This window comes from Finegoldia sp. BIOML-A4 (assembly GCF_009679635.1).
Lineage (GTDB): Bacteria > Bacillota > Clostridia > Tissierellales > Peptoniphilaceae > Finegoldia > Finegoldia magna.
Genome location: NZ_WKZC01000007.1, coordinates 1 through 57,671, shown reverse-complemented (window position 1 = coordinate 57,671; position 57,671 = coordinate 1). Strand labels below are relative to the sequence as shown.

The 57,671-nt window shown below is 33.3% G+C and carries 57 protein-coding genes, 5 pseudogenes and 1 riboswitch (1 of these 63 running past the window's edge); of the genes and pseudogenes, 49 read left to right on the top strand and 13 right to left on the bottom strand.

Going from position 1 to position 57,671, the window contains the following annotated elements:
• The 7 genes from malQ to pepD all read left to right on the top strand — a co-directional run.
• Positions 1 to 1,396: the 3' portion of a 4-alpha-glucanotransferase gene (gene malQ / locus GKG01_RS06650; protein ID WP_154271886.1), read on the top strand. 68 nt of this gene lie to the left of the window's left edge; 1,396 of the gene's 1,464 nt are visible here — the last part of the coding sequence; the start codon falls outside the window, past its left edge; the stop codon is at positions 1,394 to 1,396.
• Positions 1,397 to 1,455: 59 nt separating this feature from the next.
• Entirely contained in the window at positions 1,456 to 2,259 is an 804-nt protein-coding gene (gene thiD / locus GKG01_RS06645; protein ID WP_154271885.1) for a bifunctional hydroxymethylpyrimidine kinase/phosphomethylpyrimidine kinase, read from the top strand.
• Positions 2,252 to 2,890: a thiamine phosphate synthase gene (thiE, locus tag GKG01_RS06640; RefSeq protein ID WP_154271884.1), complete on the top strand. Its 639-nt coding sequence runs from the start codon at positions 2,252 to 2,254 to the stop codon at positions 2,888 to 2,890. Before thiD ends, thiE begins: the two co-directional genes overlap by 8 nt.
• A gap of 670 nt (positions 2,891 to 3,560) precedes the next feature.
• Entirely contained in the window at positions 3,561 to 4,061 is a 501-nt protein-coding gene (locus GKG01_RS06635; RefSeq protein WP_154271883.1) for a DNA-deoxyinosine glycosylase, read from the top strand.
• Between the two features lie 96 nt (positions 4,062 to 4,157).
• Positions 4,158 to 5,411 (top strand): L-serine ammonia-lyase, iron-sulfur-dependent, subunit alpha, encoded by a 1,254-nt coding sequence (locus tag GKG01_RS06630; RefSeq protein WP_154271882.1) that lies wholly within the window; start codon positions 4,158 to 4,160, stop codon positions 5,409 to 5,411.
• A gap of 229 nt (positions 5,412 to 5,640) precedes the next feature.
• A complete protein-coding gene (locus GKG01_RS06625) occupies positions 5,641 to 6,852 on the top strand; it encodes a DUF819 family protein (RefSeq protein ID WP_094208027.1) in 1,212 nt (403 codons plus the stop codon).
• Between the two features lie 82 nt (positions 6,853 to 6,934).
• Complete coding sequence (gene pepD / locus GKG01_RS06620; protein ID WP_154271881.1) at positions 6,935 to 8,350, top strand: beta-Ala-His dipeptidase; 1,416 nt, start codon at positions 6,935 to 6,937, stop codon at positions 8,348 to 8,350.
• Between the two features lie 133 nt (positions 8,351 to 8,483).
• Here the strand turns inward: pepD and GKG01_RS06615 are convergent, their stop codons facing one another.
• The 6 genes and pseudogenes from GKG01_RS06615 to GKG01_RS06595 all read right to left on the bottom strand — a co-directional run bounded on the left by GKG01_RS06615 (position 8,484) and on the right by GKG01_RS06595 (position 11,491).
• On the bottom strand, positions 8,484 to 8,783 hold the full coding sequence (locus GKG01_RS06615) for a DUF5960 family protein (RefSeq protein WP_154271880.1): 300 nt from the start codon (positions 8,781 to 8,783) through the stop codon (positions 8,484 to 8,486).
• Positions 8,784 to 8,785: 2 nt separating this feature from the next.
• On the bottom strand, positions 8,786 to 9,121 hold the full coding sequence (locus GKG01_RS06610; RefSeq protein WP_154271879.1) for a hypothetical protein: 336 nt from the start codon (positions 9,119 to 9,121) through the stop codon (positions 8,786 to 8,788).
• Entirely contained in the window at positions 9,111 to 9,947 is an 837-nt protein-coding gene (locus GKG01_RS09280; RefSeq protein WP_347233095.1) for a hypothetical protein, read from the bottom strand. The genes GKG01_RS06610 and GKG01_RS09280 overlap by 11 nt, the downstream gene beginning before the upstream one ends.
• Positions 9,921 to 10,403: pseudogene (locus GKG01_RS09275) on the bottom strand (DNA polymerase); the annotation flags it as partial. The pseudogene GKG01_RS09275 and the gene GKG01_RS09280, both read right to left, overlap by 27 nt.
• Positions 10,404 to 10,539: 136 nt before the next feature.
• Entirely contained in the window at positions 10,540 to 11,082 is a 543-nt protein-coding gene (locus GKG01_RS06600; protein ID WP_154271877.1) for an ImmA/IrrE family metallo-endopeptidase, read from the bottom strand.
• A gap of 4 nt (positions 11,083 to 11,086) precedes the next feature.
• Positions 11,087 to 11,491 (bottom strand): helix-turn-helix transcriptional regulator, encoded by a 405-nt coding sequence (locus GKG01_RS06595; RefSeq protein WP_002834946.1) that lies wholly within the window; start codon positions 11,489 to 11,491, stop codon positions 11,087 to 11,089.
• Positions 11,492 to 11,671: 180 nt separating this feature from the next.
• On the opposite strand from GKG01_RS06595, the gene GKG01_RS09270 reads away from it, so the two are divergent.
• The 10 genes from GKG01_RS09270 to GKG01_RS06550 all read left to right on the top strand — a co-directional run bounded on the left by GKG01_RS09270 (position 11,672) and on the right by GKG01_RS06550 (position 19,906).
• Complete coding sequence (locus GKG01_RS09270) at positions 11,672 to 11,797, top strand: LDCC motif putative metal-binding protein (protein ID WP_256369393.1); 126 nt, start codon at positions 11,672 to 11,674, stop codon at positions 11,795 to 11,797.
• A 361-nt stretch (positions 11,798 to 12,158) separates the two neighbouring features.
• Entirely contained in the window at positions 12,159 to 12,830 is a 672-nt protein-coding gene (locus GKG01_RS06590) for a ZinT/AdcA family metal-binding protein (RefSeq protein WP_154271876.1), read from the top strand.
• Positions 12,831 to 12,898: 68 nt separating this feature from the next.
• The gene (locus GKG01_RS06585) at positions 12,899 to 14,215 is read left to right on the top strand and encodes a zinc ABC transporter substrate-binding protein (protein WP_154271875.1); all 1,317 of its coding nucleotides are present in this window, start codon (positions 12,899 to 12,901) and stop codon (positions 14,213 to 14,215) included.
• Entirely contained in the window at positions 14,216 to 14,887 is a 672-nt protein-coding gene (locus GKG01_RS06580; RefSeq protein WP_154271874.1) for an ATP-binding cassette domain-containing protein, read from the top strand. It abuts the gene before it with no gap.
• Positions 14,881 to 15,720 (top strand): metal ABC transporter permease, encoded by an 840-nt coding sequence (locus GKG01_RS06575; protein ID WP_094206741.1) that lies wholly within the window; start codon positions 14,881 to 14,883, stop codon positions 15,718 to 15,720. Before GKG01_RS06580 ends, GKG01_RS06575 begins: the two co-directional genes overlap by 7 nt.
• A gap of 30 nt (positions 15,721 to 15,750) precedes the next feature.
• Positions 15,751 to 15,960: an AbrB/MazE/SpoVT family DNA-binding domain-containing protein gene (locus tag GKG01_RS06570; RefSeq protein ID WP_002834937.1), complete on the top strand. Its 210-nt coding sequence runs from the start codon at positions 15,751 to 15,753 to the stop codon at positions 15,958 to 15,960.
• A 123-nt stretch (positions 15,961 to 16,083) separates the two neighbouring features.
• Complete coding sequence (locus GKG01_RS06565; RefSeq protein WP_154271873.1) at positions 16,084 to 17,550, top strand: C69 family dipeptidase; 1,467 nt, start codon at positions 16,084 to 16,086, stop codon at positions 17,548 to 17,550.
• Between the two features lie 76 nt (positions 17,551 to 17,626).
• On the top strand, positions 17,627 to 18,088 hold the full coding sequence (locus tag GKG01_RS06560; protein ID WP_154271872.1) for an ASCH domain-containing protein: 462 nt from the start codon (positions 17,627 to 17,629) through the stop codon (positions 18,086 to 18,088).
• A gap of 234 nt (positions 18,089 to 18,322) precedes the next feature.
• Positions 18,323 to 19,168 (top strand): KilA-N domain-containing protein, encoded by an 846-nt coding sequence (locus GKG01_RS06555; RefSeq protein ID WP_154271870.1) that lies wholly within the window; start codon positions 18,323 to 18,325, stop codon positions 19,166 to 19,168.
• A gap of 90 nt (positions 19,169 to 19,258) precedes the next feature.
• Positions 19,259 to 19,906: an SIMPL domain-containing protein gene (locus GKG01_RS06550; RefSeq protein ID WP_154271869.1), complete on the top strand. Its 648-nt coding sequence runs from the start codon at positions 19,259 to 19,261 to the stop codon at positions 19,904 to 19,906.
• Between the two features lie 40 nt (positions 19,907 to 19,946).
• On the opposite strand, the gene GKG01_RS06545 is transcribed toward GKG01_RS06550, so the two are convergent.
• Complete coding sequence (locus tag GKG01_RS06545; protein ID WP_154271868.1) at positions 19,947 to 21,308, bottom strand: YjiH family protein; 1,362 nt, start codon at positions 21,306 to 21,308, stop codon at positions 19,947 to 19,949.
• A 338-nt stretch (positions 21,309 to 21,646) separates the two neighbouring features.
• Positions 21,647 to 22,903 (bottom strand): hypothetical protein, encoded by a 1,257-nt coding sequence (locus GKG01_RS06540; RefSeq protein ID WP_154271867.1) that lies wholly within the window; start codon positions 22,901 to 22,903, stop codon positions 21,647 to 21,649.
• 134 nt (positions 22,904 to 23,037) lie between these two features.
• Here GKG01_RS06540 and GKG01_RS06535 point away from each other — a divergent pair, with 134 nt between their 5' ends.
• From GKG01_RS06535 to GKG01_RS06495, 9 genes are all read left to right on the top strand, one after another.
• Positions 23,038 to 23,799, top strand: coding sequence for an AIM24 family protein (locus GKG01_RS06535; RefSeq protein ID WP_154271866.1), 762 nt, complete (start codon positions 23,038 to 23,040; stop codon positions 23,797 to 23,799).
• A gap of 366 nt (positions 23,800 to 24,165) precedes the next feature.
• The gene (locus GKG01_RS06530) at positions 24,166 to 24,447 is read left to right on the top strand and encodes a hypothetical protein (protein ID WP_094204204.1); all 282 of its coding nucleotides are present in this window, start codon (positions 24,166 to 24,168) and stop codon (positions 24,445 to 24,447) included.
• 15 nt (positions 24,448 to 24,462) lie between these two features.
• Positions 24,463 to 25,638, top strand: coding sequence for a hypothetical protein (locus GKG01_RS06525; protein WP_094209941.1), 1,176 nt, complete (start codon positions 24,463 to 24,465; stop codon positions 25,636 to 25,638).
• 87 nt (positions 25,639 to 25,725) lie between these two features.
• On the top strand, positions 25,726 to 26,673 hold the full coding sequence (moaA, locus tag GKG01_RS06520) for a GTP 3',8-cyclase MoaA (RefSeq protein ID WP_154271864.1): 948 nt from the start codon (positions 25,726 to 25,728) through the stop codon (positions 26,671 to 26,673).
• Position 26,674: 1 nt separating this feature from the next.
• Positions 26,675 to 27,589 carry a cyclic pyranopterin monophosphate synthase MoaC/MOSC-domain-containing protein gene (locus GKG01_RS06515; RefSeq protein ID WP_172975104.1) on the top strand — a complete coding sequence of 305 codons (915 nt, stop codon included), beginning with the start codon at positions 26,675 to 26,677 and terminating at the stop codon, positions 27,587 to 27,589.
• 19 nt (positions 27,590 to 27,608) lie between these two features.
• A riboswitch (TPP riboswitch) is annotated at positions 27,609 to 27,703 on the top strand.
• 65 nt (positions 27,704 to 27,768) lie between these two features.
• A complete protein-coding gene (thiC, locus tag GKG01_RS06510) occupies positions 27,769 to 29,070 on the top strand; it encodes a phosphomethylpyrimidine synthase ThiC (protein WP_154271863.1) in 1,302 nt (433 codons plus the stop codon).
• 156 nt (positions 29,071 to 29,226) lie between these two features.
• Complete coding sequence (locus tag GKG01_RS06505) at positions 29,227 to 29,703, top strand: winged helix DNA-binding protein (RefSeq protein WP_154271862.1); 477 nt, start codon at positions 29,227 to 29,229, stop codon at positions 29,701 to 29,703.
• Complete coding sequence (locus GKG01_RS06500) at positions 29,678 to 31,438, top strand: ABC transporter ATP-binding protein (protein ID WP_154271861.1); 1,761 nt, start codon at positions 29,678 to 29,680, stop codon at positions 31,436 to 31,438. The genes GKG01_RS06505 and GKG01_RS06500 overlap by 26 nt, the downstream gene beginning before the upstream one ends.
• Positions 31,431 to 33,227 (top strand): ABC transporter ATP-binding protein, encoded by a 1,797-nt coding sequence (locus GKG01_RS06495; RefSeq protein ID WP_154271860.1) that lies wholly within the window; start codon positions 31,431 to 31,433, stop codon positions 33,225 to 33,227. The genes GKG01_RS06500 and GKG01_RS06495 overlap by 8 nt, the downstream gene beginning before the upstream one ends.
• Positions 33,228 to 33,274: 47 nt before the next feature.
• Here the strand turns inward: GKG01_RS06495 and GKG01_RS06490 are convergent, their stop codons facing one another.
• Positions 33,275 to 34,132, bottom strand: coding sequence for a DUF6544 family protein (locus GKG01_RS06490; RefSeq protein ID WP_094206755.1), 858 nt, complete (start codon positions 34,130 to 34,132; stop codon positions 33,275 to 33,277).
• On the bottom strand, positions 34,116 to 34,577 hold the full coding sequence (locus tag GKG01_RS06485; protein ID WP_154271858.1) for a MarR family transcriptional regulator: 462 nt from the start codon (positions 34,575 to 34,577) through the stop codon (positions 34,116 to 34,118). Before GKG01_RS06485 ends, GKG01_RS06490 begins: the two co-directional genes overlap by 17 nt.
• A 181-nt stretch (positions 34,578 to 34,758) precedes the next feature.
• On the opposite strand from GKG01_RS06485, the gene rlmD reads away from it, so the two are divergent.
• The 7 genes and pseudogenes from rlmD to GKG01_RS06435 all read left to right on the top strand — a co-directional run bounded on the left by rlmD (position 34,759) and on the right by GKG01_RS06435 (position 42,245).
• Positions 34,759 to 36,249 carry a 23S rRNA (uracil(1939)-C(5))-methyltransferase RlmD gene (rlmD, locus tag GKG01_RS06480; RefSeq protein WP_154271857.1) on the top strand — a complete coding sequence of 497 codons (1,491 nt, stop codon included), beginning with the start codon at positions 34,759 to 34,761 and terminating at the stop codon, positions 36,247 to 36,249.
• A 372-nt stretch (positions 36,250 to 36,621) separates the two neighbouring features.
• Positions 36,622 to 37,556, top strand: a pseudogene (locus tag GKG01_RS09170) (IS3 family transposase); the annotation flags it as partial.
• A 398-nt stretch (positions 37,557 to 37,954) separates the two neighbouring features.
• Positions 37,955 to 38,434 carry a Csac_0668 family 2Fe-2S cluster-binding (seleno)protein gene (locus GKG01_RS06460; RefSeq protein ID WP_110058726.1) on the top strand — a complete coding sequence of 160 codons (480 nt, stop codon included), beginning with the start codon at positions 37,955 to 37,957 and terminating at the stop codon, positions 38,432 to 38,434.
• 587 nt (positions 38,435 to 39,021) lie between these two features.
• Positions 39,022 to 39,753 (top strand): 23S rRNA (adenine(2058)-N(6))-methyltransferase Erm(A), encoded by a 732-nt coding sequence (erm(A), locus tag GKG01_RS06450; RefSeq protein WP_000810833.1) that lies wholly within the window; start codon positions 39,022 to 39,024, stop codon positions 39,751 to 39,753.
• A gap of 424 nt (positions 39,754 to 40,177) precedes the next feature.
• Entirely contained in the window at positions 40,178 to 40,867 is a 690-nt protein-coding gene (locus GKG01_RS06445) for a hypothetical protein (protein ID WP_154271897.1), read from the top strand.
• A 15-nt stretch (positions 40,868 to 40,882) separates the two neighbouring features.
• On the top strand, positions 40,883 to 41,266 hold the full coding sequence (locus GKG01_RS06440; RefSeq protein WP_001027813.1) for a hypothetical protein: 384 nt from the start codon (positions 40,883 to 40,885) through the stop codon (positions 41,264 to 41,266).
• Positions 41,267 to 41,915: 649 nt separating this feature from the next.
• Positions 41,916 to 42,245: a hypothetical protein gene (locus tag GKG01_RS06435; protein WP_000359188.1), complete on the top strand. Its 330-nt coding sequence runs from the start codon at positions 41,916 to 41,918 to the stop codon at positions 42,243 to 42,245.
• 73 nt (positions 42,246 to 42,318) lie between these two features.
• Here the strand turns inward: GKG01_RS06435 and GKG01_RS09165 are convergent.
• Both GKG01_RS09165 and GKG01_RS06430 read right to left on the bottom strand, forming a co-directional pair.
• Positions 42,319 to 42,636 (bottom strand): annotated as a pseudogene (locus GKG01_RS09165) (hypothetical protein); the annotation flags it as partial.
• 81 nt (positions 42,637 to 42,717) lie between these two features.
• Positions 42,718 to 43,698: a site-specific integrase gene (locus tag GKG01_RS06430; protein WP_000009490.1), complete on the bottom strand. Its 981-nt coding sequence runs from the start codon at positions 43,696 to 43,698 to the stop codon at positions 42,718 to 42,720.
• Between the two features lie 595 nt (positions 43,699 to 44,293).
• Between GKG01_RS06430 and GKG01_RS06425 the strand changes: the two genes are divergently transcribed.
• Both GKG01_RS06425 and GKG01_RS06420 read left to right on the top strand, forming a co-directional pair.
• Positions 44,294 to 45,448, top strand: a complete 1,155-nt coding sequence (locus GKG01_RS06425) for a hypothetical protein (RefSeq protein ID WP_000687657.1) — start codon at positions 44,294 to 44,296, stop codon at positions 45,446 to 45,448.
• Between the two features lie 222 nt (positions 45,449 to 45,670).
• Positions 45,671 to 46,027: a hypothetical protein gene (locus GKG01_RS06420; RefSeq protein WP_000599722.1), complete on the top strand. Its 357-nt coding sequence runs from the start codon at positions 45,671 to 45,673 to the stop codon at positions 46,025 to 46,027.
• A gap of 68 nt (positions 46,028 to 46,095) precedes the next feature.
• Here GKG01_RS06420 and GKG01_RS06415 read toward each other — a convergent pair whose 3' ends face one another.
• Complete coding sequence (locus GKG01_RS06415; protein ID WP_000711069.1) at positions 46,096 to 46,692, bottom strand: hypothetical protein; 597 nt, start codon at positions 46,690 to 46,692, stop codon at positions 46,096 to 46,098.
• Between the two features lie 140 nt (positions 46,693 to 46,832).
• Here GKG01_RS06415 and GKG01_RS06410 point away from each other — a divergent pair, with 140 nt between their 5' ends.
• From GKG01_RS06410 to GKG01_RS06355, 14 genes and pseudogenes are all read left to right on the top strand, one after another.
• Positions 46,833 to 47,006: a hypothetical protein gene (locus GKG01_RS06410; protein WP_000282420.1), complete on the top strand. Its 174-nt coding sequence runs from the start codon at positions 46,833 to 46,835 to the stop codon at positions 47,004 to 47,006.
• Positions 47,007 to 47,093: 87 nt separating this feature from the next.
• Entirely contained in the window at positions 47,094 to 48,767 is a 1,674-nt protein-coding gene (locus GKG01_RS06405; RefSeq protein WP_154271853.1) for a recombinase family protein, read from the top strand.
• 235 nt (positions 48,768 to 49,002) lie between these two features.
• The gene (locus GKG01_RS09265; protein WP_256369392.1) at positions 49,003 to 49,227 is read left to right on the top strand and encodes a recombinase family protein; all 225 of its coding nucleotides are present in this window, start codon (positions 49,003 to 49,005) and stop codon (positions 49,225 to 49,227) included.
• A gap of 2 nt (positions 49,228 to 49,229) precedes the next feature.
• On the top strand, positions 49,230 to 49,364 hold the full coding sequence (locus tag GKG01_RS09260) for a recombinase family protein (RefSeq protein WP_256369391.1): 135 nt from the start codon (positions 49,230 to 49,232) through the stop codon (positions 49,362 to 49,364).
• Between the two features lie 51 nt (positions 49,365 to 49,415).
• Positions 49,416 to 49,946 (top strand): recombinase family protein, encoded by a 531-nt coding sequence (locus GKG01_RS09155; RefSeq protein ID WP_241684755.1) that lies wholly within the window; start codon positions 49,416 to 49,418, stop codon positions 49,944 to 49,946.
• Entirely contained in the window at positions 49,864 to 50,607 is a 744-nt protein-coding gene (locus tag GKG01_RS06395) for an ADP-ribosyltransferase (protein ID WP_154271852.1), read from the top strand. The genes GKG01_RS09155 and GKG01_RS06395 overlap by 83 nt, the downstream gene beginning before the upstream one ends.
• Before the next feature lie 145 nt (positions 50,608 to 50,752).
• A pseudogene (locus tag GKG01_RS06390) lies at positions 50,753 to 51,256 on the top strand (terminase TerL endonuclease subunit); the annotation flags it as partial.
• A gap of 48 nt (positions 51,257 to 51,304) precedes the next feature.
• Positions 51,305 to 51,924 (top strand): annotated as a pseudogene (locus tag GKG01_RS06385) (HEAT repeat domain-containing protein).
• Positions 51,925 to 52,005: 81 nt separating this feature from the next.
• Positions 52,006 to 53,253, top strand: a complete 1,248-nt coding sequence (locus GKG01_RS06380; RefSeq protein ID WP_102164320.1) for a phage portal protein — start codon at positions 52,006 to 52,008, stop codon at positions 53,251 to 53,253.
• On the top strand, positions 53,240 to 53,926 hold the full coding sequence (locus tag GKG01_RS06375) for a head maturation protease, ClpP-related (RefSeq protein WP_154271850.1): 687 nt from the start codon (positions 53,240 to 53,242) through the stop codon (positions 53,924 to 53,926). Before GKG01_RS06380 ends, GKG01_RS06375 begins: the two co-directional genes overlap by 14 nt.
• 4 nt (positions 53,927 to 53,930) lie before the next feature.
• Positions 53,931 to 54,227, top strand: a complete 297-nt coding sequence (locus tag GKG01_RS06370) for a hypothetical protein (RefSeq protein WP_102164322.1) — start codon at positions 53,931 to 53,933, stop codon at positions 54,225 to 54,227.
• A 79-nt stretch (positions 54,228 to 54,306) separates the two neighbouring features.
• Complete coding sequence (locus GKG01_RS06365; protein WP_102164323.1) at positions 54,307 to 55,461, top strand: ATP-binding protein; 1,155 nt, start codon at positions 54,307 to 54,309, stop codon at positions 55,459 to 55,461.
• Positions 55,462 to 55,604: 143 nt separating this feature from the next.
• Positions 55,605 to 56,633 (top strand): S66 peptidase family protein, encoded by a 1,029-nt coding sequence (locus GKG01_RS06360; RefSeq protein WP_154271849.1) that lies wholly within the window; start codon positions 55,605 to 55,607, stop codon positions 56,631 to 56,633.
• A 352-nt stretch (positions 56,634 to 56,985) separates the two neighbouring features.
• A complete protein-coding gene (locus GKG01_RS06355; RefSeq protein ID WP_154271848.1) occupies positions 56,986 to 57,414 on the top strand; it encodes a hypothetical protein in 429 nt (142 codons plus the stop codon).
• The last annotated feature ends 257 nt before the right edge of the window (positions 57,415 to 57,671 follow it).

Below are 57,671 nucleotides of genomic sequence, written 5' to 3'. Positions count from 1 at the left end.
AAGTTTTGGTGAGAGTGCGTATGAGTTTGTTAGGTTTTTGAAGAAATCGAAGCAGACTTATTGGCAAATATTGCCGCTTGTTCCGATAAGTTCTGATGGCAACAGTCCGTATTTGTCGCCGTCAACTTTTGCTGGAAACTACATGTACATCGACATCGACAAGTTGATTGAGGATGGTTTGCTGACGGAAAGAGATGTTCGTGGCTACAAATTCGAAGATGATTTTGTGGATTACGATTATGTGGCAAAATCAAAGGATGAGATTTTACGAAAAGCTTTTGAGAACAACAAGGTTTTGAAGATAATCGACACGGAAAATTTTAGTGAGCGTGAACTTGTTCGTGGATTTTGTTTGTTTCAGGCTTTGAAAAAGCATTTTAATGGCAAATCTTGGTTGGAATTTCCAGATAATATAAAATACCGCAAGAAAGAGAGTGTCGATTATTACGAGAAATTGTTAAAAGATGAGATTGAATACAATGTGTTCGTACAATGTTTGTTTTACAAGCAGTATTTCGAATTGAAAGATTACGCGAATGATTTGGGGATAAAAATATTTGGAGATTTGCCGATTTATGTATCGAAGGAAAGCAGCGATATGTGGGAAAATCCCGATATGTTTGTGGTGAACGAGGATTTGTCACCGAAATTAGTTGCAGGTGTTCCTCCGGACAGGTTTTCTGAAACTGGGCAATATTGGGGAAATCCCGTGTATGATTGGGATTATTGTGAGAAAACTGGATTTGATTGGTGGTTGAAAAGGTTGAAGCATAATTTGAAAATGTACGATGTGCTTCGTCTGGATCATTTTAGAGGATTTGAAGCTTTTTGGGCGATTGATGCATCGGAAAATACTGCTGAAAACGGACACTGGATTAAGGCAAAGGGCGAGGAGTTTTTCGAGATTTTGAAAAAAGAAAACTTGATTGACAGGATTGTTGCCGAGGATTTGGGTTTGATTACTGATGATGTTATCAATCTGCGCGATAGATTTTCCTTCAAGGGTATGAAGGTGATGCAATTTGCGTTTGATTTGAATGAGGAGTCGGATTATTTGCCGCACAATGTGGGCGAAACCACAGTGTATTACACTGGAACTCACGACAATCAAACGTTGAGAGGATTTGTAAATAGCAGAAGTTCTGATGAGCTTGAATACATTAAAAATTATGTGAATTCAGATGATGTACAAGAGGCTTTGATAAAAGTTGCTTATATGACGAGAGCCGATTTGTGTATGTGTCAGATGCAGGATTTCTTGGATTTGGATGATGATTACAGGACGAATACGCCAAACACGTTGGGTAATTGGACGTGGAGAATGAAAAAAGATTGGCTTACGGATGAGTTTGAATTTAAAATTTCTTCGATTGTGAAACTCTACAACAGGGACTAGTTGAAGTAAAATGATTATAGGTATATAATTTAATTTGCAGCAAATTATTAGGAGGAGTTATGAAGAAAGTTCTTACGATTGCAGGTTCTGATTGTTCAGGCGGAGCGGGAATTCAAGCGGATATCAAGACTATGTCGGCACACGGGGTGTATGCGATGAGCGTTATTGTTTCGGTGGTCGCAGAGAATACTTTTGAGGTGGTGTCGATTGAGGATTTACCCGATGAGATTATAAAGGATCAGATTGATTGTATTTATAATGATATGGGAACTGACGCTGTGAAGATCGGAATGTTATCGAACAAGAGGATTATGAGTTGTGTTAGGGACAAATTATTGGAATACAAACCGGAAAATGTGGTGTTGGATCCTGTGATGTATGCGAAGCACGGCGCTTGTTTGATGCAAGAAGATGCGATTGATTTGTTGATTGAGGATTTGATTCCTTTGTGCACTTGTATAACTCCGAACATTCCAGAGGCAGAGAGAATTAGTGGAATGAAGATCGACGGCGTGGACGATATGAAAAAAGCAGCTGTGAGTATTCACGATATGGGAGCGAAATACGTTCTTGTGAAGGGCGGTCATCATGTGGGAGATGCGATTGATATTTTGTATGATGGAGAGAATTACCACGAATTTGTGACTGAAAAGATTGACACGAAGAACACTCATGGGACTGGCTGTACGCTTTCAAGTGCTATAGCTAGTAATTTGGCGCTTGGAAAATCGATAGATGACGCTGTGAAATTCAGTAAGGATTACATTACTAATGCTATTAAGCACGATTTGCATATTGGCAAGGGAAATGGGCCGACAAATCATTTCTACAAATTTTTTGAAGGAGAGTTGGAAAATGAATAAGGAATTTAACTTAGGGTTGAACTTGGTCACGAATAAACAAACTCTCAAGGGAAGGGATTTATCAGAGACTATTGAGATTGCGCTGAAAAATGGTGCAGATTCTGTGAGACTTAGAGAAAAAAACATGGATACGAGAAGCATTATGCGCGAGGCTTTTAGGATAAAAGAGATTACTCAAAGCATGGGCAAACTTTTGATTGTGAATGACAGGGTTGATATTGCTAAGGCGTGCGATGTCGACGGGGTGCATTTGGGACAAAAGGATATGCCGATTAAGTATGCTAGGGAGATTCTTGGTGACAATAAGATTATTGGGATTAGTTGTCACACGTTGGAACAAGCGTTGGAGGCACAAGAGGCTGGCGCTGATTACATTGGTGTGGGGGCGATTTTTCCGACGTTCACTGGAGATGATTTCGTGAGAGTTACAATCGACACGTTAAATGAGATTTCTGAGAATATTCACATTCCAATCACTGCGATTGGTGGCATTAACAAGAACAATATTAGGATGATTTTCGACTGTAATGTAGATTCTGTGTCATTGACATCGGCGGTTTTTTCGACGGGAGATGTCGCAGCATCAACACAAGAGTTGAAACAAAAATTTGATATGATTTTGAGTAGATAACGAGGGGTGCGAGGGCACCTCTTTTTTAATGCGATGAAATGAGGAATAGTTTCATAGCAAGAGAATTGCTGACGGTAGTTTCAGAACAAGGAAAAGTAGAAAACCAGTTTACACGAATATCTAGACTACGCAAATTTGTGATTTCTAAATCTCAAAATCCTAAAATTTGAAGCACGCTTCGCTTACGCGGTCAAATTTTAGACAGATTTTTTCGATTTGAAATCAGCTAAATTTTCTCCGTATGATATTCTTAGTAAAACTGGTAATCTACTTTTGTTTCAATGCACAAAAAAATATTTCACTGAAAAGAATAATCGCAGGACGTATACATATGACAGGAACAGGGAAACAAGAAAAGTCGTAGCACATTCGTCTGGCTTACAAAAATTGGAAAATTCTAATCTCAAAATCCTAAAATTTGAAGCACGCTTCGCTTACGCGGTCAAATTTTGGACGGATTTTTTCGATTGAATTTTGCACAATTTTTTCCAGATGACTCATTTAGCTACGATCTTTTTTGTTTGTTTCGATGCAGCCTTATCAAATATAATAATCTATTTTATTTCACAATAATAAAAATCAACAAAAGAAAAAACTTCGCTTAACACCAACGGGGGACGAAGGCGCCGTTGTGTCGTTATGATATAATCTAGGTTGATAGGGGGATTTTATGAAGGGAAATTATGAGACGATTGTTCATCCGTTGTCTCCTCTTTACGATGAGGATTCGAAGATTTTGATTTTGGGTTCTTTTCCGTCGGTGAAGACTAGGGAGTGCGGGTTTTTCTATGGGCATCCACAAAACAGGTTTTGGAAGTTGATGGAGAGGCTTTTCGATGTGGATTTGGATGTGAGTATTGAGGATAGGAAGAGGTTTTTGTTGGAACACAATATTGCGGTGTACGATTCGATTTATCAGTGCGATATTATTGGTTCATCAGATTCTAGTATCAAAAATGTGGTGCCTTCTAATTTGAAGGGGATTATTGATTGTGCAAATATTAATCATGTTTTTTGCAACGGGGCTGCTTCTTTTAAGTGTTTTGAGAGATATCACGCTAAGAATTTGGGCGTGGAGGCTACGAAGCTTCCTTCGACATCACCTGCAAATGCAAGGTTTAGGTTGGATGATTTGGAAAAAGAGTGGAAGGTTATTTTGGAGTATTTGTAGGAGTTTGAAATCATTTACAATAATGTATTTCTGGTGTTATAATGGTTAATGTATGGAAGAAATTGTTATAAAATTATTTTTTATTGAGGAGTACAAATGAAGAATTACACTGAATTATTAAAATCTGAATTAATTATGGCGTTGGGATGTACTGAACCGATTTCTATTGCGTTGGCAGCGGCTAAGGCTAGGGAAGTTTTGGGGGTTATTCCATGTAAGATAGAGGTTATGTGTTCAGGAAACATCATCAAAAATGTTAAGGGCGTTACTGTTCCAAACACTAATGGTATGAAGGGCGTGGAAGCTGCGACTGCTATTGGAACTGTTGCGGGAGATTCTTGTCTTGGACTTGAGGTTTTGTCAAAGGTTACAGAAGATGATATTAAGGCTGCGAAAGATTTGATGGCAAAGGACATCATCACTGTTAGCTTAAAAGAAGGCGTGGAAAACTTAGACATAGAAATCGTAGCAGAGGACGACAATGGAAATACTGTGGATGTTGAGATCAAAAACAAACACACAAATATAGTGAAGGTTACTAAAAACGACGAAGTAATACATATTGATAATTGCTACACTCACACACCAGAATACGAAAATTACGACGAACTTTCTGTGAAGGATATTTTTGAATACGCAAACAATGTGGACTTGGATGAGGTTAAGGATTTGTTGGAAAAACAAATTACTTTGAATTCTGATATTTCCGATGAAGGTTTGACTGGAAAATGGGGAGTTGCAATGGGCAAGATTTTGATGGATGAAGATGATTCTATCAGAACGAAAGCTAAGGCAAGAGCTGCAGCTGGGTCAGATGCGCGTATGAGTGGATGTTCTCTTCCAGTTGTGATTAACGCAGGAAGTGGAAACCAAGGTATAACTTGCACGATGCCTTTGGTTGTGTTTGCGAATGAAAAAAATTACGACAGGGAAACTTTGTACCGTGGGCTTTTGGTTACAAACTTGACTGCACTTCACATCAAGAGATTTATCGGTAGACTTTCAGCGTTTTGCGGGGTTACTTCTGCGGGAGTTGCTGCTGGGGCTGGAATTTGCTACATGGAAACTAAGGATTTGGATTTGATTGAAAAAACAATCGGCAATGCTTTGATGATTGCATCAGGTATGATTTGTGACGGTGCGAAGGCATCTTGTGCTGCAAAAATCGCCACAGCTGTCGATGCGGGAATTTCTGGATATTATTTGGCTAAAAATAATAGAAATTTCGAAGCCGGAGATGGTTTGTTAAAAGATGATATCGAAGAAACTATCAGAAGCATCGGTTATGTTGCCAAGGAAGGCATGAAGGAAACGGATATTATTGTGCTTAACACGATGATTCAAAAATAGATTTGAGGGCATTAGTTAATCTAATGCCTTTTTTATTTGTGTAAACAAAAACATTTTCACATTTAACGCAAATATGATTTGAATTTAACGGAAAATTATCGTAAAGATGTGGATTTAAAAGCAAGTAAATTGCTTGTGATTTCAATGATAAACTCTAAGAAAACACTTGCATAATTTATTTATTAGTATTATAATTTAATTAAATAAAATATTTTGAAGGAGGATTCTTATGGGATCATTTATTAGTGCCGAAAGTACTTGGATACTTTGGGCTGTGTTGGCATCATGTGCTGCTCTTGCAATATATTTGGAACAAAAATATACATGGGCAAGTAAGGTTACAGGATGTATTTTGGCTTTGACTTTTACTTTAATTTTGTCAAACCTTAAAATTATTCCAACAGAAGCACCTGTTTACGATGCTGTGTGGGGTTATGTAGTTCCTTTGGCTGTACCAATGTTGTTATTCAACGCTGATATCAAAAAAATTGGTAGAGATTCAGGAAGAGTTTTAATTATTTACTTATTAAGTGGTATTGGAACAATTTTGGGTGGATTTGTCGCATACTTTGCTTTGAAGAATGCAATTCCTGCTTTGAACGATATCGTTCCAATGTTTGTGGGTACTTATACTGGTGGTTCAGTAAACTTCGTTGCAATGAGTCAACAATACAAGGTTCCTGGAGCAACTGTATCAGCTGCATTAGTTGCAGATAACTTACTTATGGCTTTATATTTCTTCACATTGATGGCTCTTCCAACGATGGCTGTTATCAAAAAACATTACAAGATGCCTCTTGTTAACGCATTGGAAGAACAATCAGAATCTGATAAGGAAGCTAACAAAACTATGGCTGCAAAATATTGGGGAGCAAAAGAAATCTCTCTTAAAGACATTGCTTTCACAGTTGCATTATCATTTGTTATCGTAGCCATTTCTGACAAATTAGCTACTGTATTTGGAGATTTGTTCAAAGGCGAAGGCGCTGTAAGTGCAATTTTGGGTGGATTATTGGGAAATAAATATTTGTTAATGACTACATTTACTATGATAATTGCATCAGTATTCCCTAAACAAATTTCATCAATCAGAGGCAGCCAAGAAATTGGTACTTTCTTGATTTATTTGTTCTTCGCAGTTATCGGAGCTCCAGCATCAATAGGACTAATTTTGAGAGAATCTCCATTGTTATTAGTATTCGCATTAATCGTTGTACTAATCAACTTAATAGTTTCATTGATATTTGGAAAACTTTTCAAATTCAACATCGAAGAAATCATTATCGCATCAAATGCGAATGTCGGTGGACCAACTACTGCAGCAGCAATGGCTGTATCAAAAGGTTGGACAGAACTTATCGTTCCAGCACTTCTGGTAGGTACGTTAGGTTATGTAATTGGTAACTACTACGGTATTCTTTCGGGAATATTGTTACATTAATTTAGAAATTTGAACACATTCTTTGGGTTAATCTCAAAGAATGTGTTTGTTTGAACAGTAATTTGAACAAAAAGGAGAAAATATGTTAGAAAATTTAAAACCGGAAAGAGTGTTTCATTATTTTGAAGAATTGACTAAAATTCCTAGAGAATCTGGAAATGAACAAGCAGTGAGTGATTTCTTGTACAAGACTGGAAAAGATTTGGGACTTGAAACTATTCAAGACGAAAGCAACAACATTATTATCAGAAAACCAGCTCATCCTGATTATGTGGATCATCCTTCAGTTGTAATTCAAGGGCACATGGATATGGTTGCAGAAAAAGCTGATGGAGTTGAACACGACTTTTTGACAGATCCTATTCCACTAGTTGTTGACGGTGATTGGGTTAAAACAGAAGGCACTACTTTGGGTGCAGATGATGGTATTGCAAGTGCAATTGGTCTTGCAATTATGGAAGACAAGGACGCTAAGCATCCAGCGCTTGAATTATTGGTTACTACTAATGAAGAAACTACAATGGTTGGTGCAAGAGCTTTGAAGAGGGAAAACATCAAAGGTAGAAAACTTTTGAATATTGACGCCGAAGTTGAAGGGATTTTGTTGTCTGGTTGTTCAGGCGGACACAATATAATTGGTACGAAAAAGCTAAATTACGTAGACAATAAAATGAAAAACACATTCGTGATGAACATCAACAACATGCTTGGTGGTCACTCAGGAATGGAAATTCACCAACAAAGAGGTAACTCCATCAAGTTTGCACGTGAAGCTTTGAAATTAATCGAAGAAAAATCTCCTGTAGCACTTGTTAGCATAGAAGGTGGAACAAAACACAACGCTATTCCAAGAGATGCGAAGGTTGTGTTCAGCTCTAACGAAGATGATTACAATATTGATTTTTCTGATTTGATTGCAAAATATCCATTGGATAAGGATATGAGAGTTAAAATCGAAAAATGCGATCACGCTGAAAAAGTTTTGGATGAAAATGACAAGGACGATATCTTATCTTTCATAGAAGATGTTCCTCACGGAGTGTACAGCATGATGAAGGAATACCCAGATATCGTTGAATGCTCCAACAACTTGGCGATATTTGAAATCAAAGATGATGTGTTGAAAGTAACCATTTCTCTTAGAAGTTCAAACCCAGAAACTTTTGATGCACACACTGAGGATGTGTCAAAAGTTTACGAAAAATATGGATTTGAAGTTAAGAAGGAAGATTATTACAAACCATGGGCATTTGCAAAAGAGTCTGATTTGAGAAACTTGGCGCTTGAAACATACAAAGATTTGTTTGGAAAAGAAATGAAGGTTGAAGTTGTTCACGCAGCATTGGAACCAGCAGTATTCATAGATACTTTCCCAGACATGGAAATGATATCCATCGGACCTACTATGAAAGACGTTCACAGTCCTAAGGAAAGACTTTCAATTGAATCTACACAAAGAACTTACGAATTTGTGAAATCACTTCTAGAAAGACTTTAGTTTTTGACAATAAATTTCAGTAATAGTCTGCACTAAAAAACCCTTATGTACGAAAAATATTCGTTCATGAGGGTTTTTGCGTTTGAAATTACAAAGCAAAACCGCAACTTTACAACACAAGTAAATAAAATTTCTACAAATCTTTAAGTTCCGATTGCGTTTTGTGACCGACATATTGAAAAAGGATTATGGATTTGTTTTCTTTTACGAAACTTTTCCTGAAGATAAAATAATGGTCGCGATTATCTTTGCAGTTTTTCGCATTTATCCTAAAATAATCACTTTTTGTAGTGACCATGTGTTCCAAAATGTCGTCTGTAAGAAAAGTAAGAGGCACGTTGATGTTTGCGTATTTGTAAAAGTCCTTCTCAAAAGCTATGAAATTGTCCGAAAAATAATCGAATTGAAATGTGTTTTTGTGTAATGTATTCATAACTACTCCATCAAATTAATGTTCAAAATCTCGCTGAATTTTATCTCTATCATTTGATTGTCGCATTCAAAATATATCTTGTCTTCGAAAAAATCGTAGATTGTACCGACGTATGATTTGTTGTTGTGGATAAATATTTCGACTGTGAAATCATTCAGAAAAGCTTGGCTTATCAGTAAAAGCAAACTACTCGCACTCAACGATTGAACGCTTATATTTTCAGTCATCGAATGTAGTGCTGTCGTGTGTTCTGACAGGAAAAATCCCATCCATTTCGCCATTTTTCTGTCGCAATATTCCCTGGCAGATTTGTAGGGAAGATAATTTCTAATAATCATAAGTACCGTCCATTCCGCCGCAGTGGCCGCCGATTAGTTTGCTTCGTTCGATTACACGCGATCCTTCCATGAGAGATGTCGCTTTTTGAATGGAAGTGAATCCGTATTTGTCTCTGATTTCATCGATTGCAGATTCCAAATTCTTCTGTTTTTCTATTTTCTCAATGTCTTCGAAAAGTGAAAATGATATGCACGCTTCATCCACCAAATTTTCGTAGCTAACACCAAGTCTTCTCACAGATCCTCCCTGATATTTTTGATGGAACAAAGCCATGACATGTTCTGTGAGTTCTGCTGTTGATTGGGAAGGGGAGATGGTTTTTTGTGCGTGGATGGATTTTTTGTTTTCCTTGTAGGAATATCCAACATAAATCGACACCACAGTCGCTTTCTTTCTGATTCGTCGAATTCTTATAGCAACTTGTTCTGCGATTTCTTTGAGAACTATTTCGATTTCACTTTTCTTGTAGTAATCTTTGGGAAGAACTTGTGAATTGCCCAGTCCCTTGGATTTTCCTTTGTAAGGTTGTGTGACTTTGGATTCGTCTACGCCGTTCGCGTGAAACCACAACTGCACGCCCATAATTCCGAATTCTCGTTTCAAAATATCTGGATTGGAATTTGCGAGATCTCTCACCGAAAAAATACACAATTTATTCAGCCTTCTTTTCGTTCTTTCACCGATTCCCCAAAAATCTGTCAAATCAGGAATACTCCACACTTTTTGTTCTACATCTTCGTAAGACCAATTTGCCCTCATATTCACAGTTTTCTTCGCTTCGTTGTCCAGCGCAAGTTTTGCCAACAGAGGATTGGAATTACTCATTCCAACTGTAGAGTACAAACCGGTTTTGTTTTTGATTTCATTTTGAATCCTAGAAGATATCAAATCCAACTTGTCCTTGCGAGATATTGTTTTATCGGGGATAAAATAGTTCAAACTAGTTGTCAAATCGATAAATCCCTCGTCGATAGAGTAGGGAAGAATCTCGTCTTTCGCTGCGTAATTCATGAAAATTTTCTGGATTTTCAAATTCTCCTCAATGTACAATGCCATTCGAGGAGGGACGATGATGGTGTTTTTCGCCCACGTTTCGATGTAATTTACATATGAATCGGTGATAGGTAAATTCTGTCTGAGAGCTGATTGGAAGTTAAACTTCCTATCGCAGACGTGAAAAGGCAAATCAAAAGCCCTACCGACATTCTTCTTTCCAAAAACTTTCTTGAAAGTTGGAGAGCTTGCAAGAATTAGCCCACTTGCATTGTCGGAATTACTCATGACGCAAAGAGAAGTTGTCAAGGGATTCAGATTTCTCTTGACGCATTCAACGCTTGCATAAAAACTTTTGATATCCACAAAAGCGATATCAGATTTTGGCTCCAAAGAGTAATCTATAAGTCCCATAACAACCTCCTTACTCGTCATCCAACGGACTATAATCTTCCAAAAACGTAGATTTTGGGTTTTCAATATAGAAAATATCTGCAGGAAACTTGTTCAGCTTCACCATTTCAGATATTTTCAAATTCAACAAATTAATATCCACACCTAACTTGTACGCCATAGTCTTGTCGTCAGTGTACTCGCGCATCGTTTTGATCAAATCCTCATCAGAAATCAAAAGATGCGCCGCGAAAATATTCGCTTCGTTTTCAAAAACATCGGTAGGATTGAACACCTTGTTCTCGTGAAAAGCGTGACCATCAATGCAGTATTTCCTGTGGAGTTGGTCATGGCCAATCTCGTGAGCTAGTACGATTTTTTTCAAACTTCCGATGTTGTTCGCAATCAAAATAACCCTATTTCTAAGAATTACTTGATACACTCCCAAAAGTTTGGACGGACTATCGATATAATGAAGCTTAATTCCCAACAAATCCAAAAGCTCATCGGGATTTCTGGTGTGGTATTTTTCAACCAAACTATTTACCTTATCATATATCCATCTATTGTACATAAGACTACCTTTTATTCTTGTTTTTTCCGTATTTTTTATTCTCTAATTTGGCTTCGTAATACGCCTCAGCAATCGCATTGAAAAGTTTGTCCTTGTCTTCTTCAGGAAGAGAACCTCCAGCGAAAAGTCCCGACAAATTATCCACCAAATTCTCCGCATCTTTTTTACCAGAATATCCGAATTTTTTAGCAGAATCCAGCACGAAATTATCTTCCACAGTCAACAAAAAATTGATGTCAACATTGAAAAACTCGGCAATTTTTTTGTACATATCTTGCGTGCGTGGACGAGTGCCTTTAGTTTCGTAGTTACTTATAGTCTTCAAAGTAACACCAAGCTTGTCCGCAAGTTCTGTCTGAGTAAGACCCCTGTCTTCTCTAAGTTGTTTTAATTTAGCACCAAAGCTCATTGATTTCCTCCATAAATGAAATTAGAAGTTCAAATTCAAAACATATGAACTGTAACTACTAATATTATAATTTAAACTTCTAATCACGTCAAATTTTTTTGGAATTTGAAAATGAAACTCAATAGGTGTATAATATAAATGTAAACAAGTTGACATTGAAACTAAAAAGGTAGTGATTAAATGAAAATTTTTAGTAAAATAAAAAGAAATTTTGAAGAATTTTTAAAAAAATTGGGCAACGAAAACAAAAATACTTTCGGTGAAGAAAGATTAGACTGTTGCACAATGAATAAACAAGATAAATAGAACATCACAAATCGGATTTGATTATTCAAGTCCGATTTTTTGATTGAAAAAATCTAAATACAAATGATAATCATTATTGACAGAATAAAAAAATAATGTTATTATTTATTTGGATAAAGTTAGTAGGATGATTTTTACAATTGATTTTGCAGATTAGACGTAATTTGCAACTAAATAAGTTTTTAATTCTCAAATAAACTTATTACATATTTAAAATTGAATAGGGAAGATAGAATAGAAAACCAAATTTTATTGTAGTAAGTTAATTAGTTAATAAAATTAGAATGCATTCGAATTTGTTTTGAGAGATTAATAACTATTTGTATTTTCGTACTAACAAATATAAATAAGGAGTATTGATATGAATAAATTAAAATTGATGGCTATAGTTGGAGTGATGTCAGCGGCGTTATTGCTGAATGGTTGTGGAGCACAAAAAGATGCACCGAAAGAAAACACAAAACAAGCTGAGCAAAAACAAGAAGATAAAAAAGAAGACAGCAAGGCTACTGAAAAAACTGAGGACAAAAAGGAAGAAGTAAGCTTGTCTGATTGGGACGGAGAATGGAACAACATGGGAAGCTATTTGGAAAAACCAGAAGTTCAAGGTGCTTACAAAACTTTAGCAAAAAAAGAAAATATTGATGAGAAAAAAGCAAAAGCAGATTATCTTGAAAAAAGAAAATGTGAATTCAATGGATTGAAAATCGACGGAAACAAGATTACATTCACAAGTAAAATCCCTTCAGAAAATGGAGATAAAATAGCTGAAACTGAGTACAAATTTGTGGAAAAAAAGGCTGTAAAACATGGATCACACATGCTAGAATGGGATGTTTTTGAAGCTGTGGATTCTAATGCAAAATATAAAGTTTTGTTGATGATGCCAATTCACGGCGAAGAAGAGTTGACACATTTCCACATGAGATATGGTAATGACAAGGAAGAATTATTTGCAAAGGAAGGCTGGTTCCCAACTTTCGTAAAACCAAACACAACTGATAAACAAATTATCGGAGAAATCGAAGAATAAGGTTGGAATATGAAATTGACAAAGGGCAGGGACGACCTGTCCTTTGATTTTTGAAAAGGAGAATTTAGATGAAAAAGAGATTTTTGAGTTTTCTATTAGCCTTGTGCATGGTTTTGTTTGCGGGATGTTCCAATCACACGAAAAAATCTTCGGGAAAACCTGTTATCTACACATCGTTTTTTCCTGTGCATGATTTGGTGAAGATGATTGCAGGAGATACTGTTGAGGTGAGAACTTTTATGCCTGTGGATAAGGAGCCTCATTTGTGGGAGCCGTCTGCTAAAGATATGAAAAAACTTGCCGATGCAGATTTGCTGGTTGTAAATGGTGCGAATATGGAACATTGGGTAGACAAGGTGCACGAGAATTTGCCTAATTTGGATATTTTGAAGTTGTCGGATTCTGTAGAGCTAATCACGTATAAAGGAGCTGCTGCAAGGGGCGATTTTCAATATATGGCACAATTGGACTTAACAAAGGGAAAAAGAAAAATAGATTTTGGGCATACTCATGAAGATATTATGAGAGTTGCGTTCCTCAAATACAATGGAGAAGACAAAAAAGAATTGGTGAAAAAAGCTAAGGAAATTATGAATCAAAAAGGTGAGATTGTTCACCAAAAAAACACTTTCGATGTTGAAGAAGGAAAAGTATATGGCCTTGAAATGGGTCATGAATCTGGAGAGATATTTTACAATATAAAAGATGATGGTAAGTGGATTTTCGTATCGGACAGAATAAGTGAAGATTTGCTACCGTATTATTTACAAGATACTAACGGTAAATTGCTTCAAGATGAGGGCAAATTAAAGCCTGTAATGGAAGGTTCTTCGTCAGGATTTGACAAGATAACTTACGATCCACATTCATGGTTATCTGTCGTAAATGCAAAGAAATATTTGAATAGTATCCAAGACAAATTGATACAAAAATACCCAGATAACGAGAGAATTTATCGAAAAAATAAATTGAAATACGTTGATAAATTGACAGACATTGACGCAGAATACAAAGAAAAATTTAGTAAATTAGACAACAAAAGCTTTTTGGTAACACATTACGCTTATGCATATATAGCGAGGGATTTTGGGCTTACTCAGTATCCATTAGAAGGTCTTACTAGCATGGAAAGTCCAAGTCTTAAAACAATAAAAAAAGCCGTGGATTTTGCGAAAACAAAAAATATTACTACGGTATTTTATGAATATGGAAAACCTCCTAAAGAAGCGAAGACTTTATCGGAAGAATTGGGAGGAGATATAAAGCCTTTGGCTTCGATGGAATTTATAACAAAAGAGCAACAGGACAATAATCAAGGATATATCGAATTAATTGAGATGAATTTGAAAAACTTATACGAATCTATGAAAAAGGCAGGTGTATAAATGAATGCAGTAACTATTAAAAACTTAAACTTTGGTTATAATGAAGATTTGGTGCTTAAAGATTTGAATTTGAAGATAAATCAAGGAGAAATGGCTTTAATCTTGGGAGGAAATGGAAGTGGTAAATCAACTTTATTGAAATTAATGCTAGGAGAGTTAAAAGCTGATGACGGAGAAATCAAAGTTTTAGATAAAAATATTAAAGATTACAAGAGCTATCGAGATATAGGATATGTTCCTCAAATAAATATTGTAAACAAAATAGCGTTTCCGATTACTTGTTTGGAGCTTGTAACGTTAAATTTGTATGAAGATTTTGGGCTAATTAAAGTCGCACGCAAAAAGCATTACGATAAAGCTAGGAAAATTATGGAAGAAATGGGTATGAAAGAATATATTAATCGTCCTGTAAATGAATTGTCGGGAGGACTTCAACAAAGAGCTATGATTTGCAGGGCGATGATTAACGAGCCGAAACTTTTGATACTCGATGAGCCGACTGCAGGTGTTGACAAAGAAAACAAAGAGAAATTTATAAAAACAATTGCTAAACTCAACAAAGATTACAACATAACTGTAATAATGGTAACTCACGAAATAAAAGAAATAGAAGCTTTGGATATTGAAAGAACACAATACGAAATGATTGAAGGGAGGCTTGTAAAATGCTAGAATTTGCGTTTATGAGAAAAGCATTGGTAGCAGGATTGATGCTTTCGATAATGATTCCGATGATTGGAATAATAATGGTCAATCGTAAAACATCTATGATAGGAGATGCGCTTTCTCATACTGCTCTTAGTGGAGTTGGGCTTGGACTTATTTTAGGATTCGACCCATTAGTAGGCTCTGCAATAGTTTGTGTTGTAGCAGCATTTTTAATAGAATTAATCAGAAAAAAATTTCCGCAATACGGAGATATGGCAACTGCTGTCATAATGAGTACGGGACTTGGAATTGCAGCGATATTATCTGATTTTGCTCCTGGAGGAAACTCATTTGAATCGTATCTTTTCGGAAGCATTTCTTCTGTAACAAACAGAGATGTGATAAATATTTCTGTGATTTTTATATTAATTTTAGTGGTGTCTATATCGCAATATTCCGGACTATTGGCTATTTCTATCGACAAAAACATCGCTCGTCTTGCTGGGGTGAAAGTAAATCGAATTAATGCAATATTTACTTTTTTATCAGCGATTACTATAGCTCTTGCAGTCAAAATCGTTGGAGCGTTGATGGTGACATCTTTGATTGTACTTCCCGTAGCCACAGCACTCATAATTGCAAAAAGCTACAAGAAAACATACATCATAACGATAATACTCGGTATTTTGTATATGATGTTGGGAATAGTTCAATCTTATCAATTTGATATTAAACCAGGTGGAGCAATCGTAGTAAATGCAGTTATAGGAATGATAGTTTTCGTAGCATATTCAAAAATTAAACAACCAAATAGGAAAAACTTTTCAAATTCAAGAAATAATGCTAAAATAAAGTAAACACAACATTACAGAAGAAGGCAGGATAATATGAATTTCGAAGTAGAAAAAGGAAACAAAATTACAATACCAGATATATTAATGAGAAAATACGACCTAAGAGTTGGAGATATATTTGAGTGTGAACTTGAAAACGACAGGATAATATTGATTCCTAAGAAAAATCACGATGCAAACTATGTCGAAAAATTAAAGGGATTGACTGATGATACAATCGATGCATTAAACGAAGAGGAATAAAATCAAAAGGACTATCAAAAAAACGATAGTCTTTTTTCTTTTTTCTGTGTAAAAAATATAAAAAAGGGGTATAATGATATTGGATATTAAAAAAGAATATCACATTTAAGGAGGTATGTAATTATGGCATGTACTACATTATTAGTAGGTAAAGAAGCGAGCTTTGACGGCTCCACAATTATTTCAAGAAGTGAAGATTCTCCTTCTGGAATTTTTACAGCTAAGAGATTTATAGTTGTAAAACCAGAAGATCAACCAAGAAAATACGAATCAGTTTTATCAGGATGCAAGGTGGATTTACCTGATAATCCTATGAGATACACAGCACTTCCAAACTCTGACACATTTGAAGGAGATTGGGCGGCATCAGGCGTTAACGAAAAAAATATTTCAATGAGCGCTACTGAAACGATCACTACTAATCCAAGAGTTCAAGGAGCAGATCCTTTGATTCAATCTCCAACAAAAGATGAAAAATTCGGTGGACTTGGAGAAGAAGATTTCGTAACTCTTGTTCTTCCTTACATCAACTCTGCAAGAGAAGGCGTTGAAAGATTAGGAAAATTATTAGAAGAACACGGAACTTATGAATCAAACGGAATTGCATTCCAAGATGTTGACGAAATTTGGTGGTTGGAAACAATCGGTGGACATCACTGGATGGCAAGAAGAGTTCCTGATGATGCATACGTTGTAATGCCAAACCAATTGGGAATTGATTATTTTGATTTCGATGATGCTTACGGCGAACAAAAAGAATTCATGTGTTCAAAAGATTTGAAAGAATGGTCCGAAAAACATCACCTATTCTTAGATCAAGAAGATTATGTAAATCCAAGATTAGCATACGGATCTCATGATCATTCAGATCACACATACAACACACCAAGAGCATGGATTATGCTTAGATATTTCAATCCAAACACATTGATTTGGGATGGAGTTGACGCTGATTTTACACCAGAATCTGATGATTTGCCATGGGCAATGGTACCAGAAAGAAAAATCACAGTTGAAGATATGAAGACAATATTGTCCAGCCACTACGAAGGAACACCTTACGATTGCTACGCAAAACACGGAGATCCAAACTACCGTGGAATGTATCGTCCATTGGGAATTAGCCGTGACAATGTAACTCATTTTACACAAATAAGACCTTACGCGCCAGAAGAAATCAGAGCAATTCAATGGTTATCATTCGGTAGCAACGCATTCAACGCAGCCGTTGCATTCTACGCAAACGTAGAAACAACACCAAGCTATGTAGGTGATCAAGTAGTAAAGGCAACATCAGAAAACTTCTACTGGGCTAACAGAATCATAGCTGCACTTTGCGATGCACACTTCAACAAAACAGCAATCTTTATCGAAAGATATCAAGGAGCAGTTCAATCCAAATCCAACGAAATCATCAACAAATACGACGAAGAATTTGCTAAAAACTCAGGTAATGTTCATGAGTTACTTGAAAAAGCAAACCAAGAAATGGCAGATTTCTTGAAAGAAAAAACAGACAAATTACTTCACGACGTTTTATTCACAGCAAGCTGCGAAATGAAAAACGGATTCGCAAGAAGTGACAACTAATATTTAACGATAAATCGGGTTTGAACAATCAAATCCGATTTTTCTACATAAGAAAATTTAAGAAGAGGAAACATAAATGAAAGCACTAAGTATACAACCATTTTACGCAACCATGATTGCTTTGGGATACAAATGGATTGAACTTCGCAGTTGGAAAACAGATTATCGTGGATGGATATTGATTTGCGCATCTAATGCCAGAAACAAATTCGAAAGAACATCGCTCATGAATGGACACGCAATCGCAATTGCAGAATTGTCCGACATTCGCAAATACAACGACGAAACTGACAGAGCAGATGCATTCTTAGATGATGATGAAACATTCGAAGGATATTCGTGGATATTCAACCGCGTAATCCCAATCGTTCCATTTTCAGTAAAAGGCAAGCTACATCTGTTCGAAGTGGATCGTGAACTAGATGACCTCGAAGCAATCGACATAGATTACGACACAAAACAATACGATGTTGATGTCGCAACGTGGTGGAAAGAAAATGGATTCATAGAAAACTTGGATATATTTGGAGAAGAATAATTTATTTTTCAAAAATTTTAAAATCAGAGCGAAAGAAATCAAACTTTCGCTCTATTTTTTGTACAGAGAAACAGCTACAATACTGAATTTACCAACTCATTTTGGTATAATAATAGGTAAGAATGATTAATAAACAAGAATGAAAATATAGCAGGTAATCACATGGATAACATAACAGGAGCTAACCTTGGATTTGAAATTGTAAAGAGTTCACCAACATAAGGAGGGAGTAAATTGCCGAAAATCAAGAAAAATCAAATTTCTGCTAAGGGATTTTCAATTCAAGTATATACTGAAGATTTTAAAAATGATTATATAAGCTTAACGGATATAGCAAGATATAAAAACACAGATGATCCAAGATTTGTTATTCAAAATTGGATGAGAAATAGAAACACCCTTGAATTTATAGGATTATGGGAAGTTTTGAATAATCCAAATTTTAACCGTGTGCAATTCGACACGTTTAGAAATGAAGCAGGCCTAAATAGATTCACAATGACCCCAGGAAAATGGATAGAATCTACAGATGCCATAGGTATAGTTTCAAAAGCGGGCCGATATGGAGGAACTTATGCTCATTACGATATAGCAATGGAATTTGCGTCTTGGCTTTCTCCAGAGTTTAAGCTTTATATTATTCAAGACTATAAAAGATTGAAGGAAGATGAAAATTCAAAGCTATCATTAACTTGGAATCTTCATAGAGAAATTTCCAAGATTAATTACAAAATTCATACAGATGCAATAAAAGAATATCTCTTAAAAGACCTAACTAATGAACAATTATCTTTTAAATACGCAAGTGAAGCAGATATGCTTAATGTTGCCTTATTTAACAAGAGAGCAAAACAGTGGCGTGAAGAAAATCCGGATTTAAAAGGCAATATGAGAGACTATGCAAGCTTGAATGAATTACTTGTGCTTGCAAATATGGAAAGTTATAATGCAATTCTTATTGGAAAAGGTGTGGATCAAAAAGATAGAATGGTAGAACTTAGAAAACTTGCAAGAACACAATTGTTATCACTTAAAAAACTTGGAGATGGCGGTATTAAAAAATTAGAGGAGAAGAAATAATTATTTGAGTAATTAATACATAGATTATTCTTTAGAAGTGTTTACATCGGCGAGGTTGTAGGATAAATTTATCAGCAAAAGGAGATTATTATGGAAAGAACTATTCGTGTAAAGGGTAAGGGCAAGATTTCGGTGAAGCCTGACACTATCAAGATTATGATAAAGGCTGAGGGTTTGCGCTGGAATTACGACGAAACTATTGAACAATCGACACAAGACACAAGGATTTTACGAGACGCTTTGAAAAATGCGGGGCTCGATCCGAAGGATTTGAAGACGACATATTTTTCGATTGATTCTAAATACGAGAGCTATCGTGACAAAAACGACGACTATAAGGAAAAGTTCGTAGGTTACGAATACGAACATCGCACATATATTAAGTTTGAAAATGACAATAAGATACTGGGGAAAGTTCTGTACGAATTGGCGAATTGCGATGTAAAAGTGAAGTTTGAAATCAATCACACTGTAAAGGACAAGGAAAAGGTCAAGAATGATTTGCTAGAAAAAGCTGTAGAAGATTCTACGACGAAGGCAAAGGTGTTGGCGAAGGCTTCTGGTGTGAAGTTGAAGGAAATACTAAACATAGATTATTCGTGGGGAGAAATTGATATATATTCTTCGCCGATGGATGATTTGATGGTTTGTAAAGCGGCGTCAAGCTATGACATAGACATTGAGGCCGATGAAATTGATGTGCAAGACACTGTTACTGTTACGTGGGCAATAGAATAAATCAAAAAAACCAGAGAATTGTACGTTCTCTGGTTTTCGTTTACATAAACAACAAATGTGCGATTGGTGCTACTATCAAAAGCGAGATTATTGTTCGTTCGATAAATATGACGAATAATTCGAACAAGTTTACAGGAATTGACGATGCGAGGATTAGTCCACCGACTTCTGATAAGTAGATCAATTGCGTTACGGAGATTGTCGCTACGATGAACTTGGTCATTTGCGATTGAATTGTGCTTGCGGCTATGATAGATGGTGTGAACATGTCGCTGAATCCTACAATCATTGTCTTGGATGCTTCCAAACTTTCTGGAACTTTTAAGAAGTTCAACAGTGGCAAGAAAGGCTTGCCCAAGATTTCGAAAACTTGCGTGTTGTTTGCAAGTACAAGTGATGCCGTTCCGATTATCATAACAATCGGCATTACTGAAAACCACATTCCAAATGCGTTTTCGATTCCGTTTTTCAAAAATTCTCCGATTCCTTTGTGAGACTCTGCACGTTTGATTGCCAAATCTAGTCCGTACTGTACCGATGAAGAATAATTTTCTGCAATATCTTCGTTATCATGATTAGATTTTACTACGTAGTCGTCTTTTTTGAGTGACAATGGTGGAATTCTTGGAACTATAATTGCACAGACAATTCCAACTAAGCAGACCAAAAGGTAGTACACTCCGAAATAGTCGACCATGTCAACTTGGGATAAAACGATAAGGCTGAATGTGATGGAAACTGCAGAGAAATTCGTAGAAATAATTGCAGCTTCTTTTGCAGAATAATATCCAGATTCGTATTGGTTTGCAGTTAGCATGACACCCAATGTTCCATCTCCAATCCAACTTGTGATGCAATCTACTGCGGCACGTCCAGGAATTAAAAATACTGGACGCATTATTTTTGTGAAAATCGCACCGATAAATTCCAAAAGTCCGAAATCTAATAAAAGTGGTAGAAGCATGCTGGCTATTACGAAAATAATTACAAGTGATGTCAACAAATCGTTGAGTATAAATGTTGCAGATTCATCGGCAACTATCATGTCGAAAAACGGCCCAAGGTTAAGCTTGTCCTTCAACACTACCATCCACACGACTATAAATCCTAGAATTCTAAGTACTAGCCACACAGGCGTTACAGAAAATGTTTGATCTAAAAGTTTGTTTTCTTTGATGAATTTTACATTGAAACTTGCCAAAACACTCATCACAAAAGATATCGTAATTATTATTGTGCAAAGTGCTGGCAGATAATCGCCGATGGTTTTGGCTATAAAATCAGCGAAAATTTTGACGATTATAGTCCATTCGCCATCGAATTTTACGGGTATCATGAAGATGATTATCCCGATAATCGATGGAATCAGAAAATTCAGTAATGATTTTTTGTTGGTTTTCATATTATCTCCTCGCTTTAAAATATTTCAACTAGTATAACACTTATGAAAATATGATGCAAGAAAATAACAAATAAAATTAATTAAGAGAAGCAAGAAATCATATGGCACGAAGAATTAGAAAAATCCTCTAGCACGAATATCTAGACTACACAAATTGAAGATTTCTAAATCTCAAAATCCTAAAATCGTAAGCAGGCTAACGCTAAAGCGGTACGATTTTTGACGGATTTTTTCGATTTGAAATCAAACAATTTGTTTCGTATGATATTCTTAGCCAGAGGATTTTCTAATTTACAAAATTTCAAATAAAAAAGGCTACCGATATAGTAGCCCGTAAATTATTCTTCCGTATCTTCTGTAGTATCGTCTGATTGATTTTCTTCAGCCATTGTTTCCATTTCTTCTTTCAAAACTTTGTTGTCCAGGTTAGAATCTTCAATCATGGATTTTACTTTTCTGGCATCTTTTTTACTGTAATGTTGATCGTCGTCATATTTCTTTTCCAATAAATCTAAAATTTTAAATCTTCTTTTGGATTCTTTTTTGATTTTTTGAAAATCTCTGATGTATGCGTAAATCAAAAATATTATCAAAATTATTCCGGCGTAACCAATTATAGGGTATGTGATGCTGATAAGTTTTCTGAATCCTAAAAAGCTTAGGAAAAATCCTATCGTTACAAATCCAATCAAATACATTTTGTATTTTGTAGGATTGTCCTTGGAAGCTCTTTTAGCTAACGAATAATACAAGCCGATAGCTGTGTTGAAAATCATTCCGAATATTACAAAACTCATTATCAAACCTAAAACTGGATTGATTTCTTCGATTAGAGTTTGTGTTGGAAGATCTGCATCTTTTAATATGTCGACTCTCATGAATAGTACAACTGCCAAAAGAGCGGTTACTGTTCCTGTGATAAATCCTCCCAACAATCCACTAACTTTGGCCTCTTCTGATAAAACGTGATTGCCACCGATTGCAAACGCCGTACTTAAACCAACCATCATACACAATGAAAAATAGTTCACTACAGAAAGCCAAGGATTGCCGAAATTTTTCGGAATAGTTCTTGCAATTGGATCCAATTGGTCAAAACTTCCGTCAAATTTTATAATTGTATAGACTGATGCGATTAAAATTAACGCAACGATAATTGGCGTGAATGATCCGATAATTCTTGTAACTTTTTCAAAATCCATCATTCCCACGAAAATTACAAGTAGTGCGCAAATCAAAGACCCTATCCATGGAGCTAGTCCGAATTGTTGGTTGAGGTTGGATCCTGCACCTGATAGCATTACGAATCCGATTATAAATCCTGTCAAAATAAGTAAAATGTCGAAAATTCTAGTGAATTTTTTGGATGCTATCTCGTCCAAAACATCGCTGTGTTCATCTGCAAAATAATACGAACCCAACTCTAAAATAATCGCTCCAATAAATGTATGCAACAACAAAACAAATAGCGCAGTCCACAAACCAGATTTGCCATAAGCTGTGAAATATTGCAAGATTTCTTGTCCACTTGCAAGTCCAGCACCAGTTAGCACTGCTACATAAGCAAGGGATGTGCTTAATATTTTCTTTTTCATAGTTCTCTCCTTCTTTTGTAAAATTATATAATAAAGTTTAAAAATAGCCAAGATGTAATTATATAACAAATTTTACAAAAAGCAAATTAGCGAATTGAACAATATGTTATAATATTCATGAAAAGAGGTGCTATATGTTTAAAGTTAAAAATTTTGAAGATAATGATGATGTCATAATCAAGGAACAAAATGGAGCGTTTAAAGTTGTAGAATACAAGAGGGATTTGTCGGTTGATTACGAACAAGCACAAAGCTCTTACTTCGCATCTGAAATGAATGTCAGAAGAAGACAATTGGTGTGCGATGTTTCCAAATCAAACATAACTGTGCAAGCAGGTGCTATGCAATGGATGATTGGAAATGTAAGCTCAACTACTGGAATAAAAGGAGCTGGAGATTTCTTCAAAAAAGCTTTGCGTGGTTCTGTAACTGGCGAAGGTGCGATAAAACCGGAATACACAGGCGACGGGCTTTTGGTGTTGGAACCGACATACAAGCACATTTTATTGTTGGATGTAGATGATTGGGACAATGAAATCATCATAGAAGATGGATTGTTCTTGGCTTGTGATTCTGAATTGGAACACAAAGCTATTATGCAATCCAATATTTCATCTGCTGTTGCTGGTGGAGAAGGTCTATTCAACTTAGGACTTCACGGAACGGGAATTGTCGCGTTGGAATCTTATGTACCAAGAGAAGAATTGATTGAAATAACGCTTGACAATGACGTGTTGAAGATAGATGGAAATATGGCGATTGCTTGGAGTGGCTCATTGAATTTTACAGTTGAAAGAGCTGGTAAATCATTGATAGGTTCTGCGACAAGCGGTGAAGGACTTGTGAATGTGTATAGAGGAACTGGAAAAGTTCTAATGGCACCAGTTTTGGAATAAAATGAAAAATTAAATATTGAGTATTTAATAGCAAAACATTAATGCTAAAAAAAATGGATAACAAACCTTAATGCACGAATATCTAGACTCCACAAATTGAAGATTTCATAATCTTAAAATCCTAAAATCGTAAGCACACTTCGTTTACGCAGTACGATTTTTGACGGATTTTTTCGATTTGAAATCAAACAATTTGTTCCGTATGATATTCTTAGCATTAATGGTTTGTTATTTTTAATTTGTATAGAAAAAATCGTGAAAGTTTGCAAAAAAATTTCGCGTTTTTTTATTCGGACAAAACGAATATGGTATAATAAAGAAAAGTATATTCAAAGTAATGTAAAGAACATCTTGGGAGGCACTACTATGAATAAATTGAGAAACAAATTATACAAATACGAATTTAGGACGATTATTGTGGGTGTAATTCTATTTATTATGGAATTGAAACTTAGAATGAGTTATCCAAAACTTGTAAGCGTTTTGATATCACCGTTATCAAGCATTTTCATCTATGCTTCTATAGCTATTGTGTTGATGCTAATGGTTTTGGAGATGTTGGCAGCGATTAAAAACAGAGATTTCGATATTTTGTTTTTCATTTTAATCATTTTAGCGGGACTTTATTTGATGTATCGTATTATTTAAAATTTGGAGGATATTATGGGTATATTTGATAAATTAAAAAGCGTTTTTTCTTCAGAAGAAAAGGAAACTAACAGTCAAGCTCACAAAAATGATTGGTATGTTTTTGAATGGAGTGTAAAGGACACTGGGGAGATCTTCTACGTTGGTTATGGTTATGGTGAAGATTCTAAGTCTTTCGGATTTGAAAGTTATCACGGAGAAAGAATCAAGGAAAAATTGGATGTGGAATCTAAAATCATCAAGGACAACTTGGAAGAAGATGAAGCTCGCGATTTGCAACAAGAAGAGTTGAAGAGAGTTTTGAAAGAAACTGACAATGTGATTATCAATCGTGTGACTCCTAATATGATTACTAGAAAATCGGGATTGTTAAAGTCAGAAACTACACCAAACTACAGATTTGAACAAGCGCCGGTGTTATATGTTGCTGAATATGAACAACATTATTTGGATATGGATTATGATGATTTCGAAAAAGTTGACTTGGATAATTTGAAGTCTGTGTACTTAGTTGAAAAGGGCGTTGATGATGAAATTATCGCAAACATTTACAAGGATGATTTGGATAAATATTTGAACCAAACAAAATCTTTGTTGGAACACGAAAACATTAAAATCGTCGATGATCAATTTGCAAATGATGTAACTGCTTGGATTTACATTGGCGATGATTCCATTGCAAAGGTTAAGGAATACGAAGACAAAGCCCAACAAAAACTTTCCAAGAAAATTCCTGTATATCACATGATGGATGTGTTGAAGAAATTAAAAGAAAAGAACAAGGATAACTTGGATGAGATTTTCAATAAAATCAAGACTACAAAAGAAGTTGTAATTCACCCACACAACAATAGAGTTGCTGTGTTTGATATCAAAAACTTGGACGATCCAGCGAAGGGTGCTAAAGAAGGTTTGAGATATTGGAACGAAGGAGAAAAATTCAGAAAGGATTCTCACTTCCAATCTGCAATCAAAAACTACGACACTGCTCGTGAAAACGGATTGTGCACTCCTGCGCTTTACAGCTCTTATGCCAGTGTGTACAGAAGCATGAAGGATTATGACAACGAAATTGATATTTTGCAAGAAGGTATTAAAAGATTGTCCGATCAAGATAACGTGTCTGAATCTCACATTAATTCTATGAAGGAAAGATTAGAAAAAGCAAAGGAACTTTTATTAAAAGAATAATTTGAACGAATTTCCCAATTTGAGAAATCAAGTTGGGGAATTTTTTATCACTAAGCGTTATATGATATAATATACAAAGGTGGTAAAATGAAAGATGCTCTCGGAAGAAAGATAGATTATTTGAGAATTTCGGTGACTGACAAGTGCAATTTGAGATGCAAATATTGCATGCCAGAAGAAGGAATCACGCATTTGAATCACGACGAAATTCTAAGTATAGATGAAACTTTGAAAATCGTTGAAGTTTTCAAAGATTTGGGAATAAAAAAAGTACGCTTAACTGGAGGCGAACCTCTGGTTAGAAACGGAATATTGGATTTGGTAAAAGGCATCAAGAACATGGGAATTGAAGAAATCTGCATGACTACCAATGCGATTAAATTGTACGACATGGCTGAAGATTTAAAGGAAAGCGGCGTGGACAGATTCAACATTTCGCTTGATACTTTGGATGCGGATAAATTTCGCGACATAACGCGCGGCGGAGATTTGAAAAAGGTTCTGAAATCCATCGATAAATTAAAACAAATGGATATAAAACCAATTAAAATCAACACCGTTGTGATGAGACATTTCAACTACGATGAGATAGAAGATTTTGTGAAATTCGCAGAGAATGGTGTGATTGTAAGATTTATCGAACTGATGCCAATTGGTGAAGCGATTGGAAAATCTGATGATTATGTGTCGAACGAAGAAATTATCAAAAAGATCGGAAATCTTCAAAAAATTGAAAGCAATTCACAAAAATCGAAGGTCGCAGAATATTACACCAATCCAAATGGTGCGATTGTGGGATTTATCAATCCGATTTCTCACAAATTCTGCTCAGAATGTAACAGAGTTAGGCTGGATTGCAAGGGCAATTTGCTGATGTGTTTGCATTCTAATAAGTCGATTAATTTGAAAGATTGTATTCGAAATGATGAAGATATACGACAAATTATTACACAAGAAATATACAATAAACCAGAAAGACATTATCTCGAAGAAGGTAACTTCAACAAAAGGGATATGAATACTATAGGAGGTTAATGTGGATTTAACTCATTTTAACGAAGATGGTTTGCCAAGAATGGTGGATGTATCTGAAAAGGAAACTACTAAAAGAGTTGCTGTGGCTCATAGTAGGATTTATATGAAAAAAGAAACTATGCAAAAAATCACAGAAAAATCCATCAAAAAAGGCGACGTTTTGAGTGTCGCACAAACTGCTGCGATTATGGCTGCGAAGAAAACATCGGAAATTATTCCAATGTGCCACAATATTTTCATCACAGGTGTTGATGTTAAATTCGAATTAGCAGATGATTTTATAGATATTTTCGTCCAATCAAACACCGAATCAAAAACAGGAATTGAGATGGAAAGTTTGACGGCTGCAAGTGTGGCGGCTCTTACGATTTACGATATGTGCAAGGCGATTGATCGTTCAATGAGAATTACAAATGTGGAGTTACTTCACAAAGAAGGCGGAAAAAGCGGCGTTTACAACAGAAGTGTCGACAGTGATGAGGCAGTTGTCATCGATGTGAATATCAGCGAGAAAAAAGGAACTGTGAAAACTCCTGTAGAATTTGCAGAACTAAAAGTGGATCACGGATTGGTTGGAGATGCACATGCTGGAAATTGGCACAGACAAGTGTCGCTTTTGGCAGGAGAATCCATCAATAAAATGCGAGAAATGGGTCTTGATTTGAAAGATGGAGATTTCGCTGAAAATATTACAACGAAAAACATTGAACTATTTACACTTCCTGTCGGTCAAGTGTTGACGATTGGAGAATGTGTTCTAGAAGTTACACAAATCGGAAAAGAATGTCACAAAGGTTGTGCGATTAAACAAAAAGTCGGCAATTGTATTATGCCAACGGAAGGAATTTTCTGCAAAGTTTTAAAGGGCGGAATTATTAAGAAAAACGACAAAATCAAGCTTGTAGAATTAAATTAAAAGTTTGTGTTATAATATATTCGGAGTCTGGGGGTGCTTTACGCTGAGATCTTTTTAGAAACCCTTATACCTGCTCATGATAATGCATGCGAAGGGAAGAACTTAGAATGTTTTTTGCGGATACATGGGTTATGTATCCGTTATTTTTTCCAGTCTCCAAATCAACATAGGAGGTATTTATGGAATATACAACTCAATTAGACGCTGCAAAGAAGAAAATCATTACAAAAGAAATGAAAAGAGTAGCGGAAAAAGAAAACATAGACGTAGAATTTCTTAGAGAAAAAGTTGAAAAAGGATATGTGGTTATTCCAGCGAACAAAAACCACAAATCATTGGATGCTCACGGTGTTGGTGAAGGTTTGAAGACTAAAATCAACGTGAACTTGGGAATTTCAAAAGATTGCTACAACATCGAAAAGGAAATGGAAAAAGTTAGAGTGGCAATCGACATGGACGCAGAAGCGATAATGGATTTGTCAAATTACGGAAAGACTAGACAGTTTAGAGAAGAACTTATCGACTATTCTCCTGCAATGATTGGTAGCGTTCCGATGTACGATTGCGTTGGAATGTTAGATAAAGAATTGAAGGATATTACTGAAGAAGAATTCTTACAAGTTGTGGAACAACACGCAAAAGACGGGGTGGATTTCATCACAATTCACGTTGGACTTACAAGAGATATCGCTGAACATTTGAAAACAACAGACAGAATTACAAAAATCGTATCACGTGGTGGATCATTATTATTCGCGTGGATGATTGCTAATAACAAGGAAAATCCACTTGTAACAAGATACGACGATGTACTTGAAATCTGCGAAAAATACGACGTCACACTAAGCTTGGGAGATGCTTTAAGACCGGGTTGCATTAACGATGCGACAGATGATTTGCAAATTCAAGAGCTAATCAATTTATCCAGAATGGCAAAAAGAGCTTACGAAAAAAATGTACAAGTAATGATTGAGGGACCAGGCCACGTTCCAATCGACCAAATCGAAGCAAATATGAAAATCGAAAAAACAATCTGCAACAACGCGCCATTTTACGTGTTGGGACCTTTGGTAACAGACATTGCACCGGGATACGATCACATCACATCAGCAATTGGTGGTGCAATCGCAGCAAGTACAGGAGCAGATTTCTTGTGCTATGTAACTCCTGCAGAACATTTGAGACTTCCTAACTTGGAAGATATGAAAGAAGGAATTATTGCTACGAAAATCGCAGCCCATGCTGGAGATATCGCAAAGAAAATCCCTGGAGCAAAAGAAAGAGACGACGAAATGAGCAGAGCCCGTTTTAACTTGGATTGGGAAAAAATGTTCGAACTTGCAATTGACAGCGAAAAACCAAAAAAATACAGAAAAGAATCTCAACCAATCGAAGAAGATTCATGTACAATGTGCGGTAAAATGTGTTCAATGAGAACAGTGAAGAAAGTTTTGAACGGGGAAGATGTCAATTTGATTTAGAAAAATTTGATTTAGATAATTTTATGAATTCAACCATCAAGAATATCTTGGTGGTTGTTTTAAATTTGAACTAAATAAAAAAATATTCGAGAAAATCATTGACAATGGTTATTAGTAGTCGTATAATTCTAATAGTATTAGGTAAAAGGTGATATTATGAATGAAAAATTAGCAAAAGAAGTTATAAGATGCGTTCACAGCATTGGAAAGCATCATCCTCACAAACAAATCAACGATTCTGTCAGAGGAGAAAACATGGCTTTGGGATTTATCAAATCGGAAGGGGGATCGACTTATCCGAAAGAAATCGAACTTGCTATGGGGATTTCCAGCGCGAGAGTTGCAGCTATTATTAAAAAATTGGAACAACGCGAACTTGTAACAAGAACTGGAGATAAAATCGACAGGAGAAAAACTTTGGTAAGTTTAACTGAAAAAGGAGAAAAAGTCGCCCAAGAAACTGAGGACAAGATAATGTATGCTCTTGGTCAAATGTTTGATGCTTTGGGAGAAGAAGATTCTGAAAATTTCGTCAGAATAATCGACAAGCTTATTAAAAATTTGCCAAAGATAAGCAAGGTTTGCGAAGATAAATTTAAAGAAATGGATGATAGTTTTGATAAAAATAATTAGATATTTGAATAAAAAACAATGGATGCAGATACTTTTGAGTTTTGTGTTTATCGTTACTCAAGTGTATTTGGATTTGAAAATTCCGGATTATATGTCGAAAATCACGATGTATGTGGAAAGTCCGGGTCACACTGTAAGTGATATTATCGGCGAAGGAAAATGGATGCTTTTGTGTGCATTCGGCTCTTTGATTTCAGCAATTATCGTAGGATTTTTGGCGTCGAAGGTATCGGCGTCATTCTCCAAAGATTTGAGGTCTAGAATATTTTCGAAGGTGGAAAGTTTTTCCATGAAAGAAATCAACGAATTTTCCACAGCAAGTTTGATAACTAGATCTACGAATGATATTACTCAAATTCAAATGGTAATAGTGATAGGATTACAAATTTTGATAAAAGCGCCGATAATGGCTGTGTGGGCTATCACGAAAATCTATAACAAGGGATTTGAATGGACAATGGCGACTGCTGTAACTGTTGTGATATTGATAGTTTTTGTAGCTATATTGATGGTTTTGGTTATGCCGAAGTTCAGAATGATGCAAACTTTAACAGATAATATCAACAGGATTTTGCGTGAAAACTTGACAGGACTTGCAGTTATAAGAGCATATAATTCTGAAGAATTTAGAGAAGGAAAGTTTGAAGAAGCAAATGTTGAATTGACAAATACTCAACTGTTCACAAGTCGTGCAATGAGTACGATGTTTCCTGCAATTAATTTGGGGATGTCTGTTCTAACTCTTGTGATTTATTTCATAGGGGCAGGACTCATAAATGCAGCAAATATGATGGACAAATACGTTTTGTTCTCAAATATGGTTGTGTTCAGTTCGTATGCAATGCAAGTTATCATGTCATTTATGATGATGAGTATGATATTCATAATGATTCCAAGAGCGCAGATCTCTGCAAATCGTATCAACGAAGTGTTGGATACAGAGCTTTCCATAAAAGATGGAGATATTGATACATCAAATGAAGATTACGAATATGAGATTGAGTTTGACAATGTATCTTTCAAATACACTGATTCCGAGCAATATATTTTAAAGGATATTGATTTTAGGGTGAAAAAAGGAGAAAAGGTAGCTATAATAGGTTCCACAGGATCTGGTAAAAGCACTATCTTGAATTTGCTTTTGAGATTTTATGATGCAACAGAAGGCGTTGTGAAAATCCAAGGAATCGACATTAGAAAGTATAAGCTTAAATTTTTGTACGAAAAAATCGGCGCCGTTTTCCAAAAATCATTCCTATTCAAAGGAAATGTAAAATCGAACATTTCATTTTCAGAAGATGGTATGGATAATGAAAAAGTAGAACAAGCGGCAGATACTTCGCAATCAATGGAGTTTATCGACAAATTTGACGAAAAATTTGACCACGAAATCGCACAATTAGGTAAGAATGTTTCTGGTGGACAAAAACAAAGATTGTCCATAGCTAGAGCAATCTACAAAAAGCCAGATATTTATCTGTTTGACGACAGTTTCTCGGCACTTGATTTCAAAACAGATAGCGAACTTAGACATCAATTGAGAGAAAAAAGCCCAGACGCTACAACTATTATTGTCGCTCAAAGGGTTGGTTCGATAATGGATTCGGATCAAATAATCGTACTTGAAAACGGAGAAATAGCAGGAATAGGTAAACACAAAGATTTATTGAAAAATTGTGAAGTGTACAAGGAAATAGCCTACTCGCAATTAACAGAGGAGGAATTAAATGCCTAGACAAACTGTAAATGAAAAACCGAAAAAATTCAAAAAAACATTAAAAGAAATGGCAGGGTATTTGAAGCCTTATTTTCCATTGATATTGATAGCAGTTGTGGCGAGCGTAATAGCGACGATTTTGCAAATAATTGGACCAGATAAGTTAAAACTAATCACAGATGAAATCACAAAAGGACTTCCTAAAATTGTCAAAGGAAAACCCGTTGTAACTGCGATTGACATGGATAGCGTAAAATCAATAACGTTGATGCTGTTGATATTCTACCTATCTTCACTTGTGTTGAATTTGTTGCAAAGATTTATCATGGCAGATGTCACGCAAAAAATCTCCAAATCATTCAGAGAAGAGATAGCAAAAAAAATCAATAGATTGCCATTTAGCTATTTTGATAACACAACTTTTGGAGACATTCTAAGTAGAGTAACAAACGACGTAGACACAATCAGTCAGAGCTTGAACCAGTCTGTTGGAGCATTGTTGACAAGTATCGTAATGCTTATTGGAACTGTAGTTATGATGATTTATAATTCTGGGATTTTGACGATAACTACGATTTTGTCATCGCTTGTGGGATTTGTGTTCATTACAATAATAATGAAAAAATCACAAAAATATTTCAAAGAACAACAACAAAACTTGGGTGATATCAACGGACAAATCGAAGAAGTATACACTGGTCACAACGTCATCAAAGCTTACAACGCAGGAGCAAGAGCCGTAGATGAATTTGAACAAACAAACACTAAACTCTACACTAGTGCATGGAAATCACAATTCTTGTCCGGACTTATGATGCCTATAATGCAATTTGCAGGAAACTTCTCCTACGTAATGGTCTGCATAGTCGGTGGAGCATTGGCAATCAACGGCAAAATATCATTCGGGGTTATCGTAGCTTTTATGATTTATGTAAGACTATTCACAAATCCTCTATCAGACATTGCACAAAGCTTCAACACTTTGCAAAGAGCTGCAGCAGCAGGAGAAAGAGTGTTTGAATTTTTGAATGAAGATGAATTAGAAGAAGAACACGTCACAGAAAAATTAGAAAAAGCAAAAGGCGAAGTTGAATTCAAAGACGTTAGGTTTGGATATGATCCTGAAAAAATCATCATCAAAGATTTCAGCGTAAAAGTAAATCCAGGAGAAAAAATCGCCATCGTTGGTCCAACTGGAGCCGGAAAGACTACGATTGTAAATCTATTAATGAGATTTTACGAAATAAACGACGGACAAATATTGATAGACGGAATTGATACGAAAAACTTATCCAGAGAGAATTTGAGAGACCAATTCTGTATGGTACTTCAAGATTCGTGGGTATTCGAAGCAAGTGTCAGAGAAAACATAACATTCGGAGAAAAAGATATAACTGACGAAGAATTGATAGACGTGTGCAAACGCGTAAACTTGGATCACTTTATCAGAACACTTCCACAAGGATATGACACTATTTTGAACGACAAACAATCATTGTCGCAAGGACAACTTCAACTACTCACAATCGCACGTGCAATGGTCAGTCACGCGCCAATGTTGATACTAGATGAAGCCACAAGCTCCGTGGATACAAGAACTGAAATAATCGTTCAAGATGCAATGGATGAACTTGCAAAAGGAAGAACATCATTTGTAATCGCGCACAGATTATCCACAATCAAAAACGCGGATTTGATACTTGTAATGAAAGACGGAGACATCGTAGAAAAAGGAAAACACGACGAATTATTGGCACGTGACGGATTCTACGCACAATTATACAACGCGCAATTTGAAAGAAAATAGCGATAAAATTAAAATAGAGATTGGGAACACAATGTCCCAATCTTTTTTTATCTATATTCAAAATTTTTAATAGTGCCTTTAAAATAGACCAAATCATTTTCTGGATAATTCCATACTGCTTCTAAAATTGTTGGTAATTTAATTCCATTTTCGTAAATTTTATACTGTCCACATCTAGCAGTCCATGGTATATATTCTATGGAACCATCGGATTTTACAACTGCGCGGTCTTTTGTATAGAATTGAATCATTTCAAACTTATCATTAAAAGTAAAAATACCGCTAGTGCTATTTCCGTTATAATTTATAGTGGCTCTAATGTTATAAAGATCGATTTCTTCAAAAACTATATTATTTTCCAAAAGAGATGTTGGAATAAATAAAGCTTCTGCTAAATAAGTGCATAACGATGCTTTATCCATTTCAACTCCTTTTTCGTTGAAGAGGGTAATATTCTTTGCGATAATTCCTGTCATTCTACCTTCAGCATTTATAAAACCATCATAACCTTCAAAAGGTATCCCGTAGAGAGAACTATCAATAAATGCAATTCTCGATGGATTCTTGGCAAAATTATACTGGTTGTAGTCTATTTTTAACTTTGGCTTTTTTGTATCCTGAATAAAATCAGCGTTCTCGAAGAAAATATTCATATATGACATTTTACTCTTGCCGATAAATCCACTATTTTTGACAAAATTTTTAATTGCAGTTGGATATTTTTCAAAATCGTCATTAGAAATTAAACCATTTTCGATTGATGATTTTTCAATTAATGATTTCAAATCGTGATTAAATGTAGATTTAAGAGGAGAATATGACAAGTTAAAATAAACGATTAAAACTCCTACTAAAGAAATAATAATGCCTATTATGATCATTAACGGTTTATAAAATATATTCATTAGTGCTGTCTCCATATTTTTCAACTTCTTGTAGTCCGGATTCCAACTTATTTAGTAAAACAAAAAAGCTCTGAATATCTGAGTCACTAAAATCTCTAAATAAAAGATTTAATGTATTCAAATGAGAATTATTCATAGTCTCGAAATACTTGTAACATTTATCTGTAAGAACTATTTGCACCGAATTGTTATTTCCTCTTAAAAAATTTATATAACCTTTATTCTTTAAAGGCTGAGCAAGCTTTTTAATATTTTGTCTAGAGCAACCCATCAATTTTCCTATTTGTGTTAAGCTTTTTTTTTCATTTGTAGACGAAGAAATAGCGAGCATTAACCATTGCTTCATAGTTATATCTGTTTGTATTTTTTCGCAAGCCGTTTTTAAACGATTAGTAATAATAAAAATATTAGCAAATATAAACTGTTGTTTTTCCAGTGTTTCCATTGGTATAAATCCTCCTTGGTTTAAGCAGTAACTAGTTACTACAAGATTAACAAAATTCATTATAGATGTCAACTATTAAAATTAAAAAAGAAACAAACCTTTGAACTTACAATAAAGTTTTTACTTACTTGGATATTCTAAAATTAAATTTGATATAATAAAAAGATAAAGAGGTGGTTAAATGAAACTAGAAATAATAGACATGATAGATGACGGAAGATGTGTCGCAAAATACGAAGGAAAAACAGTGTTCGTAGATGGAGGAAGTGTTGGAGAAATAATCGAAGCAAAGAAAATAAAAGAAAAAAAGAATTTGATATTTGCAACAAAAACAAAAACAATACAACAATCACCTCATAAACAAGAACCGCTATGTCCGCATTACTACGAATGCGACGGATGCAGTATGCAAGACATTACATACGAAAAAGAATTGGAAATTAAAAAAAATTCTGTACTCAACAAATTGCAACGAATCGCGAAACTAGATGTAAAAGATGTCGACATACTCACAAACGCTGAGTATTATTACAGAAACAAAGTCGATTTGAAAGTGGAAAAAGGACAACTTGGATATTACAACAGAAAAACACACAACCTAACACAAATATCCACTTGCAAAATCGCATCAAAAGCAATCAATCAAATGATAAATTGGTTGGAAAATCAGGATTTGAATGGCGTGTCGGAAATCAAAATCAGATCCAATTACAACGACGAAATCCAAATCTCCATGAATTATTTATCAGATGAAATGCTAGAAAATTTAAAATCTGTAGAAAGCATCGTAGAAATTTATGCGAAAAATAAAAACTTTGATTTGATTTATAGGAAAAAACAATTTGTAGATAAAATTGGAGACTTATCATTCATAATAAGTCCCAAATCATTCTTCCAAGTAAACAAATACAACACAAGTTTGCTCTACGACACGGCAAAACAAATGATGAATGCAGAGGCAAATGACAGAATATTGGACCTTTATTGCGGAATCGGAACAACAACAATGTACATCGCAAATGGAAACAACACAATCGGAGTCGAAGTCGTAAAAGATGCAGTAAAAGATGCCAACCAAAACAAAAAACTAAACAATCTTCAAAGCATTCAGTTTATTGAAGAAAAATCAGAAAACGTCGTAGGAAAACTCACAAAAGAGCACTTCGATATAATCCTCGTCGACCCACCACGAAAAGGAATGGATGAGAAAGTCGTCGACGCAATAATTAAATCCACAGCAAAAAAACTCGTCTACATCTCCTGTGACCCCGCAACCCTTGCAAGAGATTTGAAGATGTTAACAGAAAATGGATTTGCAGTCAGAGATGTCAAATTGGTGGATATGTTCGCGAAGACAATGCATGTGGAGACGGTAGCTCTATTGTCCAAACTAAATACAGAACATCATTTAGATATAGAAATAGGGGAAGATGAATTATCTGAAATTGACTTTTCAAAAGACGCAACTTATGGAGAAATTAAAAAGTATGTGTTAGATAAATACGGACTAAAAGTTTCAAGCCTATATATTGCACAAATAAAAAGGAAACATGGTCTAATAGAGAGAGAAAATTATAATTTTAGTAAGAAAGAAAATCAAAGAGTACCAAATTGCCCAGAAGAAAAAGAAAAAGCAATCGAAGATGCTTTAGAGCATTTTGGAATGATTTAAATAATATCTAAGATTAAAATTTTTAAAATTAAGACTTAAAAACTTTAAGATTAAAAAGATATGTACTTCTTATATAACCTAAGAAGATTAATTGAAAATCAGGGGAACGATGATGGTAAAATAAAAAATTTTAACAACTAAAGAAGAATTAGGCATTATTGCCAAAGAGGTTTTTATGAAGTTAAAAATACTGAAAAAGACTTGTTAGAATTGAAAATTTTAGATCATTGTGCAGGGTTTCGTGTCATAATAGTGATAGAGGCAAATAGTTATGTAAATATAAAGAGTTCAAGACTCCTACCAAAGTTTAAAACTCAAAAAATAAATAGTTGGTGTGCTGCTTAGAGTAACCATTTTGATAATGTGGATGCGAAACAAAAAGAGATAATCAGACTTCGTAAAAAATTGAAACAGGTTGAAATGGAGAATGATATTTTAAAGCAAGCTGCACTACTGTTAGGCAAAAAATAGACCTCATTATCTCGAACCGAGATAAATATAGCATTAGTGCAATGTGTAGACTACTTGGGGTCACAAGAAGTTTAGTCTATTATCATTTGAACAAAGAAAAAGATGTGAAATTAGATGAAGATGAAAAACTAATAGAAGAAATAAAAGAAATATTCAGAAGAAGTAGAAACAACTATGGAACACGCAAAATAAAAAAAGAACTAGGGAAAATTGGATATAAAATATCGAGAAGAAAAATATGCCGAATAATGAAGAAAAATGGCCTAGTCTCAAACTATACAGTAGCACAATATAAAGTAATAAGATCCAAATGCAACGAAGAAGACATCCCTAACCTTTTAAATAGATAATTTGACAATAGAGACTATTTAGAAGCAATAGTAAGCGACCTAACATATGTAAGAGTAGGAAAAACATGGAATTATATATGTTTAATAATAGACTTAAACAGCCGTGAAATAATAGGATACTCATCAGGTAAAAACAAAGATGCAAATCTAGTAGCAGAAGCATTTTACTCAATAAGGCAGCCACTAAATCGTATAAAAATATTTCACACAGACAGAGGAAGAGAATTTAAAAATATAAAAATAGAAGAAATATTAAAGGTATTTGGGATAAAAAGATCGCTAAGTAAAAAAGGAAGCCCATATGATAACGCAGTAAGCGAAGCAGTCAATAAAGTAATGAAGACAGAATTCATATATCAGGAGAGCTTTACTAATTTCCAAGAACTTAATCTAAAATTAGCAGAATACGTATATTGGTATAATAACCTAAGAATTCATGGATCTTTAGGATATAAAACACCAGTAGAATATAGAAAAGGAGAATAAAAAGCTCTGGAAGTTTCATAAATTAAATAAAATATATGAACAGACTGTCAAGGGCAAATTTCAACGAAATTTGGGCGAAGCCTTTACCCTTGATTGTCTGAGAATATATTTTATAATCTAAAGAAACTTTCAAGCTTGATAATGTTCGGTTATAAATTGTCTAAAAAAGAGTTGCCATTCCATGTATTTGGGTTCATTAGAAGAATGCCGAGCAATGGGTAACATGACGCTGATGTGTTTATACACAAAAAAGCTACACGTGCGTTGGCTGACAACAGGGAGCTAAGTAAATTAACACCAGCTAAAATGTTTGACGCTATTAATAAATGACAAGTATATGAAATTGGTTTTACCTAGTTTAAAAAAGAAATTATAATGAAAATATGGAGGCTAAGAATATGAAGATTAATAATGAATGTTGTTGTGGATGCAAAACAGAAAAGCCGGATCAAATTAAAGACAATTGTCCTGTATGTAATAATGAAGGGATTTCCGTTAGTAAAGTAACTGTTGAACATCTAGTGGTAGATGATTATCGTAATGCTGTTAACGGAGATCAATATAAGATTTGCATGAACGAGGACTGCGACGTTGTTTACTATAACTTAGATAATGAAATAAAATTCTTGAAAGACCAAGTTAGAGTTCCTATCTGGTTTAAGAAAGATGCAGATCCTAAGTATGCTTGTTATTGTAGCGAAGTCACAGAAAATCAGGTAATTGAAGCAGTTGTAAAGCATGGCGCGAAATCCGTAAAAGAAGTAAATGCCATCACTGGGGCAATGAAAAATTGTAATTGTAAAGAAAACAATCCGTTGGGAGTTTGTTGTCATAAGATTATTCAGGAAGCTATTGATAAAGGCTTGAAAATGAAATAATTACAGTCGATATGTTCCTACAAACGAGAGCCAATCTTTGATATGTTTCCATCTACGAGCGTGGATATGTTCCCCATAACCTTAGGGGTTGAGAATGCAGTTTTGATAGCTATCAAGGCAACTCGACACACGTTGAAGCAGCAATTCTGATGACGTATTGTGGTTTGGACAAGGAATAATAGGAGTCAACCACAACATGTAGTGGTTTGAGTACGAAAATCGGGTCAAAAACAGGCTAAAAAATACCGTTTTTTGACCCTTTTAAATAGGGCATTTGACAGATGACATTTGATGTTTCGGGATTAAAAATCCATAGGGTGAGGTAGATTAGCACAGAACTTTATTGAATAGAGAAATTAAAAGTGATATAATCAGTTGCATAAGGAGGAGTTAAATATGTGTACATGTATTGCAGTAGTAGATATTACTTTATCTCATTTATAATGAAAAAAATTAAAGGATGTAAAGGTATGGGTATGTTTTCTATATTTGTTATTGAGAGATTTCATTATCAACTAAACCAAAAATAATTGGTTATAATGAGCTCTTAAGATTAGTTCATTATAACCGGCAAGGAGAAGGTTATAATGAAACAGAAAAACCCGAAAAATACGCAAAATTTCATTACATCTAAAAAGCATGTAAAGGAAATATTAAAATATACGAATATCAATAAACAAGATAAAATAATAGAAATTGGGTCAGGAAAAGGACATTTTACCAAGGAACTTGTGGAAATGAGTCAACGGGTGAATGCTATAGAGATTGATGAAGGTTTATGTCATGCCACGAAAAAAGCAGTTGAACCTTTTCAGAATATAAAAGTTATTCATGAGGATATTTTGAAGTTTAGCTTTCCTAAAAATACAGACTATAAAATATTTGGTAATATTCCCTACAATATTAGTACTGATATTGTAAAAAAGATTGCTTTTGATAGTCAAGCGAAATATAGCTACCTTATTGTAGAGAGGGGATTTGCTAAAAGGTTGCAAAATACCCAACGAGCTTTAGGTTTGCTGTTAATGGTGGAAATGGATATAAAAATTCTTAAAAAAGTGCCACGAGCATATTTTCACCCTAAGCCTAATGTAGATTCTGTATTGATTGTACTTGAAAGGCATAAACCATTTATTTTAAAGAAGGACTACAAAAAGTATAGATTTTTCGTTTATAAATGGGTAAACAGGGAATATCATGTTCTTTTTACTAAAAATCAATTAAGACAGGTGCTGAAGCATGCGAATGTTACTGATCTTGATAAATTATCCAATGAACAATTTTTGTCTGTTTTCAATAGTTACAAATTATTTCAATAAATTAAAAATAATTAAGCGTTCTCTAACTTTAAGAGAACGCTTAATCTTATTACATTGAAAAATGCATTCTATTATTTTCAATTATTATGATATAACATAACTATCATTTTACTTATTTGCATATTTGCACGAAAATATAGTTATCGACGACTATTCTGATAATAGCAACTAATATAGTCAATGATAACTCAAAATTTATTGATATAGTAGGTATATGTGCAACTAATTAATGAAGAAATAATATTTAAAGGAATTTGAAATGTAGCAAATAGATGTATTAGAATATCTGATATTCTAATACATCTATTTGTATATAAATCAAGATTAAATATCGAGAATATGGTGGCGAAGTTTAGGTCAACTAAAGACCAATAAACTTCGTCATTTTTTTATGCTTAAAAATAGAAAGAAAGGATTGGGAACAATGTCAAAATTATTTATGTATGGTACATCCTTGGAAGGAATAGAGCAATTGATGGTTATGGTTCCAAATTTCCAGCCAAGAGGAAATGGAATAATCATCAATAATTATTTTAATTGCCAAGGGGGTGATGGAGATTGCAAGATTGGTGTGATTAATGTTGATGATGATTGTAAGGAGTGTGGACACATTGGTTCAAACTTCAAAATCAATGTGGATAGCTGTAGATATAAGGATCTAGTCAGAGAGTGCTTTGGAAAGATAAATAATTATTATTTAAAGGAAAGATTAGAAAGTCTAGCAAATAATTTCAAGGGGGAAATCTTTTTAAATCATAACCACAAAGAAAGATTCTATAATTTTCTTCGAAACCAAGATCTAGATATTCATGATATATCCCCAAGATTTATTGCTATCCTATTTTTACTTACTGCCGATGAAAATCTATGGAAGGTTTCTGAAAATCATATTTTAAATGTTAAGTTTGGCTTAAAACAAATATGTCTTCGGGATATAGATACCAATGGCTATGCCTTATACCAAACTGCAAAGACCCTATCAACTGGAAAGGAGTGTATAAGAATCAATGAGCTAGCAGATAGGGAATTAATAGATGACTATATATTTAAATCAATAATTAACTCTGCCTTAATCAATAGATACGGGACAGAGTTATTTTTAATTAATAAATAGAATGGAGGAAAAAGATTGAATATAACTATTAAAAAATCAAGGGATGATGATAAAAGAAAAACCATATGGATTCCAATGGAGGAAGATAAACTACAAGAGGTATGCAATGAATTAGGAATAGAAATGAGTACAAGGTCAAACTGTTATATAGAAGGCAGTAGGGATGAAAGATTTTCAAATATACTGGCTGATAAAAATGTAAATATAGATGAACTAAACTATTTAATGAAAAGATTTGATGGGTTCAGTCCAAGGGAAATAGAAAAGTTTTGTGCTGCGACCTTTACAGAAGAACCTAATACAATGGCAGATTTAGTAAGCCTAAGTTTCAACTTGCATTGCTATAGCCTTATAAATAACTTCAGCGATTTTGATAAGCTAGGCAAGGATCTATATTAAACTGAGAAAATGGCAGTAGCAACTAAAGAATTAGATGAACTAGATGGAGAAGAATATGCAATGGAAGTAATAAAAAACAATAAAAGTGCTAGAGTAACTCCTTATTTCGTCTTTTGACTCATCAAGTATTTTTAATATTCTTGGTGCCTATTTTTGTATTAAATGTAATAAATGAAAAGTTTATATGTATACAGAAAGACTATATGGTAATATATTCAATTAACGAGAAAAAGAATATTAGAAAGATATTTTATATTATTTTGGGGACTGAATTAATATTTTATATTTTGGGACAAATTTTTTTTCAAGGAATTAATTATTTTATAACAGGTGAAGTGTATTTAATTAGTATTAAGTTTAATGTATTAACAATTTTAGAAATTCTATCTGCAAGTTATATAGTTCTATCTATTTTATTACTATTAAAAAAGGATTTGTTTACTTATATAAACTATTACATTTTATTAATGGTACTTTTAGTAGTTAATAGTGGATATATTACATTTCCGATGACTATAAAAGTTTTAAGTTTACTACAACATGATTATATAAAACTACTACTATCAAGAACATTTTTGTTTTTGTTAACCTTCTTTATTTTTAAAATGTCTCTTAAAAGATATAGTAGTAAATTTTATGGTGGATAATAATGGATAAATTGGCATATATTGGAGTTATAAATCATGATGAAAATGTTGAATATCCATTAAATTTTTCCAGTGATGGTATTTATGAAGTTGTTTGTAAATTTAATGGTGGATGTGAAATAAAAATCAAATCAAGTAATTATATAGATGCTCATGAAATTCATAAAGATTATTATAAATTTCACATTAATGTTTTTCTGCCAATTATTGGACTAATAGGTTTAGTATATGGGGTAAAGGAAAAGGATAAGTTGTTTATGGCATTAAATATCCTTTTGATTTTATTACTTCCTATAACAATGTTCGTAGGTCATCTAGTAGGATCTCCTTAAGTAATATAATAAGCTTAGAGTAAAATTTTGTAAATAATCTTAAAAAGATATAAGTTTATCTGCTTATAGCATTTTATCTCTCCACTTCCTTCCCATAAGTGATTTTCATAGTTTTTCCTATACTGAAAAAGGTCAGAAAATTCTTCTTTATTCAAAGAATGCTCTTGCATAAGGGTATTCTTTTTTATTGCAACTTATCGAGTCTGATTAATATTTCTTTTATGTTTGGTAATATTTTATAGATTTCTAAAATTTCATTAGTAGCTATTTTATAAATAGAAAGTTCGATATAATACTTCTCTGTAAATTGGTTTTATTCAGTTTTTTTACATTTTTATACTTCATGATGTAAGATCTTTATTTCAGTTTCAATTTTTTAAAATTTATTCAGTGGATGTTGTATATCATAAGAAAATAACTAGCTTTAAATCAATTTCTCCAAACCTAGATTTTATATCTACATCTATTTATTTTAGTACAGATAAGATTGAGCGATTACATCAATACGATTATGTCCTAAGTATTTGCTGGTTATTAACATAGCTTTTCGATCTAATATTTCTCCAGCTCTATCATTTCTCATGATGTATCTTTCTCCTCCTTCTGAAATTAAACCACCAGGTATTTCATCTATTGGTCTTGCATAATGATTATAAATTCTCTTGGCGTATACTGCTCTGTAGTGGTGGTTGTCATAATGAGAAGGTAATTTTGGTGCTATTTTAAGCTCTCCAGCTTCTTTAAAAATATTTATTATTTCATCTGTTTCTTCTTTATCTTTGCCCATGATTAAAGCTAAGCGTTTTTTTCCACCTTTTCCTTGTCTAACTTTTACATAATATTTTCCGTTGATTTCTTTTAAATCAACCCCTCTTACAGCTTCCATTTCTTTTTTTCTTAATCCTGTAGAGCTTGTTATTTTAGAAAATTTTCTTTCTAGCTCTTCTGATATGTGTTTATCTCTTTTAGCTTCATATCGACTTCTTTTAATTGATTTTCTTGTCCTTGGAGCTGTCGCTATAAAGTTTGTAGATGATGTTCTTAAAACCTTTGCTATAGCTGATTTAGATGTGCTAATTGAGTAAGCAGATAAGTCTTGATTTGTTAAGTTTTTCAGATATTCATTTACGTGTTCTGTTTTAACTTGTTGCATTTTCTTTATTTCAGGATAATTTTCTTTCAAAAATTCTGCAAATTTATAACATTGTTTTTTGTATGTCTTATAAGTTGTAACGCTATAAATTTTATTTATTGTTGTAGTTGATAAATCATTTTTATCGTCATTTCTTGATGTACTCATACCATCATTTAACATTCTTGTTAATCTATCATAAATCTGATTTTTTAAAATGTTTTTTTGCTTTCTTTTATCCCATTTTTTAGTTTTTTTCTTTTCTTCATCTATTATTCCAAATTCTTTGTTAAAAGCTTTGTTTGTGATATTAAAAGACATAGAATGCTCCTTTCAAATATATAACTATCTTTTTAAAATTAAAGCTCTTAAAAACGATTCTAGAGCCTTATTTGTTACTCTAATTGTTAAGACTAAGCTTTTTATACTACCGAGTCCGTAGAAGCTTCTAAGTTGTCCAATCTAAGACAAAACACATTTTTTAAAGAGCTTGGCTTGCTCTAAAGTACACATTTTTAGATTGATAGCTTGGCTTGCTATTTAATGCTTTTGTAAGTGAATTCCTACACTATACATTTTTTTACATACTTAAAATTTTTGCTCTATAAATCTTTTTTATTTTTTTCTTACTTCATATTTTGCGACTTCCTCTCTTTGTTTCCTCATTTTTGATCACTTATCTTTTTTATTTTCTCCATACCATCAATCTTCTATTTATAATTTGTCAGAAAAGGTTCTTAATAACAAAAGAGTTTAAAAACTTATCCTTGGTAAATACCCTAAATCTGTTTATACGTCCATAAATGGACCGTATAAACAGATTTTATTTATTGGAAATCCTGTGTAGAAAATAAAAATATTAAATTTTCTGACATATAAGAGATAGATTAAAAACTTTCTTTTATATGGGGGAATTATGAAAATAGAAAAAAACATCTTAGTAAGATATGAGAAATTTCAACGCATTGGCTTTGATAGAGTGAAATTTAAGAATGTAAGAGTTACCGAGTATGAGATTAATCACTTAATAAGCTTATATCAGAACTCATATGGAATAACGAAATTTAGTTATTATAGAAAAGAACTGAAATCCATTCGAATTGAAAGGGGAGGAATTGGGCGATTGGAGATAAGAAGAGAGAATTGTTGCAACATAGATTGTGGCTTATATGCAAGAATAGATTTTTCGCCAACGGACATTCTAGGACAAAATATAGAAAATTTTTCTTTAGAAGAATTAAAAGATGTGGTTGTGGAAATTAAAAATATATTATACGAAGATTATAAAATTGAGATAGACATATCAAATGTCATTTTTAACTATTGTGAAATTAACTACAATTATTTAACGACAGGTAATACTAAAGATTTTGAAGACCCATTACGTACTCTGGTTAGATTTATCCCGTATATGAAAATTTGCATAGATATTGAAAACCATAAAGAGAAAGACGGCTATGAATCCAAAACAATAACAGCACAAAATCAACGACATAAAATTACATTTTATGATAAATTAAAAGAAACAAAAAAGAAGCATAAAAATAAAGAAATCGTCATCGTTGATGAAAATGGAGAGATACTAAATGGGAGTATTTATAGATATGAGCATACAATAAAAAAAACAGATAAGTTTAAAGATTTTTTTGAAGAAACAAATCTTTTTAATTTAAATGAAGAAGTGTTTCGTCAAAAATTATTCTTATATTTAGAAAAAAATCTTTTTAAGCCATATGAAAAGCAAAAATTAATGTGTAGAGACCTTCTTGTGAAAGCCGTTAAAAAATATAGGGAAAAGGATCGAAGAGGAAAAGAGTGGGGAAGCTTAATGATTAGCGATATCCTAATTCAAGAAAGGCAATTAGGTTATCAAATACTTTTTGATTCAGATGATTTGTTAGAAATTGTTAGTGAAGTTTTTTTAAAAGATAAAAACAAAGGGCGCATTTTAGGATATATAAAAAGACTGTTATGCAAGGAGCCGTATCTTTATTATTCTAAAAATAAAAAAGAGAAAGTTGAAAATTTAGTTTATAGTATAAAAAGTCAATTTCATGACCTCATTAAATGAGGATAGAAGTGATATGTATTGTGAAAAAGGATAGATATTCGATTGGTGTAAGTAGTAGAATTTAAAGAAAGTATTACTCTCTTTAGTTAGTGTAAAAGATAAGTAGCAATCTCTTATAATAATAGGAAGAATTTTCAATGACGACAAGTTTGTTATTGGATATTAATTCTGACATATAAAGACTGTAAGAAGTAACTATATATATTAGGAAAGGAAATTATTATGATATTAGAAAAAGAAGAATTGTTGGATAAGGTTTTTAAAAGTGTAGTCATGAATATTATGTCGGTAGAAAAATCTATTTTAAGTGAAGAAGTGTGGCTAGATGTTGGAGGACACTATTATTGTGTAGATGGCGTCAGAGATATTTTACTAGAAAGAGAAGGTGAGTCACTTCAGTACTTTTTAAGCGATATGATAGTAACCATAAGATGCTATGCAGAAGTTTATGGAAGTTTTGATATAGAGCTTGATTTAGAGAGTATAGGCTTTAAAAACTTCATAAAGTTGTCCCATTTGTTTAATGAAAAATTCTTTAATAACTGGCATAGCTTTGTGTATGAGATCCAAAGAGAGTGACTAAAAAATTATAATTAAATCTAGTAAAAATAAAAGCTTGAGATTGTCTAACCTCAAGCTTTTATTTTTTAATTCACAGCTAAATCATCCACTATTAAATCCTCATAGTCAACTGTAATTTCATCATAATTTTTCCTTGCAGAGACTAGTATTGCCGATACGAAAACAAAGTCATTTATTTCGAGCGAAACATCATTTACACGCATGTTTTTAGAGTATTGAAGTGTAATTACTTGCTCTCTATAGTCTCGCACTTGAATCGTAATCCAATTATTGAACTCTTTGATGCTTAAGATAGAACCGCTAAGAAAAACTCGTGAAAATGGGTTTTTAAAAGAAAAACCTATATTTTCTATTTCAAAGGCTTCTGATAACAAAGTGTTCTCTAAGACTATTTTTTCACCAAGAAAATACTGTTCTTTTCTACCTTCATATAAATAGGGAATGACAGGGCTTTTCACAAAACCTGTAATATAAACAGTTTGATTCATTTTAAAATCATGAATATCTATAGATTCAAAGTATACTTTCATATAATTTGGCTCTCTTTTCCCATTAATAAAGATTGTTAAGTATGGATTTCTTTCCTTAAAACCTCCTTTTCCTACAATCCTTCCGCGGCAATAAAACTCGTTTAATAGTGGAATTTTCCTATCTTTTTTCATTTTTTACTCCTTTCTTCAATTAACTATTGAATATATGCATTAAAAGATTTTCAATAAAAAAGTCTGTGTGGAGAAAAACACGAATCAATACTTTTTTCTGACATATACAAGGTGAAATCAAAATTAGGAGGCAATTTACCTTGTATAATAAAAATAGCGTAAAAGATTGTTCTTATGAATTAGATGGGTTGGCACGTCTCTTACAAGAATTAATAGAAAAGTATGCAGATCAGTTAGATTTTGAAAAATTGGAAGTACCGCCAAGATGTTCAGAAAAAAATAAAAATGAGGATAATATTAATTCATCGGATTAGGTTATTGTATTGACTTTTATATTATGATTTATGTAAAATATAGGTATAACTATAACGTGAAAATATGTCCAAACTAAAGGTGGAAAAATGAAAAATAAAAAGGCGTATGTATATACAAGAGTGTCAACATCTATGCAAATTGACGGTTACTCACTTGATGCTCAGGAAGAAAGAATAAAACAGTATGCAAAAGCTTATGGTATAGAAATAATAGAAACCTATAAAGATGCTGGAAAATCAGGAACATCTATTTCAGGTAGAAATGAATTCATAGCTATGCTTAATGATATAGAAGCTGAAAAAGATAAAGTTGATTATGTAATGGTTTTTAAATTATCTAGATTTGGAAGAAATGCAGCGGATGTATTGCAGTCATTGCAAGTCATGGAAAATCATAATGTAAATCTGATTTGTGTTGATGATAGTTTAGATAGTTCTAAAGATTCTGGAAAGCTTGTTATAACAATTCTATCGGCAGTAGCAGAAATGGAACGTGAAAATATACTTTCTCAAACTATGGAAGGAAGGAAACAAAAGGCAAGAGAAGGAAAATGGAATGGTGGTTTTGCTCCAATTGGCTATTCATTAGATAATGGAGAATTAGTTGTTAATGAAGATGAAGCTAAAGCAGTAAGGATGATTTTTGATTTATATGCTAATTCAGATATGGGAGCCAATGGAGTATCTAAGTATTTAGTTTCTTTAGGTATTAATAAACCTATAAGACAAAATGGCAAGAATCCATATTTTTCAGCTAGTTTAATAAGACAAATATTGGATAATCCTGTATATAATGGGAAAATTGCATATGGAAGAAGAAAAACAATTAAAGATAAAACTACTGGTAAAATTAAATTAGAAAAATCTGATCATTATATTATAGCTCAAGGAAATCATGAAGCTTTAATTGATGATGAGTTGTGGAATACAGTACAGGAAAAAAGAAAATCTCAAGCTAAAAAGTATGAGAAGATAAATAGAGGAAAAGATGAGAGAGTTCATATCTTATCAAATCTAATAAAATGCCCATATTGTGGTGCTGGTTTGTATGGAAACAAAAGCCGTAAACGTAATAAAAACAAAGAAGGAGAGCATTACAAAGATTATTACTATTACGGTTGTAAACATAGACAAATGATGAATGGACATAAATGTACTTTTAATAAACAAATTAGAGCTGAATTAATTGAAAAAGAAGTTGAAACAATAATTACTCAAGTAGTTAGTAATCCTACTTTTGCCAAAAAAATTGAAGAAAAAATCAATATTCAAATAGACACAAAAGAAATTGATGAAGTTATTAATAAGCACTTAGCGAAGATTAGGCAATTAACAGGTACAAAAGCATCACTAATTAATCAAATAGATTCTTTAAATTTTGAAGATAAACATTATGATAGAAAATACACCGATTTAAATCTTAGACTTGATGCTATATATGACCAGTTAGAATATGCAGAAATGCAGTTAAATGATAGCAGAAAAAGGAAAGAGGCAATTCTTGAAGAAAAAATAACCTCGGATAATATTTATAAGATTCTTGTAAATTTTAATAGCCTTTATACAGTTCTTTCAGATATCGACAAGAAGAGATTACTTAACGAAATGATAGAAGAAATTCAAATTTATGACGAAAAAACAGAAAAGGACACTTGGATAAAATCGGTTGTTTTCAAGCTTCCGCTTATAGATAATGAGATTGACTTTGGTTTGGACAATAAAGATAATGTCGAGACGGTGGTATTGATGTCAAGAAAATAAGAAAATGGGCTATAAAAGTGTTGAAATCAAAGGCTTTTGGAGCTTTAGAAGAAATCCTAAAAGCCATTTTTCTTTTTGTAAAATACCTTGTGGGAACATATCAAGTGCAGATTATTGCAGGGTGTGTAGACACTATGGATATTTTAGGTGGAGTGAACAGAATAGATAATATCAGGCTACTTATCATATAACAAAAATTATATAATAGTAATTAGGTTGAATTAAGGAGTTCAATATGAATAAAAAAATAAATCTGATACTACCTAAAAAACAATTCCAAATCCAGCGAGTAGGAATCTATGCACGAGTCAGCACGACAAATAAAGACCAGTTAAATAGTTTAGTTGCACAAATATCTGCTTTAACTAGACTTACATCACATTACTCTAATTGGAAACTTGTAGATATTTACATTGATATTGCATCAGGAAAACTAAATCTAGTAGAAAAGAATTCTTAAGAATGCTTGAAGACATAAAGAAAGAAGACGTTAATATAATCGTTACAAAGAGCGTGAGTCGATTTGGTAGAGATACAGTAGATGCTTTAGAAGCATTAAAAGTAATAAGGCAAGCCAGTGCAAGAATTATCTTCTAACAAGAAAACTTAGATAGTCAAGAAGATGATACAGATATGATCATATCCATTATGGAATCTTTAGCACAATCAGAAAACGAACAGCGAAGTGAAAGTATAAGATGGGGTCTGAAGCAAAGAGCGGCACAAGGCACATCAAAACTTTATAATCGAAAGTGCTATGGCTATGATCATGATGAAAATGGAGAGCTGATTATAAATTTCCAACAAGCAAAAATAGTCAAGAAAATATTTAATAGGTACTTAGATGGGAAAAGTATCATAGGCATTGTCAAAGAACTTGAAAAAGAAAAGATTAAATCCCCAACAGGGAAAAACAAATGGCCAAAAAGAAGTATTGAAACCATGTTAGAAAATGAAAAATATATAGGTTCTGTAAAGCTCTTAGATTCAGTAAATAAAGAAAATTATTACCTTCTAAAAGACAATCACGAAGCAATTATTACGGAGGAAGTATATAATAAGGTTCAAGAAGAGAAATCAAGAAGGAGTAATCTTGATGAGGAAAATAATAGAAAGAGTAGAAAATATAGCTCTAAATTTAATAGTAAAAATGAAGAGATGGATAACAAATATGAATAATAAATATATATACGGAGACCTATATTCAACAATAGATGATAAATCTAGATACAAAGAGTTTTTAACAGTGGAAGAGTGTAGAGAATGGGGGGATTATTATTCTAATTGGGCTAAAAGATATAAAGAAATTATGTCGTTATTTGAGAAAATAAAAGCTAATCACACCTCAGAAACTGCACCTATTGAGTGTTATTGTGGCAATTCCTATAGAGAAATTAACGAAATTTTAAGGTTTGGATATAATTCAGACAAACACTTATATGATAAGATGGTTGATATATTGATAATGACATTGTGCTCCGCTCCTAAAATAAAAGATAATATAGTTGTTTATAGGTTAGTTAATGATGCATTTATTAAAGAGATAATTGGAAATAATAAATTGTCAGATTCAATTCCGACCCGAGAAAAAGGATTTATGAGTACTAGCTTATTAAAAGATATTGTTAATATATACAGCGATGGAGGTAGTGGACTTTATTTACTAAAAATATATGTTCCTAAGGGCACCGTAGGGATTTATGTGAATACTGTTACTAGAAGAGATGAGGAAGAAATACTCCTAGCACCAAATAATTACTTAAGGCTTATAGAATATCCATATTATGATGAAGGTTACTCTATTAAAATATTTGAATGTCAATTAATTTCTTTTGTATAAAAATTGCCTAATCAAAATTATAGATAGAGCAGACAAAAATAACGACAAATATTGATAAATAGCTACTATATGATATAAAAATAAGATGGGATATAACCTAACTATCACATGTTGAGACGGTAGCGTTGATGTCAAAAAATAGATGTTAAAGGTGAGAAAAGACTATGTCAACTATTAACACTGGAAAAACAATGCTATATCATGACAAAAGAAAGTAATGTAGTTCATTATGGTTTTATTGAAAAATTTATAGAAGACTTAGGTGAGATATATAACATTAGAGAAATAGCCTTTGATAGATGGGGAGCAGTTCAAATGGTTCAAAACTTAGAGGGTATGGGTTTCACAGTTGTTCCCTTTGGCCAAGGATTTAAAGATATGTCTCCACCAACTAAAGAACTCATGAAACTAACCCTCGAAAGAAAAATAGCTCATGGAGGACATCCAGTTCTAAGATGGATGATGGATAATATCTTCATACGAACTGATCCTGCTGGAAACATTAAAGCAGATAAGGAAAAATCTACAGAAAAGATAGATGGAGTAATTGCTACAATTATGGCTCTTGATAGGGCTATAAGGTGTGGCAATGATACAGGTGAATCTGTTTATATCTGTTTATGATGATAGGGGATTGATTATTTTTTAATTTGGGTATATTATCAATAACTAATACTTGTTGTTGAGGTGAGTTAATTTGAATGAATATATATCTAGTTTAGAAGAAGAATTTTCTTTGATAGAACATGGATTCAAAGAGGAAGAAAAGAGAGCTTTAGAAGATTATAAATTTAACGATAATCAATACATTAAAAATTAGCATTGTTAGCGTATAAATCTAATGTATATCAAGTGAGAATGTATGGCGTATTTCTATTAGGTCACCTATCAGATGACGATGAAATTTTAACATTTATGAGAGATGAAGTTTCCAAAGATGAAAATTGGAGAGTTCAGGAAGTATTGGCAAAGGCATTTGATGAATTTTGCAAGAAAATAGGATATGAAAAAGCACTCCCAATAATTGATGAATGGTTAGAAAATGAAAATCCGAATACGAGGAGAGCAGTAACAGAGGGATTAAGGATATGGACAAGTAGACCATATTTCAAAGAAAATCCGAATGAAGCTATTGAAAGATTAGTCAATTTAAAAGAAGATTCGAGTGAATATGTAAGAAAATCGGTTGGGAATGCTTTAAGAGATATCAGTAAAAAAATCCCTGAGTTAATTAAGAATGAATTGCTTAATTGGAACTTACAAAGCAAAGAAATTAATCAAGTGTACAAGTTAGCAAGTAAGTTTATTGACTTATAAATTGTAAGTAAAGAAACTTTATTTTTTCAGCATCTACATTAGTAGGTGCTTTTTTCATACCTAATTTAAGGAGGTGGTAATATAAACATTTTAAATTTTATATTCAAGTCGAGAGACAAACCTAAAGACGGGGAGAGGATATCTTCATCGTCTTTTTTATTTGGAAGGACAACAGCAGGTAGGAATGTAAACGAGTTTACTGCTATGCAAATGACTGCAGTTTATTCATGTGTGAGAGTTCTTGCTGAAACCTTAGCTGGACTTCCTCTTCATCTATATAAAAGAGGAGATTCTAATTCAAAGGAAAAAGCAAAAGATCATGCCATATACTTCTTATTGCATGACGAACCTAATGATGAAATGACTTCATTTGTATTTAGAGAAACACTGATGACCCATCTATTACTTTGGGGTAATGCCTATGCTCAGATAATTCGAAATGGAAGAAATGAGGTCATAGGACTTTATCCCTTAATGCCAAACAAGATGACTGTAATGAGAAGTGAAGATGGAGAAATCTTCTATAAATACAATCATAAATCTGAAGAAGTTTATCTTTTAAAAGAAGATGTCCTTCATATTCCAGGACTTGGTTTTGATGGACTTATTGGCTACTCACCAATTACCATGGCTAAAAATGCTATAGGCATGGCTATGGCTTGTGAAGATTATGGTGCATCTTTCTTCCAAAATGGAGCACAACCAGGTGGAGTTTTAGAACATCCAGGAATTATTAAAGACCCAGAAAGAGTTAGAGCGTCATGGAATGCTGCCTTTCAGGGGCCTAAGAACGCCAACAAAGTGGCTGTACTGGAAGAAGGAATGAAATACCAACCCATAGCTATAGCACCAAGTGAGGCCCAGTTTTTGGAAACTAGAAAGTTTCAGTTAAATGAGATAGCAAGAATATTTAGAATACCACATCATATGATTGGTGACTTGGAGAAGTCATCATTTTCAAATATAGAACAACAGTCGCTTGAATTTGTTAAATACACCCTTGACCCTTGGATTGTTCGTTGGGAGCAATCCTTAGAAAGAGTACTACTAACAAAGAAGGAGAAAGAATCCTACTTTATTAAATTCAACCTTGACGGACTTCTAAGAGGAGACTATGAATCAAGAATGAATGGATATGCTGTAGGAAGACAAAATGGCTGGATGAGTGCAAATGACATAAGAGAGTTAGAAAACCTAGATAGGATATCAGCTGAAGAAGGTGGAGACCTATATCTTGTAAATGGAAATATGCTACCACTTGAAAAGGCAGGGTCATTCTATGAGAGTAAAAGAAACGGAGGTAAGAATACCGAGAATGAAGAACAATAAAATATTTTGGAACTGGAAAAAGGATTCAAATGAACTTTATATAGATGGAGTTATTGCAGAAGAGTCTTGGTTTGATGATGAAATCACGCCAAGGCTCTTTTTTGAAGAATTAAAAAACAAAAGTGGAGACATAACTGTGTGGATTAATTCCCCTGGTGGAGATTGCATTGCAGCATCAAGAATTTACACCATGCTTTTAGAACATGAGGGAAATGTAACCGTTAAGATTGACGGGCTTGCAGCATCAGCAGCATCGGTCATTGCTATGGCAGGAACTGAAGTTTTGATGAGTCCTACATCATTAATGATGATTCATAATCCCTTAACTGTAGCAATCGGCGACTCAAAAGAAATGCAAAAAGCTATAGATATGTTAAAGGAAGTTAAGGAATCAATCATCATTGCCTATGAGATTAAGACAAGTTTATCCAGAGAAGAGATTTCAAATCTAATGGATGGAGAAACTTGGTTTGATAAGAATAAGGCCATTGAGATGGGTTTTTGTGATGGAACTCTCACTGACAAAAGAAAAGATGAGAAAGTCACGAACATGGTCTTTTCAAGGCGAGCAGTTACAAACTCGCTTTTAACAAAGATAAATAAAGAAGTAAAAACTCACTCAATGAATGAGGTAGAAGAAAGATTAAACAAAATTAAAAATACTTGGAGGTAATTATATGAACTTAAAAGAACTAATGGAAAAGAGAACTAAAGCTTGGGATGAGGCAAAGGCATTTGCTGAAACTAAGAAAGATGAAAAGGGCCTAATGTCTGATGAAGACTTCAAGACATATGAAGAGAAGAATGAACAAAGCAGACTAATAGAATTAGAAGAGTTTTTAGATAATCAAGAATTAGAAATAGAAAGATACGATGAAGACTTGGTAAGGAAACTTATAAAGAAGATTATAGTTTATGATGAAATGTTTAAAGTAATTTTTAAATCTGGACTTGAAGTAGAGATTAATCAGTAAACAGCTCCTATTATTGGGCTGTTTTTTCTTTGCCTACAAATGATATAATATAAATAATAAATATTTGTGGAGAAGGTATATGGTTGAACTAGAAGAAATATTGGAATTGATGAATCTTAGGCAGGAAGGTGGGCACTGGGATTTTAAGAAAGAATGGTATAAATCTGATAATAAAGGAAAGCAAGACTTACTTCATGATATTATTTGCATGTCTAATAATTTAGATAGTAGAGATGCTTTTATAATAATAGGTGTCAACGAAGATGATAATTATAATCTTAGAGATGTGAGTGAAGACAATGGAAGAAAAAACACTCAAAATATAGTTGATTTTCTAAAAGACAAAAAATTCGCAGGTGGTTTAAGGCCAACGGTATATGTAAAAAGCTATCAAATATCAAGTAAAACAATTGATGTAATAGTAATATTAAATGAAAATAACACACCGTATTATTTGACAGATAAATTTCAGGAAATTAGAGCAAATTATATTTATACGAGAATTCAAGATACTAATACACCTATAGATAGATCAGCAGATGTAGATAAAGTTGAATTTTTATGGAAGAAGAGATTCGGATTAACTCAATCAGTATTAGAGAGATTAGAGATTTATCTTGAAGACTATGAAAATTGGAATGATGGTCCAAATGGTGAGATGCAGAAGTATTATAAGTATTTTCCAGAATTCACTATAGAATATGAAAGCGCTAGAGATGAAAGAGATGGATATGAATATTATCTTTTTTCTCAAACAGACTCAAGGCCACATTGGTATGATATAAAATTTAAATATCATCAGACATTATTGAAAGAATTAGGTGGGGTTGCTTTAGATGGAGGTAGGTACTTCACGCCTTGCCCTGAAATAGATGGAATCACATTAGACAAAAACAAAAGCTTTAGTTGGGATTTTTCATATAGATATTTTACGAAGGGTACTTTTCTTTACAAATTAAATCAGTTTTTCTTTTATCAAGAATCCTTTGGTGATAAGTTCTCTAGACAGGAATTCTTTGAAGTAGTACTATTATTTGAATCGGAAGAAGAGCGTATGGAATTTAAAGAATTTGTTAGGAATAGTTGGTATAAAAGAAAAGAATATTTAAAAAATGTACACATGCCAAATATTCCGAATTTTCCTCAGTACAAAGAGGGGGCATTTGTTGAAGAATATGAAAATGCATTAGTTCTCAATAAAATGTTAGAAGAATTTAGAAATAGCGCAGAATAAATATGTTCCCACATACGAGGCTTTCCTAAAAATTTAAAATTTATTCATACTGACCACTAAAGCCATGTGGAGACTGTAGTTATGATGTCAAGAAAATAAGAACATAGGATATTTTTACTTTATTTAGAAATTTGGAGGAAATAATGATAAAGAAAATAGGAGTTGTGAGCTTATCAAGTGGTGTTTTGGGAGAAAGTTTTGTTGAGCATGAAATAAAAATAGGAATAGACAGATTAAATAAGCTAGGAGTCGAAATAGAGTTTTTACCTAATTCTTTGAAAGGCATTGATTTTTTAAAGAATCATCCGGAAGCTAGGGCAGATGATTTGCTGCTTGCTTTTGAAGATGACACTATTGATATGATTTTATGTGCTATTGGTGGAGAAGATACCTATAGATTAGCTCCTTATTTATTTGAAAGAGATAGATTAAAAAATATTGTTAAACAAAAACTTTTTTTAGGCTTTTCTGACTCAACAATGAATCACTTTATGCTAAATAAGCTTGGCATAAGAACATTTTATGGTCAGGCTTTCTTGCCCGATGTGTGCGAACTATCTGCTAATATGTTAGCTTATACAGAAAAATACTTTTTGGAACTTATAAAAACAGGAAAAATAAATGAGATACATCCTAGTGAAGTTTGGTATGAGGCAAGGGAAGATTTTGGCGATAAAGCTATTGGAGTAGAAATGAAAAGTCATCCTAATACCGGTTTTGAGCTTTTAAGAGGAAATCCTATATTTAGTGGAAAAATTTTAGGCGGATGCATAGAAACAATATATGATATGTTCGATAATTCTAGATTTAACGATACAGTAGAAATTTGTAGCAAATATAATTTATTTCCAACCCTTGAGGAATGGGAGAATAAGATTTTACTAATAGAATCAAGCGAAGAAAAATCAAAACCAGATTTATATAGGAAAATGATACGTGCTCTAAAAGACTACGGATTATTTGATGTATTAGCAGGAGTATTAGTAGGAAAACCTCAAAATGAAATCTATTACGAGGAGTATAAATCTATTTTATTAGAAGAAATCACTAATAAAGATTTACCTATTGTCTATAATATAAATATTGGACACTCAACTCCAAGATGTATAATTCCTTTTGGGGTAGAAGCAGAAGTAAATGTAAGTAAACAAATGATCTCCTTTAGTTATTAAACAAAATTGAGCTGAGCTATGAGTTGTTTTTCTTTACTTTCGAATGACGTAATATATTACAAGATATTTACTGATTGAGCTATTACCCATACGAGATTTTTGAAAAACATTGAAAATTATTCATACTGATCACTCAAGCCAAGAATCTTCAAGAGATGCTATTAAAGGACATCGATTTGTAAGAAAACGACCTCTGAGAGTGAGGTATTGATGTCTAGTATAGATGAGTAGGAATGTTCTTAATGGCTGAAAATCAATCAGTTTATGATGATAGAGGATTGATTGTTTTTTAATATGGGTATAGATATAAAGACAAGTTAAAATAGTAAATTTTATTAAAGGAGAAGTCGAAATGTTAATAGACCCATCATCTTTTAAAAGATTAGAAGACTCACTTATAGAGCAAGGTAAAATTGAGAAGTTTGAAAAAGAATCCGGTAAGATATTGGGGAGGGTAATGATTACCATAGGGAGTATTCCCGATGATATAAAAGAAGATGTTTTAAGAGACAATGAAGAAGATGATTTAATAATTTTCAATTGTTCTTTTGATTTTTACAATTCAACTTTAGGAATAGCGCTTTATAAGAAAGATTTGAAATTAGCATCGAGAATTTGGATAACAGAACAAGAAGAGGGAGCGGAAAAACCATCGCAAGATTGGATTGAATTTTTTATTAGATTATTAGTTGAATATGTAATAGAAAGTAATGATGGTTTTGGATACCCAATTTATGCATTTGTAAATAATGACTCAGAAATGGTAATAGTTCCGGAATAATAAATAATTTTAGCATCTACAAAAGTAGGTGCTTTTCTTATACTTAAATTTAGAAGGTGCTTCGATTGGCAAGATTCGACGGCTGAATCAATTGTGTTGTTGTCAAGGTAATGTGATTGCTATAAAATAGTATATAAGTTAAGAGGTGAAACTATGATAATAGATAGTTTTGATAAAGACACAGAGCCACTTATCAGTCTAAAAGACTTTTATGGAGAAAAGAAAAATATTGCAGAAAAATGTTTGATAATATATTC

Bases quoted from the DNA above. Each gene is read 5' to 3' on its own strand.
- GKG01_RS06355 (WP_154271848.1), top strand. From the start codon at position 56,986: ATGTTAATAGACCCATCATCTTTTAAAAGATTAGAAGACTCACTTATA.
- GKG01_RS06485 (WP_154271858.1), bottom strand. From the start codon at position 34,577: ATGGAAACACTGGAAAAACAACAGTTTATATTTGCTAATATTTTTATT.
- GKG01_RS09265 (WP_256369392.1), top strand. From the start codon at position 49,003: ATGAATAAAAAAATAAATCTGATACTACCTAAAAAACAATTCCAAATC.
- GKG01_RS06570 (WP_002834937.1), top strand. From the start codon at position 15,751: ATGAATTTCGAAGTAGAAAAAGGAAACAAAATTACAATACCAGATATA.
- GKG01_RS06540 (WP_154271867.1), bottom strand. From the start codon at position 22,903: ATGAAAAAGAAAATATTAAGCACATCCCTTGCTTATGTAGCAGTGCTA.
- moaA (WP_154271864.1), top strand. From the start codon at position 25,726: ATGAAAGATGCTCTCGGAAGAAAGATAGATTATTTGAGAATTTCGGTG.
- GKG01_RS06600 (WP_154271877.1), bottom strand. From the start codon at position 11,082: ATGTACAATAGATGGATATATGATAAGGTAAATAGTTTGGTTGAAAAA.
- GKG01_RS06435 (WP_000359188.1), top strand. From the start codon at position 41,916: ATGGATAAATTGGCATATATTGGAGTTATAAATCATGATGAAAATGTT.
- GKG01_RS06610 (WP_154271879.1), bottom strand. From the start codon at position 9,121: ATGATTATTAGAAATTATCTTCCCTACAAATCTGCCAGGGAATATTGC.
- GKG01_RS06460 (WP_110058726.1), top strand. From the start codon at position 37,955: ATGAAGATTAATAATGAATGTTGTTGTGGATGCAAAACAGAAAAGCCG.
- GKG01_RS06445 (WP_154271897.1), top strand. From the start codon at position 40,178: ATGTCAAAATTATTTATGTATGGTACATCCTTGGAAGGAATAGAGCAA.
- GKG01_RS06615 (WP_154271880.1), bottom strand. From the start codon at position 8,783: ATGAATACATTACACAAAAACACATTTCAATTCGATTATTTTTCGGAC.
- GKG01_RS06595 (WP_002834946.1), bottom strand. From the start codon at position 11,491: ATGAGCTTTGGTGCTAAATTAAAACAACTTAGAGAAGACAGGGGTCTT.
- GKG01_RS06630 (WP_154271882.1), top strand. From the start codon at position 4,158: ATGAAGAATTACACTGAATTATTAAAATCTGAATTAATTATGGCGTTG.
- thiE (WP_154271884.1), top strand. From the start codon at position 2,252: ATGAATAAGGAATTTAACTTAGGGTTGAACTTGGTCACGAATAAACAA.
- GKG01_RS06370 (WP_102164322.1), top strand. From the start codon at position 53,931: ATGAACTTAAAAGAACTAATGGAAAAGAGAACTAAAGCTTGGGATGAG.
- GKG01_RS06420 (WP_000599722.1), top strand. From the start codon at position 45,671: ATGATATTAGAAAAAGAAGAATTGTTGGATAAGGTTTTTAAAAGTGTA.
- rlmD (WP_154271857.1), top strand. From the start codon at position 34,759: ATGAAACTAGAAATAATAGACATGATAGATGACGGAAGATGTGTCGCA.
- GKG01_RS06525 (WP_094209941.1), top strand. From the start codon at position 24,463: ATGGGTATATTTGATAAATTAAAAAGCGTTTTTTCTTCAGAAGAAAAG.
- GKG01_RS09155 (WP_241684755.1), top strand. From the start codon at position 49,416: ATGGAATCTTTAGCACAATCAGAAAACGAACAGCGAAGTGAAAGTATA.
- GKG01_RS06505 (WP_154271862.1), top strand. From the start codon at position 29,227: ATGAATGAAAAATTAGCAAAAGAAGTTATAAGATGCGTTCACAGCATT.
- thiC (WP_154271863.1), top strand. From the start codon at position 27,769: ATGGAATATACAACTCAATTAGACGCTGCAAAGAAGAAAATCATTACA.
- GKG01_RS06365 (WP_102164323.1), top strand. From the start codon at position 54,307: ATGGTTGAACTAGAAGAAATATTGGAATTGATGAATCTTAGGCAGGAA.
- GKG01_RS06415 (WP_000711069.1), bottom strand. From the start codon at position 46,692: ATGAAAAAAGATAGGAAAATTCCACTATTAAACGAGTTTTATTGCCGC.
- GKG01_RS06565 (WP_154271873.1), top strand. From the start codon at position 16,084: ATGGCATGTACTACATTATTAGTAGGTAAAGAAGCGAGCTTTGACGGC.
- GKG01_RS06575 (WP_094206741.1), top strand. From the start codon at position 14,881: ATGCTAGAATTTGCGTTTATGAGAAAAGCATTGGTAGCAGGATTGATG.
- GKG01_RS06430 (WP_000009490.1), bottom strand. From the start codon at position 43,698: ATGTCTTTTAATATCACAAACAAAGCTTTTAACAAAGAATTTGGAATA.
- GKG01_RS06635 (WP_154271883.1), top strand. From the start codon at position 3,561: ATGAAGGGAAATTATGAGACGATTGTTCATCCGTTGTCTCCTCTTTAC.
- GKG01_RS06360 (WP_154271849.1), top strand. From the start codon at position 55,605: ATGATAAAGAAAATAGGAGTTGTGAGCTTATCAAGTGGTGTTTTGGGA.
- thiD (WP_154271885.1), top strand. From the start codon at position 1,456: ATGAAGAAAGTTCTTACGATTGCAGGTTCTGATTGTTCAGGCGGAGCG.
- GKG01_RS06395 (WP_154271852.1), top strand. From the start codon at position 49,864: ATGAGGAAAATAATAGAAAGAGTAGAAAATATAGCTCTAAATTTAATA.
- GKG01_RS06500 (WP_154271861.1), top strand. From the start codon at position 29,678: ATGATAGTTTTGATAAAAATAATTAGATATTTGAATAAAAAACAATGG.
- GKG01_RS06495 (WP_154271860.1), top strand. From the start codon at position 31,431: ATGCCTAGACAAACTGTAAATGAAAAACCGAAAAAATTCAAAAAAACA.
- GKG01_RS06405 (WP_154271853.1), top strand. From the start codon at position 47,094: ATGAAAAATAAAAAGGCGTATGTATATACAAGAGTGTCAACATCTATG.
- GKG01_RS06490 (WP_094206755.1), bottom strand. From the start codon at position 34,132: ATGAATATATTTTATAAACCGTTAATGATCATAATAGGCATTATTATT.
- GKG01_RS06580 (WP_154271874.1), top strand. From the start codon at position 14,216: ATGAATGCAGTAACTATTAAAAACTTAAACTTTGGTTATAATGAAGAT.
- GKG01_RS06375 (WP_154271850.1), top strand. From the start codon at position 53,240: ATGAAGAACAATAAAATATTTTGGAACTGGAAAAAGGATTCAAATGAA.
- GKG01_RS06560 (WP_154271872.1), top strand. From the start codon at position 17,627: ATGAAAGCACTAAGTATACAACCATTTTACGCAACCATGATTGCTTTG.
- GKG01_RS09260 (WP_256369391.1), top strand. From the start codon at position 49,230: ATGCTTGAAGACATAAAGAAAGAAGACGTTAATATAATCGTTACAAAG.
- pepD (WP_154271881.1), top strand. From the start codon at position 6,935: ATGTTAGAAAATTTAAAACCGGAAAGAGTGTTTCATTATTTTGAAGAA.
- GKG01_RS06585 (WP_154271875.1), top strand. From the start codon at position 12,899: ATGAAAAAGAGATTTTTGAGTTTTCTATTAGCCTTGTGCATGGTTTTG.
- GKG01_RS06545 (WP_154271868.1), bottom strand. From the start codon at position 21,308: ATGAAAACCAACAAAAAATCATTACTGAATTTTCTGATTCCATCGATT.
- GKG01_RS06530 (WP_094204204.1), top strand. From the start codon at position 24,166: ATGAATAAATTGAGAAACAAATTATACAAATACGAATTTAGGACGATT.
- GKG01_RS06550 (WP_154271869.1), top strand. From the start codon at position 19,259: ATGGAAAGAACTATTCGTGTAAAGGGTAAGGGCAAGATTTCGGTGAAG.
- GKG01_RS09280 (WP_347233095.1), bottom strand. From the start codon at position 9,947: ATGAGTAATTCCAATCCTCTGTTGGCAAAACTTGCGCTGGACAACGAA.
- GKG01_RS06590 (WP_154271876.1), top strand. From the start codon at position 12,159: ATGAATAAATTAAAATTGATGGCTATAGTTGGAGTGATGTCAGCGGCG.
- GKG01_RS06535 (WP_154271866.1), top strand. From the start codon at position 23,038: ATGTTTAAAGTTAAAAATTTTGAAGATAATGATGATGTCATAATCAAG.
- GKG01_RS06425 (WP_000687657.1), top strand. From the start codon at position 44,294: ATGAAAATAGAAAAAAACATCTTAGTAAGATATGAGAAATTTCAACGC.
- GKG01_RS09270 (WP_256369393.1), top strand. From the start codon at position 11,672: ATGAAAATTTTTAGTAAAATAAAAAGAAATTTTGAAGAATTTTTAAAA.
- GKG01_RS06625 (WP_094208027.1), top strand. From the start codon at position 5,641: ATGGGATCATTTATTAGTGCCGAAAGTACTTGGATACTTTGGGCTGTG.